The organism is Nonomuraea sp. PA05 (genome assembly GCF_008086045.1).
GTDB classification, from domain to species: domain Bacteria; phylum Actinomycetota; class Actinomycetes; order Streptosporangiales; family Streptosporangiaceae; genus Nonomuraea; species Nonomuraea monospora.
Window position 1 is genome coordinate 1 of sequence record NZ_VSEY01000061.1, and the last position, 56235, is coordinate 56235.

At 71.4% G+C, this 56235-nt stretch carries 53 protein-coding genes and 1 tRNA gene (1 of these 54 only partly in view); 20 read left to right on the top strand and 34 right to left on the bottom strand.

Annotated elements, in window-relative coordinates:
• Together FXF51_RS54265 and FXF51_RS54270 are read right to left on the bottom strand one after the other, a co-directional pair.
• On the bottom strand, positions 1 to 755 hold a 755-nt coding region (locus FXF51_RS54265; protein ID WP_148442736.1), incomplete at its 3' end, for a 50S ribosomal protein L11 methyltransferase.
• A 99-nt stretch (positions 756 to 854) separates the two neighbouring features.
• Positions 855 to 1493, bottom strand: coding sequence for a TetR/AcrR family transcriptional regulator (locus tag FXF51_RS54270; RefSeq protein WP_148442737.1), 639 nt, complete (start codon positions 1491 to 1493; stop codon positions 855 to 857).
• A 22-nt stretch (positions 1494 to 1515) separates the two neighbouring features.
• On the opposite strand from FXF51_RS54270, the gene FXF51_RS54275 reads away from it, so the two are divergent.
• Positions 1516 to 2838, top strand: coding sequence for an MFS transporter (locus FXF51_RS54275; RefSeq protein WP_148442738.1), 1323 nt, complete (start codon positions 1516 to 1518; stop codon positions 2836 to 2838).
• Positions 2839 to 2944: 106 nt separating this feature from the next.
• On the opposite strand, the gene FXF51_RS54280 is transcribed toward FXF51_RS54275, so the two are convergent.
• The 4 genes from FXF51_RS54280 to FXF51_RS54295 form a co-directional block, all read right to left on the bottom strand.
• Entirely contained in the window at positions 2945 to 4471 is a 1527-nt protein-coding gene (locus FXF51_RS54280; RefSeq protein ID WP_222871893.1) for an acyl-CoA carboxylase subunit beta, read from the bottom strand.
• Between the two features lie 50 nt (positions 4472 to 4521).
• On the bottom strand, positions 4522 to 4914 hold the full coding sequence (locus tag FXF51_RS54285) for a DUF3224 domain-containing protein (protein WP_262380508.1): 393 nt from the start codon (positions 4912 to 4914) through the stop codon (positions 4522 to 4524).
• A 36-nt stretch (positions 4915 to 4950) separates the two neighbouring features.
• Positions 4951 to 5733: an LLM class flavin-dependent oxidoreductase gene (locus FXF51_RS54290; RefSeq protein ID WP_148442740.1), complete on the bottom strand. Its 783-nt coding sequence runs from the start codon at positions 5731 to 5733 to the stop codon at positions 4951 to 4953.
• A 92-nt stretch (positions 5734 to 5825) separates the two neighbouring features.
• Complete coding sequence (locus FXF51_RS54295) at positions 5826 to 6986, bottom strand: FAD-binding protein (RefSeq protein ID WP_316247681.1); 1161 nt, start codon at positions 6984 to 6986, stop codon at positions 5826 to 5828.
• A gap of 129 nt (positions 6987 to 7115) precedes the next feature.
• Here FXF51_RS54295 and FXF51_RS54300 point away from each other — a divergent pair, with 129 nt between their 5' ends.
• On the top strand, positions 7116 to 7466 hold the full coding sequence (locus FXF51_RS54300) for a PLD nuclease N-terminal domain-containing protein (protein ID WP_148442742.1): 351 nt from the start codon (positions 7116 to 7118) through the stop codon (positions 7464 to 7466).
• Here the strand turns inward: FXF51_RS54300 and araA are convergent.
• From araA to FXF51_RS54360, 12 genes are all read right to left on the bottom strand, one after another.
• Positions 7463 to 8917, bottom strand: coding sequence for an L-arabinose isomerase (gene araA / locus FXF51_RS54305; RefSeq protein WP_148442743.1), 1455 nt, complete (start codon positions 8915 to 8917; stop codon positions 7463 to 7465). The two genes, FXF51_RS54300 and araA, sit on opposite strands and share 4 nt — an antisense overlap.
• Positions 8914 to 9567 carry an L-ribulose-5-phosphate 4-epimerase gene (locus FXF51_RS54310; RefSeq protein ID WP_148442744.1) on the bottom strand — a complete coding sequence of 218 codons (654 nt, stop codon included), beginning with the start codon at positions 9565 to 9567 and terminating at the stop codon, positions 8914 to 8916. Before FXF51_RS54310 ends, araA begins: the two co-directional genes overlap by 4 nt.
• Positions 9567 to 11186, bottom strand: coding sequence for a ribulokinase (araB, locus tag FXF51_RS54315; RefSeq protein WP_148442785.1), 1620 nt, complete (start codon positions 11184 to 11186; stop codon positions 9567 to 9569). The genes FXF51_RS54310 and araB overlap by 1 nt, the downstream gene beginning before the upstream one ends.
• Positions 11187 to 11242: 56 nt before the next feature.
• Entirely contained in the window at positions 11243 to 12256 is a 1014-nt protein-coding gene (locus FXF51_RS54320) for a LacI family DNA-binding transcriptional regulator (protein WP_262380509.1), read from the bottom strand.
• A 34-nt stretch (positions 12257 to 12290) separates the two neighbouring features.
• Entirely contained in the window at positions 12291 to 13550 is a 1260-nt protein-coding gene (mmsB, locus tag FXF51_RS54325) for a multiple monosaccharide ABC transporter permease (protein WP_222871894.1), read from the bottom strand.
• A gap of 5 nt (positions 13551 to 13555) precedes the next feature.
• On the bottom strand, positions 13556 to 15085 hold the full coding sequence (gene mmsA, locus FXF51_RS54330) for a multiple monosaccharide ABC transporter ATP-binding protein (RefSeq protein ID WP_148442745.1): 1530 nt from the start codon (positions 15083 to 15085) through the stop codon (positions 13556 to 13558).
• 50 nt (positions 15086 to 15135) lie between these two features.
• Positions 15136 to 16245, bottom strand: coding sequence for a multiple monosaccharide ABC transporter substrate-binding protein (gene chvE / locus FXF51_RS54335; RefSeq protein WP_148442746.1), 1110 nt, complete (start codon positions 16243 to 16245; stop codon positions 15136 to 15138).
• A gap of 192 nt (positions 16246 to 16437) precedes the next feature.
• A complete protein-coding gene (gene yjfF / locus FXF51_RS54340; protein WP_148442747.1) occupies positions 16438 to 17421 on the bottom strand; it encodes a galactofuranose ABC transporter, permease protein YjfF in 984 nt (327 codons plus the stop codon).
• Positions 17418 to 18431 (bottom strand): ABC transporter permease, encoded by a 1014-nt coding sequence (locus tag FXF51_RS54345; RefSeq protein ID WP_148442748.1) that lies wholly within the window; start codon positions 18429 to 18431, stop codon positions 17418 to 17420. Before FXF51_RS54345 ends, yjfF begins: the two co-directional genes overlap by 4 nt.
• The gene (locus FXF51_RS54350) at positions 18428 to 19939 is read right to left on the bottom strand and encodes a sugar ABC transporter ATP-binding protein (RefSeq protein ID WP_148442749.1); all 1512 of its coding nucleotides are present in this window, start codon (positions 19937 to 19939) and stop codon (positions 18428 to 18430) included. Before FXF51_RS54350 ends, FXF51_RS54345 begins: the two co-directional genes overlap by 4 nt.
• Positions 19940 to 20030: 91 nt before the next feature.
• A complete protein-coding gene (locus FXF51_RS54355) occupies positions 20031 to 21017 on the bottom strand; it encodes an ABC transporter substrate-binding protein (RefSeq protein ID WP_148442750.1) in 987 nt (328 codons plus the stop codon).
• A gap of 75 nt (positions 21018 to 21092) precedes the next feature.
• Complete coding sequence (locus FXF51_RS54360; RefSeq protein WP_148442788.1) at positions 21093 to 22073, bottom strand: LacI family DNA-binding transcriptional regulator; 981 nt, start codon at positions 22071 to 22073, stop codon at positions 21093 to 21095.
• A 229-nt stretch (positions 22074 to 22302) separates the two neighbouring features.
• Here FXF51_RS54360 and FXF51_RS54365 point away from each other — a divergent pair, with 229 nt between their 5' ends.
• The gene (locus FXF51_RS54365) at positions 22303 to 25683 is read left to right on the top strand and encodes an alpha-L-arabinofuranosidase C-terminal domain-containing protein (protein WP_148442751.1); all 3381 of its coding nucleotides are present in this window, start codon (positions 22303 to 22305) and stop codon (positions 25681 to 25683) included.
• Between the two features lie 7 nt (positions 25684 to 25690).
• Here the strand turns inward: FXF51_RS54365 and FXF51_RS54370 are convergent, their stop codons facing one another.
• Entirely contained in the window at positions 25691 to 26440 is a 750-nt protein-coding gene (locus FXF51_RS54370; RefSeq protein ID WP_148442752.1) for a metallophosphoesterase, read from the bottom strand.
• A 79-nt stretch (positions 26441 to 26519) separates the two neighbouring features.
• Between FXF51_RS54370 and FXF51_RS54375 the strand changes: the two genes are divergently transcribed.
• The 3 genes from FXF51_RS54375 (at position 26520) to FXF51_RS54385 (ending at position 29837) form a co-directional block, all read left to right on the top strand.
• Positions 26520 to 28037, top strand: coding sequence for a PLP-dependent aminotransferase family protein (locus FXF51_RS54375; RefSeq protein ID WP_148442753.1), 1518 nt, complete (start codon positions 26520 to 26522; stop codon positions 28035 to 28037).
• A gap of 24 nt (positions 28038 to 28061) precedes the next feature.
• Entirely contained in the window at positions 28062 to 28268 is a 207-nt protein-coding gene (locus FXF51_RS54380; protein WP_148442754.1) for a DUF4236 domain-containing protein, read from the top strand.
• 102 nt (positions 28269 to 28370) lie between these two features.
• The gene (locus FXF51_RS54385; protein WP_262380510.1) at positions 28371 to 29837 is read left to right on the top strand and encodes a pyridoxal-dependent decarboxylase; all 1467 of its coding nucleotides are present in this window, start codon (positions 28371 to 28373) and stop codon (positions 29835 to 29837) included.
• 10 nt (positions 29838 to 29847) lie between these two features.
• On the opposite strand, the gene FXF51_RS54390 is transcribed toward FXF51_RS54385, so the two are convergent.
• The 3 genes from FXF51_RS54390 to FXF51_RS54400 form a co-directional block, all read right to left on the bottom strand.
• Complete coding sequence (locus FXF51_RS54390) at positions 29848 to 30792, bottom strand: helix-turn-helix transcriptional regulator (RefSeq protein ID WP_148442755.1); 945 nt, start codon at positions 30790 to 30792, stop codon at positions 29848 to 29850.
• Between the two features lie 40 nt (positions 30793 to 30832).
• Positions 30833 to 31273: a GNAT family N-acetyltransferase gene (locus tag FXF51_RS54395; protein WP_148442756.1), complete on the bottom strand. Its 441-nt coding sequence runs from the start codon at positions 31271 to 31273 to the stop codon at positions 30833 to 30835.
• 15 nt (positions 31274 to 31288) lie between these two features.
• Positions 31289 to 31361, bottom strand: a tRNA-Ala gene (locus FXF51_RS54400).
• Positions 31362 to 31436: 75 nt separating this feature from the next.
• Here FXF51_RS54400 and FXF51_RS54405 point away from each other — a divergent pair.
• On the top strand, positions 31437 to 32327 hold the full coding sequence (locus tag FXF51_RS54405) for an RNA polymerase sigma-70 factor (protein WP_148442757.1): 891 nt from the start codon (positions 31437 to 31439) through the stop codon (positions 32325 to 32327).
• Between the two features lie 2 nt (positions 32328 to 32329).
• Here FXF51_RS54405 and FXF51_RS54410 read toward each other — a convergent pair whose 3' ends face one another.
• The 6 genes from FXF51_RS54410 to FXF51_RS54435 form a co-directional block, all read right to left on the bottom strand.
• Entirely contained in the window at positions 32330 to 33154 is an 825-nt protein-coding gene (locus FXF51_RS54410) for a metal-dependent hydrolase (RefSeq protein ID WP_148442758.1), read from the bottom strand.
• Positions 33151 to 34362 carry a CynX/NimT family MFS transporter gene (locus FXF51_RS54415; RefSeq protein WP_148442759.1) on the bottom strand — a complete coding sequence of 404 codons (1212 nt, stop codon included), beginning with the start codon at positions 34360 to 34362 and terminating at the stop codon, positions 33151 to 33153. Before FXF51_RS54415 ends, FXF51_RS54410 begins: the two co-directional genes overlap by 4 nt.
• 140 nt (positions 34363 to 34502) lie before the next feature.
• Entirely contained in the window at positions 34503 to 35144 is a 642-nt protein-coding gene (locus FXF51_RS54420) for an SRPBCC family protein (protein WP_148442760.1), read from the bottom strand.
• 31 nt (positions 35145 to 35175) lie between these two features.
• Positions 35176 to 35553 carry a hypothetical protein gene (locus FXF51_RS54425; protein ID WP_148442761.1) on the bottom strand — a complete coding sequence of 126 codons (378 nt, stop codon included), beginning with the start codon at positions 35551 to 35553 and terminating at the stop codon, positions 35176 to 35178.
• A complete protein-coding gene (locus tag FXF51_RS54430) occupies positions 35550 to 35912 on the bottom strand; it encodes a hypothetical protein (RefSeq protein WP_148442762.1) in 363 nt (120 codons plus the stop codon). Before FXF51_RS54430 ends, FXF51_RS54425 begins: the two co-directional genes overlap by 4 nt.
• 11 nt (positions 35913 to 35923) lie before the next feature.
• Positions 35924 to 36625: a TetR/AcrR family transcriptional regulator C-terminal domain-containing protein gene (locus FXF51_RS54435; RefSeq protein WP_148442763.1), complete on the bottom strand. Its 702-nt coding sequence runs from the start codon at positions 36623 to 36625 to the stop codon at positions 35924 to 35926.
• A 44-nt stretch (positions 36626 to 36669) separates the two neighbouring features.
• On the opposite strand from FXF51_RS54435, the gene FXF51_RS54440 reads away from it, so the two are divergent.
• Together FXF51_RS54440 and FXF51_RS54445 are read left to right on the top strand one after the other, a co-directional pair.
• Entirely contained in the window at positions 36670 to 38031 is a 1362-nt protein-coding gene (locus FXF51_RS54440) for a DHA2 family efflux MFS transporter permease subunit (RefSeq protein WP_148442764.1), read from the top strand.
• Positions 38001 to 38495 (top strand): DUF523 domain-containing protein, encoded by a 495-nt coding sequence (locus FXF51_RS54445; protein WP_148442765.1) that lies wholly within the window; start codon positions 38001 to 38003, stop codon positions 38493 to 38495. The genes FXF51_RS54440 and FXF51_RS54445 overlap by 31 nt, the downstream gene beginning before the upstream one ends.
• Here FXF51_RS54445 and FXF51_RS54450 read toward each other — a convergent pair.
• Genes FXF51_RS54450 through FXF51_RS54460 form a run of 3 tightly spaced genes read right to left on the bottom strand, consistent with a single transcriptional unit; the run spans position 38471 to position 40024 of the window.
• Positions 38471 to 38863 carry a hypothetical protein gene (locus FXF51_RS54450; RefSeq protein ID WP_148442766.1) on the bottom strand — a complete coding sequence of 131 codons (393 nt, stop codon included), beginning with the start codon at positions 38861 to 38863 and terminating at the stop codon, positions 38471 to 38473. The two genes, FXF51_RS54445 and FXF51_RS54450, sit on opposite strands and share 25 nt — an antisense overlap.
• A 40-nt stretch (positions 38864 to 38903) precedes the next feature.
• Positions 38904 to 39506, bottom strand: coding sequence for a TetR/AcrR family transcriptional regulator (locus FXF51_RS54455; RefSeq protein ID WP_148442767.1), 603 nt, complete (start codon positions 39504 to 39506; stop codon positions 38904 to 38906).
• Positions 39506 to 40024 (bottom strand): hypothetical protein, encoded by a 519-nt coding sequence (locus FXF51_RS54460; RefSeq protein WP_148442768.1) that lies wholly within the window; start codon positions 40022 to 40024, stop codon positions 39506 to 39508. Before FXF51_RS54460 ends, FXF51_RS54455 begins: the two co-directional genes overlap by 1 nt.
• Before the next feature lie 27 nt (positions 40025 to 40051).
• Between FXF51_RS54460 and FXF51_RS54465 the strand changes: the two genes are divergently transcribed.
• From FXF51_RS54465 to FXF51_RS61480, 7 genes are all read left to right on the top strand, one after another.
• Positions 40052 to 40729 (top strand): response regulator transcription factor, encoded by a 678-nt coding sequence (locus FXF51_RS54465; RefSeq protein WP_148442769.1) that lies wholly within the window; start codon positions 40052 to 40054, stop codon positions 40727 to 40729.
• 10 nt (positions 40730 to 40739) lie between these two features.
• The gene (locus FXF51_RS54470; protein WP_148442770.1) at positions 40740 to 42038 is read left to right on the top strand and encodes a sensor histidine kinase; all 1299 of its coding nucleotides are present in this window, start codon (positions 40740 to 40742) and stop codon (positions 42036 to 42038) included.
• 41 nt (positions 42039 to 42079) lie between these two features.
• Positions 42080 to 43099, top strand: a complete 1020-nt coding sequence (locus FXF51_RS63610) for a lytic polysaccharide monooxygenase (RefSeq protein WP_148442771.1) — start codon at positions 42080 to 42082, stop codon at positions 43097 to 43099.
• A 158-nt stretch (positions 43100 to 43257) separates the two neighbouring features.
• The gene (locus FXF51_RS54480; RefSeq protein WP_148442772.1) at positions 43258 to 44628 is read left to right on the top strand and encodes a Dyp-type peroxidase; all 1371 of its coding nucleotides are present in this window, start codon (positions 43258 to 43260) and stop codon (positions 44626 to 44628) included.
• Positions 44629 to 44774: 146 nt separating this feature from the next.
• Entirely contained in the window at positions 44775 to 45455 is a 681-nt protein-coding gene (locus tag FXF51_RS54485; RefSeq protein ID WP_148442773.1) for a GAP family protein, read from the top strand.
• 65 nt (positions 45456 to 45520) lie between these two features.
• Positions 45521 to 47317 carry a Na+/H+ antiporter NhaA gene (gene nhaA / locus FXF51_RS54490; RefSeq protein ID WP_148442774.1) on the top strand — a complete coding sequence of 599 codons (1797 nt, stop codon included), beginning with the start codon at positions 45521 to 45523 and terminating at the stop codon, positions 47315 to 47317.
• A gap of 39 nt (positions 47318 to 47356) precedes the next feature.
• The gene (locus tag FXF51_RS61480) at positions 47357 to 47968 is read left to right on the top strand and encodes a hypothetical protein (protein WP_187415080.1); all 612 of its coding nucleotides are present in this window, start codon (positions 47357 to 47359) and stop codon (positions 47966 to 47968) included.
• On the opposite strand, the gene FXF51_RS54500 is transcribed toward FXF51_RS61480, so the two are convergent.
• The gene (locus tag FXF51_RS54500) at positions 47959 to 48735 is read right to left on the bottom strand and encodes an SDR family oxidoreductase (protein ID WP_148442775.1); all 777 of its coding nucleotides are present in this window, start codon (positions 48733 to 48735) and stop codon (positions 47959 to 47961) included. The two genes, FXF51_RS61480 and FXF51_RS54500, sit on opposite strands and share 10 nt — an antisense overlap.
• Before the next feature lie 63 nt (positions 48736 to 48798).
• Between FXF51_RS54500 and FXF51_RS54505 the strand changes: the two genes are divergently transcribed.
• A complete protein-coding gene (locus FXF51_RS54505) occupies positions 48799 to 49128 on the top strand; it encodes a hypothetical protein (RefSeq protein WP_148442776.1) in 330 nt (109 codons plus the stop codon).
• Positions 49129 to 49192: 64 nt separating this feature from the next.
• Here the strand turns inward: FXF51_RS54505 and FXF51_RS54510 are convergent, their stop codons facing one another.
• Entirely contained in the window at positions 49193 to 49645 is a 453-nt protein-coding gene (locus FXF51_RS54510; RefSeq protein WP_148442777.1) for a hypothetical protein, read from the bottom strand.
• Between the two features lie 45 nt (positions 49646 to 49690).
• On the opposite strand from FXF51_RS54510, the gene FXF51_RS54515 reads away from it, so the two are divergent.
• On the top strand, positions 49691 to 50881 hold the full coding sequence (locus FXF51_RS54515; protein ID WP_316247682.1) for a YafY family protein: 1191 nt from the start codon (positions 49691 to 49693) through the stop codon (positions 50879 to 50881).
• A gap of 30 nt (positions 50882 to 50911) precedes the next feature.
• Complete coding sequence (locus tag FXF51_RS54520) at positions 50912 to 51829, top strand: hypothetical protein (protein WP_148442778.1); 918 nt, start codon at positions 50912 to 50914, stop codon at positions 51827 to 51829.
• Between the two features lie 61 nt (positions 51830 to 51890).
• On the opposite strand, the gene FXF51_RS54525 is transcribed toward FXF51_RS54520, so the two are convergent.
• Positions 51891 to 52310: a TIGR03667 family PPOX class F420-dependent oxidoreductase gene (locus FXF51_RS54525; protein WP_148442779.1), complete on the bottom strand. Its 420-nt coding sequence runs from the start codon at positions 52308 to 52310 to the stop codon at positions 51891 to 51893.
• A gap of 161 nt (positions 52311 to 52471) precedes the next feature.
• Between FXF51_RS54525 and FXF51_RS54530 the strand changes: the two genes are divergently transcribed.
• Positions 52472 to 56235, top strand: partial view of a S8 family serine peptidase gene (locus FXF51_RS54530; protein ID WP_148442780.1) — the 5' portion only. The gene runs 25 nt beyond the window's last position; only the first 3764 of its 3789 coding nucleotides appear in the window; its start codon is at positions 52472 to 52474; the stop codon falls past the right edge of the window.

The following is a 56235-nucleotide window of genomic DNA, read 5'->3' on the forward strand; positions in this document are numbered from 1 at the left end:
GCGCCGGGGGGCGCGCCCCCGGGGGGAAAGGGGCCGCCCCCCCCCCCCCCCCCCGGGTCGCCCGGGCGGGGGGGGCCCGTGTTGCCGCGGGCCCCCGCGCGGGCCCGCCGGTCGAGGTCGGTGGCCACGACGCGGCGGACGCCGCGCCTGGCGAGCACGGCCGCCAGCACGCCGGTGCCGGTGCCGACGTCGAAGGCCAGCCGGTCACCCGGCAGCGGCGCCTCGGCGACCAGGTCGACGTACTCGCCCCTGATCGGGGAGAACACGCCGTGGTGCGGGTGGACGCGAGCGCCGAGCGCCGGCACGTGCACGCCCTTCCTGCGCCACTCGTGCGCGCCGATCAGGCCGAGCAGCTCGCGGAGCGGGCCGACGGCGGGCGGCGCGTCGGCGCCGTGCACCTCGGCGCACGCCTCCCGGACGTCGGGCGCCCTGCGCAGCGGCACCACGTGCCCCTCCGCGTACGGGACGAGCAGCATGCCGAGCGTGCGGGCGCGCTGGGACTGCGCCTGGCGGTGGCGGTGGAAGCCGCTGCCGGGCGCGGCCGGCTTGCAGCGCCTGCCCATGGCGGCCAGGAGCTGCCTGGCGCCCTGGAAGTCGCCGCGCCACAGCAGCGCGGTGCCCTCGCAGGCCAGGCGGTAGGCGGTGGCGGCGGGCATCCGGTCGTCGGCGACGACGACCCGCCTGGGCGGCGGCGCGCCGAGCGCGGAGCGCCAGGCCGCCGTGCGCTCCTGCCCCGCCTCGGTCCACTGGATCATCGCCCCCGACGGTTTCACGGACGCCGCCCGCGGGCCACCGGTTTTCGGTGAGACCTCCGTTCAGGCTCGCCGTTCACCGGCTTGCGGTGAGATCCCCGTTCATGGCAGCAGCCCGCGCACCAGCGCGCGCACCCCCTTGACGTAGGTGTCGTGCGCGGTCAGCTCCGCCCACCGGGCCCCCACCTCGCTCAGCCTGGGGAACTCGGCGGCGTCCAGCTCGGCGAACACCCGCTCCCGATGGGTGGTCCCGCCCTCCTCGCGCCGCGCGCGGGCCGCCGCCGCGGCGGAGATCTCACCGGCCGTGTAGTGCCAGATGATCCGGTACGCGTCCACCGCCTCCTCCGTCGTCAGCCCCGCGCGCACGGCGGCGTCCACGATCTGCTCGGGGTACCACAGCGCGCCCACGGAGAGCAGGTCATCGGCCCTGAGCACGTCCACGGCCCACGGGCGGCCCGACAGCGCGTCGTGCATGGCGACGGCGGCGGTGACCAGCCGCTCGCTCGGCTCCTCGGGCAGCTCGGGCCGGGGCGCGGTGGCGGCGTAGGCGTCGAGCAGCAGCAGGAGCAGCTCGTCCTTGTCGCGTACGTGGTGGTAGAGCGCCATGGCGGTGCTGCCGACCTCCTTGGCCAGCCGGCGCATGGTCAGCGCGGCGACGCCGTCCTCCTCGATCACCCGGTTGGCGGCGGTCACGATCTCGGCTCGGGAGATCTTCGGCGGTCGTCCTGTACGCGTCGGCATCCTGTCATGTTACTTTTTATACATGTATAAAAACTTCTGGGCCGTCGCGGTGCTCGCCTTCGGGGTGGCCGTCGGGACCCTGCAGATGACCGTGGTGGTGCCGCTGCTGCCAGGGCTGCAGCGGCTGCTCGGCGTCCCGCCGACCACCGCCTCCTGGGCACTGACCGCCGGGCTGCTGTCGGGCGCGGTGTCCATCCCGCTGCTGTCGCGCCTGGGCGACATGTACGGCCGGCGCCTCGTGTCGCTGGTCTCCCTAGGCCTCCTCGTCGCCGGTTCGGCGCTCGCCGCCGCCTCCGGCACGCTGGCAGTGCTGATCGCCGGCCGGGTGCTGCAGGGCGCCGCCGCCCCGCTGCTGCCGCTGGCCATGGGCCTGGCCAGGGAGGCCGTGCCCGCCCACCGGCTGCCGAGCGCGATCGGCCTGCTCAGCGCCACCATCGGGGTCGGCAGCGGTGGCGGGATGATCCTCGCGGGGCTGCTCGGCGGCGACCACCGGGCCGTGTTCTGGACGCTGACCGGGCTCGGCGCGCTGAGCTTCGCGCTGGTGGCGGCGGTGGTCCGGGAGACGCCCGTACGCGGCTCGGGGCGGCCCGACCTGGCCGGAGCGGCGCTGGTCGCGGTGTGGCTGGTCTGCCTGCTGCTGGCGATCAGCAAGGGCGCGGCCTGGGGCTGGACCTCGCCGGCGACGCTCGGGCTGCTCGCCGGGGCCGTGGTGGTGGCCGGGGTGTGGGTGGCCACCGCGCGCCGCACCGCCGCGCCGCTGATCGAGATCCCCATGCTCCTGCACCGGGGGACGGTGGGGGCCACCGTGGCCTCGTTCCTGCTCGGGTTCGCCCTGTTCGCGGCCATCACCACGGTGTCGGCGGTGGCGCAGGGCCCGCTCGGGGCCTCGGTGCTGCAGGTCGGGCTCTACCTGCTGCCCACGACGGTGCTGATGCTCGTCGTCTCCGTGCTGGCGGGCCCGCTGATGCGCCGCTTCACCGCCTCCGCGCTGGTCGCGAGCGGCTCGGCGCTGGTGGCGGCGGCCACGCTGTGGCTCGCCGTGTCCAGGTCGTCGGGGGCCGACCTGTACGGGGCCGCGACGGTGCTGGGGCTGGGCGTCGGCCTCGGGTACGCGGCGCTCGGCACGATGGCCGTCGAGCACGTGGAACCGGCCAAGACGGCGGCGGCCGGCGGGATCAACGCGCTGGTCAGGATCGTGGGCAGCAGCGTGGCGGGCGCGGTGGGGGCGGCGGTGCTCTCGGGCGGGGGCGCCGGGTGGAGCTTCGGCGTGGCGGCGGTGGCGGGCCTGCTGGCCGCGCTCTTCGCCGCGAGCTACGGCGATCTTTCGCGAAAGGAACCGGCATGACGGATCCCGAGGGCTCCTGACCCGCGAGACCCCCTCCCGCAGGGCCCGCTCGATCAGCCGGTTGACCTCGCCTCCGCGTCGAGGTGGGCGAGGCGGGCCGGCTCGGCTACGGGCGGGCGGCCGGGTTGGGGCCGAGGTCCAGGGCCGCGTAGGCGTCGTGGACCCACTCCGTCAGGACCGGCCGCGTCCCCGCAGGGTCGATGATGTCCTCCACCAGGAACGCCTCCGCCGTCCTGAACGGCGACCTGACCGCCTCCAGCCGCTCGGCGATCTCGGCCTTCAGCGCGGCCGCCTCCTCCCCCGCCTCCGCCAGCATGCGCTTGAACGCCACCTCCAGCCCGCCCTCGATCGGCAGCGACCCCCAGTCCCCGGACGGCCAGGCCACGCGCAGGCTGTAGCGGGAGTGGGGCCGGTGGGCGGCGCCGGCGACGCCGAAGACACGGCGGACGAGGACGGAGGCCCACGGCACCGTCGACTGGTAGACGGCCGCCAGCGCGCGGGCGCCCCGCCGGATCGTGCCCGCCCGCTCGGCGACCGTGCCGATGACGAAGCCCGGCTGGTCGACCAGGTGCACGACCGGCAGGTGGAACGTCTCGGCCAGGTCGACGAAGCGGGCCGTCTTGTCCGCTCCGGCCGCCGTCATGCCGCCGCCGTACACGCGCGGGTCGGAGGCCAGGACCGCCACGGGACGGCCGTCGAGCCGCGCCAGCGCGGTGATGATCGAGGGCGCGAACCTGCGCCCCAGCTCCAGCACCGAGCCGGTGTCGAAGACCAGGTCCAGGACGCGCCGCATGTCGTACGGCCGGCGGCGGTCCCTGGGGACGATCTCGCGCAGCTCCGGCGCGGCCCGGCCGGCGTCGTCGGGCGGGTCGGCGAGCACGGGCGGCGGCCGCCAGGCGCTCTGCGGCAGGTACGCCAGCACCTTCCTGGCCAGCTCGAACGCCTCCGCCTCCGACCCCGCCACCAGGTCCACCGTGCCGGCCGCCGACACGGCGCGCCAGCCGCCCAGCTCCTCCTTGGTGACGCTCTCGCCCATCCCGGCCTCCACCACGGCGGGCCCCGCGATGAACACCTGGGAGAGTTCCTTCACCATGATCGACACGTGCGAGGTGACGAGCCTGGCGGCGCCGAGCCCGGCGACGGGGCCGAGGGCCAGCGCGATCACCGGGACCCTGCCCAGGTTGGCCACCACCTGGTCCCAGCCGGGGTTGTAGGGCACGTACGTGCGCCCGTGGTCCTCCAGTTGCCTGACGCTCCCGCCGCCCCCGGTGCCGTCGATGAGCCGGACCAGCGGCACCCGCAGCTCGCCGGCCATGCGCTCGGCGAGGATCTGCTTGTCGTGGATGGCGGCGTCGGCGGCGCCGCCGCGCACGGTGAAGTCGTCACCGGCCACGACGATCCGGCGGCCGTCCACGCGGGCGCGGCCGATGATGACGTTCGACGGGGTGAAGCCGCCGTCGGCGGCGCGCCCGGTGAGCGCGCCGATCTCCTGCCAGGAGTCGGTGAGGGCGGCGAGCCGCTCGCGGATGGTGAGGCGGCCCGTGGCGTGCTGGCGGGCGACCCGTTCCTCGCCTCCCATGCGCTCGGCCAGCTCCCTGCGGCGCTTCAGCTCTGCGAGTTCGGGGTCCCACACGACGCGCTCCTCCCACAGCGGACGTACCGGCTGGTCGGTACGTTAGCTGATCAGAGCGTGTAGTCGAAGGTGTAGGAGTGACCTCCGTCGGGGCCGATGACGATGTCCATCTCGCCCCTGATACCGCGCAGCTCGCCCGTCCCGGAGTCGGCCACGACCCTGATGCGCAGCGTCTGCTCCCCGTTGTCGCTGGTGGCGTCGTGCTGGACGACGAAGCTGCCCGAGCGCCCCTCCAGGGTGCCCTCGATGCGCTCCAGCGCCACGTACGAGCGCGACTCGTCCACCGGGGTGGTGGCGATCAGCATGGTGACGAGGCTGGTGCCGGCCAGGTCGCCGGAGAAGGTCTTGGTCAGCGTCACCACACCCAGGGTGATGCCGTCACGGTCGTCGTAGGACGGTTGCGGCGTCCAGTTCGCGGTCTCGAAGGTGCCCTTTGCGGTCATGCCACTCATCCTGCCGGGCGTACCTGTCAGCACCTGTCAGGTTCCGGCGAGCCGTTCCACGACCGGCGCGAAGGCGTCCATGAACTGGGCGTTCACCGACACGTACGAGATCCCGAGATGATCCCTGCGCCTGCGCAGCGTGTCGGTCATCTCCGTCACCGTCCCGGTGAGGACGCCGGTGCCGGTGCGGCCGAAGCGCTGCAGCGCCCAGCCGGGCGGCTCGGACCCTGCGCAGGCCAGGTTCATGGCCAGCTCCAGGTCGTGGAAGCGGTCTCCGGCCAGCTCGTACAGCTCGTCGAGCTTGGCCGCGACCTGCTCCTCCGTGTAGTGCGGCGGCACGCCGAGGGCGACGGTGTCGGCCTTGCGCGCGGCCAGCCGCAGCAGCTTGGTGCCCGAGGCGGCCACCAGGATCCTGACGTCCTGGACGGCGTCGATGGTGTCGGAGAGCCGCTCGATGCGCTGGCCCGGCGTGCCGAAGCGCACGCCGAGCGCCGCCGCGTCGCCCTCGGCGTCGGGCCGGCCGGCGCCCAGGCCCAGCTCGAACCGGCCGCCGGTGAGCTTGTGCAGGGTGGCGCTCTCCCACGCGACCGCCCGCGGCGTGCGGTTGGGGACGCTGAGCACGTACGTGCCGACGCGCAGCGTGGTGGTGGCCGTGGCCGCCACCGCGGCGGCCGTGAACGGCGAGAAGGTGCCGAGCGTGTCGGGCACCAGCAGGGTCGAGTAGCCCAGGCCCTCCGCCCGGCGGGCCAGGCCGGTCCACGCGGCGGCGTCGGGGGCCTGCCCGGCTACCGTGCCGAATCTGAACGGGTGATCGGTCATGCCCCATACGATGACCGACGGGGCGGGTGTGTGACATCGTCCCCCGGACCGGTGATCCGCTACATCCGGGGGCGCATGCCCTTGTCCGGGTGCTACTCCCCCAGCAGTACGCGGGTGAAGTCGTTGCCGAACTTGCCGGCCGGGTCGAGCCGGCGCGCCAGCTCACGGAAGTCGCCGGGGCACTCGGGCCAGCGGGTGAACAGCTTGCCCCAGTGCGGGATCGGCTCGAACGGCGCCAGCGTCTCCTCCACCAGCTCCAGCACCGGCATGACGGCGGCGACGTCCTTGACCCAGGTGAAGTGCACGCCGATGCTCTCGCGGCCGTTGAAGGGGCTCAGCCACAGGTCGTCGGCGGCGATCGAGCGCACCTCCGAGATCTGCAGCACCGGCCGGATGCGGTCGCCGATCGCGAACAGCGCGCGCAGCGCCTCGACCGCGTGCCGCCGGGGCAGCAGCAGCTCCGACTGCAGCTCGTCGCCGGCGCCGCTGGGCGGGTAGTCGGCGCGGAAGTGCGGCAGCCGCTCGTACCAGGCGCCGGGCACGCCGAGCTGACCCGTGCAGCTGTCGGCGGGCATGGCGGGCAGCGGGTGCCGGGGGGCGTCGGCGGGGGTGGTGCCGTACCAGTCGGGGTCGGTCAGCTCCTCCGAGCACTTCAGCCAGACGCGGGTGTCGCGGTAGTCGGTGAAGAGGCTGACGCTGTAGCCGCTGGACATGATCTCGTCGAAGTGCTCGAGCGCGTCCTGGCTCAGGCCCTCGCGGACGTATTGGCGCAGCTCGAAGGCGGGTACGAGGTCGAGCGTGAGCGAGGTGACGACGCCGAGGGCGCCGACCGACACCACGGCGCCGGGGAAGTCGGCGTCGCCGCGCGCGAGCGACAGCAGCGACCCGTCGGCGGTGACGAGCTCGATGCCCGACACGGCGGCGGCCAGGCCGCGCACGGCGTCGCCCGAGCCGTGCGTGCCGGTCGCGACGGAGCCGCCGACGGAGATGTGCGGCAGCGAGGCCAGGTTCGCCAGCGCGAACCCGGCCTGGTGCAGCCGGGGCGCGAGCGTGGCGTACGTCGTGCGCGCCCCGACCCGCACGGTGGCCGCGTCGCTGTCGATCTCCACCTGGCCGGGCATCCGGTCGAGCACCACGAGGTCACCGTCGGTGTCGGCGACGTGGTTGAAGGAGTGCCCGCTGCCGAGGGCCCGCACGCGGGCGCTGGCCGCGACGAGCCGCTGCAGCTCGTCGAGAGAGGTCGGATGGTGCACATCTTTTGCGTGGAATGTGGTGTTTCCAGCCCAATTGGTCAGCGTCACGGCCTTACCTTCCCACAGCTCCACCTTGTCAGCCCGCCCGGGTGCCGCTAGTTTCAGGTGCCGCCCAACCGGAGGTTCGCCGTGCTTGTCCTGTCCGAGGTCGTGGGCCTCGTCACGCTCGTACTGTGGCTGTACTGCCTGTTCGACGTGCTCACCACACCCGACGTGGCCTGCCGGAACCTGCCGAAGATCGCCTGGGTGCTGATCGTGCTGCTGTTCCCGCTCATCGGGTCGATCGCCTGGCTGGTGGCGGGCCGCCCGGAGAGGGCCACTGCGCCGACGCGGCCGAGCGCTTTCCCCGAGTACGACCGCCCCGGCCGCTTCGCCGCCACCAACCCCGACGACGACGAGGAGTTCCTGCGCCGCTGCCGCGAACGAGCAGAGGAGCAGCGCAGGAACGCCCCCAGGAAGTCCCCTGAGGCGGAGGCCTAGAAGCCCTGGGCCAGCCGGTAGTACGCCTGGTTCCAGCGCAGCTCCTTGGCGAACCGCTCGGTCGTGGTGTCGGCGTCGATGACCACCAGCTCCACCCCGAGCATCTCGGCCAGGTCCACCAGCTCCTCACGGCCGACGGCCTTGGACAGCACGGTGTGGTGCGGAGCCCCGGCGGTGAGCCACGACTCGGTGGAGGTGCGCAGGTTCGGCCGCGGCTGCCACACGGCGCGGGCCACCGGCAGCTTGGGCAGCGGCTGCGGCGGGGTCACCACGTCGATCTCGTTGGCCACCAGGCGGAACCGGTCGCCCATGTCGGCCAGGCCGATCACGATGCCAGGGCCAGGCTCGGCGTCGAACACCAGCCGCACCGGGTCCTCGCGACCGCCGATGCCCAGCGGGTGGATCTCGCAGGACGGCGTGCCGGAGGCGATGGACGGGCAGACCTCCAGCATGTGCGCGCCGAGGATCAGCTCGTTGCCGGGCGTCAGGTCGTAGGTGTAGTCCTCCATGAAGGACGTGCCACCCGGCGTCATGGCCTTGAGGGTGCGCAGGAGGACCGAGGTCTTCCAGTCGCCCTCGCCGCCGAAGCCGTACCCGTCGGCCATGAGCCGCTGCACGGCCAGGCCGGGGAGCTGGCGCAGCCCGCCGAGGTCCTCGAAGTTGGTGGTGAACGCCTTGAAGCCGCCGGCCTCCAGGAAGCTCCGCAGGCCCAGCTCGATCCTGGCGGCGTAGCGCAGTGACTCGTTGCGCTCGCCGAGCAGCTCGGGAGCCACGGTGTACTGCTCGGCGTACTCCTTGACCAGCGCCGTCACGTCGGCGTCGGAGGCCGCGTCCACGGCCTCGACCAGGTCGTTGACGCCGTAGGTGTTGACCGAGACGCCGAAGCGGAGCTGCGCCTCGACCTTGTCGCCCTCGGTGACCGCCACGTCGCGCATGTTGTCGCCGAAGCGGGCCAGCTTGAGGGTGCGCACCTCGGCCAGCCCCTTGGCGGCGCGCAGCCAGGACAGGACGCGCTCGCCCACGGCCGGGTCGCTGACGTGCCCGGCCACGGTCTTGCGCGGCACGCCGAGCCTGGTCTGGATGTGCCCGAACTCGCGGTCGCCGTGCGCGGCCTGGTTCAGGTTCATGAAGTCCATGTCGATGGTGGCCCACGGCAGCTCGACGTTGGCCTGCGTGTGCAGGTGCAGCAGCGGCTTGCGCAGCGCGTCGAGCCCGGCGATCCACATCTTGGCCGGGGAGAACGTGTGCATCCACGCGATCACGCCGGCGCAGGAGTCGTCGGCGTTGGCCTCCAGCATGATCCGCCGGATGGCGGCCGCGTCGGTCAGGACGGGCTTCCACTCCACCGGCATGGGGAGCTGCTCGGCGATCCGCTGGGACTGCTCGGCCACCTGACGCAGCGTGTCCTCGCCGTAGAGTCCCTGACTGCCGGTCAGAAACCAGATGTTCAACGCGGGCTCCTCTGTCCGTAGACGTTCTGATAGCGGTCGTACAGGCGGTCGATGTCGTCCTGCGCGATGGGCAGCGGGTCGCCGAGCTGGCGGGCCACGTGCACCGTACGCGCCACGTCCTCGCACATCACGGCGGCCTTCACCGCGGCCTTGGCGTCCTTGCCGATGCTGAACACGCCGTGGTTCTGCATGAGGACGGCCTTGGAGCGGTGGCCCTTGAGCGTCTCGACGATGCCCTGCCCGATCGAGTCGTCGCCGATCAGCGCGAACGGCCCGACCGGGATCTCGCCGCCGAACTCGTCGGCCATCGCGGTCAGCACGCACGGGATGGCCTCGCCGCGGGCGGCCCAGGCGGAGGCGTAGGTGGAGTGGGTGTGCACGACGCCGCCCACCTCGGGCATGTTGCGGTAGACGTAGGCGTGCGCGGCGGTGTCGCTGGACGGCGAGTGCTCGCCCTCCAGCAGGTTGCCGTCGAGGTCGCACACGACCATGTTCTCCGGCGTCAGCTCGTCGTAGGAGACCCCGGAGGGCTTGATGACGAACAGGTCCTCGCCGGGTACGCGGCCGGAGACGTTGCCCGCCGTCCAGACCACCAGGTTGTAGCGGACCAGCTCGGCGTGCAGGTCCGCGACGATCTTCCTCAAGTCCATTACGCCTGTGCCTCGTTCCTGATCGCGCGCAGCGCGTGCAACATCTGTCCGTCCCCGAAGAAGTCGTGGAGCCTGCGGTACTCGGCGTAGAGCCGGTCGTAGGCGTCGGCGCGTGCCTCGTCGGGCACGTACGCGTTCTCGGTGCGCTTGCCCATGGCCGCGGCGGCCTCCTCGATGGAGGCGTACTCGCCGGCGGCGACGGCCGCGTGGATGGCCGAGCCGAGCGCGGGGCCCTGGTCGGAGGCGATGATCGACAGCGGGCGGCGCAGCACGTCGGAGTAGACCTGCATGAGGAAGCGGTTCTTCAGCAGGCCGCCGGCGACGATGAACTCCTCGACCGGCACGCCCGACTTCTCGAACGTCTCGACGATCATGCGGGCGCCGAAAGCGGTGGACTCGATGAGCGCGCGGTAGACGTCCTCGGGCTTGGTGGCCAGCGTCTGGCCGATGATCACGCCGGAGAGGTTGTGGTCCACCAGCACCGAGCGGTTGCCGCCGAACCAGTCGAGGGCGACCAGCCCGTGCTGGCCCACGGCCTGCTTCTCGGCCAGCTCGGTCAGGCGCTCGTGCCCGTCGGTGCCGAAGTTGTCGACGAACCAGGCGAAGATGTCGCCGACCGCCGACTGCCCGGCCTCGTAGCCCCACAGGCCGGGCACGATGCCGTCGCGGACGACGCCGCACATGCCGGGCACCTCGGCGAGCTGGTCGCTGGGCATGATGTGGCAGGTGGAGGTGCCCATGATGGCCACCATCTGGCCGGGCCGCACGGCGTCCGCGGCGGCGGCGGTGACGTGCGCGTCCACGTTGCCGACGGCCACGGCGGCGCCCTCGGGGATGCCGGTCCACTCCGCGGCCCGCGCGGTCAGGCGCCCGGCCAGGCCGCCCAGCGGGGCCAGCGTGAAGCCGTTCACGTCGTCGCCGACCTCACCGGTGGCGAGCTTGCCGGCGAACCCGGCGAAGCCCGGGTTCAGCTCGGCGAGGTACTCCTCCGACGGGTAGCTCCCGTCCTGGAAGACGCCCTTGTAGCCGACCGTGCAGATGTTGCGGCTCTCGACGCCGGTGAGCTGCCAGATGATCCAGTCGGCGGCCTCGATCCAGCGCTCCGCCCTGGCGTAGACCTCGGGGGCCTCCTCCAGGACCTGGAGGCCCTTGGCGAACTCCCACTCGGAGGAGATCTTGCCGCCGTAGCGCGGCAGCCAGCTCTCGCCCCTGCGCGCGGCCAGCTCGTTGATCCGGTCGGCGTGCGGCTGGGCGGCGTGGTGCTTCCACAGCTTGGGCCAGGCGTGCGGCTCGGCCGGCGTCTCGAAGCACAGCGGCGTGCCGTCGGCCGTGGTCGGCAGGACGGTGCAGGCGGTGAAGTCGGTGCCGATGCCGATGATCTCCCCGGCGGGCACCCCGGCGGCGGCGATCGCCCGCGGGACGGCGATGCGCATCACGTCGATCCAGTCCTGCGGCGACTGCAGCGCCCAGTCGGGGCCCAGGCGGACGTCGGTGCCGGGGAGTGTGTGCTCGATGACGCGGTGCTCGTACTCGTGGACGGCGCTGCCCAGCTCGGCGCCGTCGCTCACCCGTACGACGACGGCACGCCCTGACAGCGTGCCGAAGTCCACTCCGACCACGTATTTGTTAGCGCTCACATTGCTCTCCAGGAATTTGTCGGGGGCATGCACATCATCTACCGGATGGCGGCCGTACTCGACCTGACGACGAAGCTGGGACGCACGACCAGCCGCTCGTACGCGGCGTAGCCGAGGTCGATCTGCCGCAGCAGCACCTCGATGCAGTGCCGGCCCACCACGTCGAAGTCCTGCCTGACCGTGGTCAGCGGCGGGGAGAAGAACTCCGACTCGGGGATGTCGTCGAAGCCGACCACGCTGATCTGCTGGGGCACCCGCACCCCCTTCTCCGACAGGGCGCGCAGCACCCCCAGCGCCATCTGGTCGTTGGCGGCGAAGACGGCCGTGACGCCGTCCATCGCGGCCAGGCTCTTGCCGGCCTCGTAGCCGGCACGCGGGCTCCAGTCGCCGGCCAGCGGCTCCGGCACCGGCCGGCCCGCCTCCTCCAGCGCGGCGCGCCAGCCTTCGAGCCTGCCCTCGGTCTCCATCCAGTCGTGCGGGCCGCTGACGTGCCAGACCGTCTCGTGGCCCTGGTCGAGCAGGTGCCGCGTGGCCAGCTTGGCGCCTTCCATCTGGTCGATGCACACCACCGAGACGTCGGCCCTGTGCGTGCCCTCGACCGCCACCGCGGGCAGGCCGGTCGGCAGCGTCTCCAGGGCGCGGGCGGCCGAGCGTTGCGGGGCGACCACCACGACGCCGTCCACGCCCTGCTCGGCCAGGTAGTCGATGGCGTCGCGCACGGTGTCGGCGTCGATCGACTTCAGGCTGACGATGCTGACGAAGTAACCCGCGGTCCTGGCCGCCTGCTCGATGCCGTAGATGGTGCTGGCCGGGCCGTACAGCGTGGTGTCGAAACTCACCACGCCGAGGGTCCTCGAACGCTTGGTGACCAGGGCGCGGGCCACGAGGTTGCGCCGGTAGCCCAGCCGGGTGATCGCCGCCTCCACCCGGGCGCGGGTGTCGGCCCGGACGTTGGGATGGTCGTTGAGCACCCGGGAGACCGTCTGGTGCGACACGCCCGCCTCCTTGGCCACGTCGGCCATGACCGGCAGGCGGCGCTTCGGTGTCGTCACGGTCTCTCCTTTCCGCTGGGCTCCGGGGATCTTACTAGCGAGCGGCCCCGGCCCGGCGCTTCGTCCACACGTCGAACGCGACCGCCGCCAGGAGCACGATGCCCTTGACGAGCATGACCCGCTCGCTGGGCGAGCCGATCAGGGACATGCCGTTGTTGATCACGGCCATGATCAGACCGCCGGTGATGGCGCCCACGACCTTGCCGACGCCGCCCTGGACGGCCGCGCCGCCGATGAAGGCCGCCGCGATGGCGTCCAGCTCGAAGCTGTTGCCCGCGGTGGGGCCCGCCTGGTTGAGCCGGCCGGCGAAGATGATGCCGGCGATGGCCGACAGCACGCCCATGTTGACGAAGATCCAGAAGACGACCGACTTGACCTTCACGCCGGACATGACGGCCGCCTGGAGGTTGCCGCCGATGGCGTAGATCTGCCGGCCGAAGACCGTGCGGTTGGCCATCAGCGAGTAGCCGAGCACCAGGACCGCCAGCAGGACCAGCACCCACGGGAGGTTCTTGAACCGGGCGAGCTGCACCACCAGGAACAGGATGATCGCGGCGCCCGCCACCATCTTCAGCACGAACATCGCCATCGGCTCGACCGTCTGGCCGTAACCCCTGCGGGCGTTCCTGGTGCGCAGCGCCGAGGTGAGCATGCCGGCGATCGCGACCGCGCCGATCAGCAGGCTGAACAGGTCGGCGCCGCCGAGCGGGCCGAGGCCGATGTTGCCGAGGTAGCCGTCGGTGAAGCCGTTGGCCAGCGTACGGACCTGGTCGGGGAACGGGCCGATGCCCTGGTTGCCCAGGACGGTCATCGTCAGCGCCCGGAACAGCAGCATGCCTGCCAGGGTCACGATGAAGGCCGGGATGCCGAAGTAGGCGATCCAGTAGCCCTGCCAGGCTCCGATGAGCGCGCCGGCCACCAGCGTGGCCGCCAGGGCCAGCGGCCACGGCCAGCCCATGTTCACCATGAGCACCGCCGCCAGCGCTCCCGTGACCGCCACCACCGAGCCGACCGACAGGTCGATGTGCCCGGCGATGATGATCAGGATCATCCCGATCGCGAGGATCAGGACGTAGGAGTTCTGGACGATGATGTTCGAGATGTTCTGCGGCGTGAGCAGCGCGCCGTCAGTCAGGATCGAGAACAGCACGATGATCGCCGCGAAGGCGATGTAGATGCCGCTGGATCGCAGGTTGAGCGACATTCCGCCGAATGACACCCGGCCAGGCTGCCGTGGCCCTCCCCCGTCGCCCGTGGTGCCGACCTTCACGTCGGCGGGCGTGATGCTGCTCATCAGAGCTACTCCTGTCCCTTGGTCATGAGGTGCATGAGGCTTTCCTGGGTGGCCTCCTGGCGGGGAACCTCGCCGGTGATGCGACCTTCAGAGAGTGTGTAGATGCGGTCGCACAGGCCGAGCAGCTCAGGCAACTCGGAAGAGATCACCAGCACGGCCTTGCCCTCGTCGGCCAGGCGGTTGATGATCGTGTAGATCTCGTACTTGGCGCCGACGTCGATGCCGCGGGTGGGCTCGTCGAGGATGAGCACGTCCGGCTCGGTCATGATCCACTTGGACAGCACGACCTTCTGCTGGTTGCCGCCCGAGAGCTGGCCCACGACGCTGTTGACGCTCGGGGCCTTGATGTTCATGCTCTTGTGGAACTCTTCGGCGACCTTGTATTCCTCGTTCTCGTTCACCCAGCCGCGCTTGGCCAGGCTCTGCAGCCCCGCCGCGCTGATGTTGGTCTTGATGTCCTGGATGAGGTTGAGCCCGTACCGCTTGCGGTCCTCGGAGGCGTAGGCGATGCCGTGGGTGATCGCGTCCTGGACGTTGCGGATCTCGATCGGCTTGCCGTCCTTGAAGACCTTGCCGGAGATGCGCACCCCGTACGTGCGCCCGAACAGGCTCATCGCCAGCTCGGTACGCCCGGCGCCCATCAGCCCGGCCAGGCCGACGATCTCCCCGCGCCGCAGCTTGAGCGCGGCCCCGTCCACAACCTTGCGGTCGGGCTGGCTGGGGCTGTAGACCGTCCAGTCCTCGATGCGCAGCGCCTCCTCGCCGATCGTCGGCTCGTGCGGCGGGTAGCGGTTGTCGAGGGCGCGGCCGACCATGCCGGCGATGATGCGGTCCTCGGTGACGTGGTCGGTGACCATGTCCAGCGTCTCGATCGTGCGGCCGTCACGGATGATCGTGACGGCGTCGGCGATCGCGGTCACCTCGTTGAGCTTGTGCGAGATGATCACGCAGGTGATGCCCTCGTCGCGCAGCCCGCGCAGCAGGTCGAGCAGGTGAGCGGAGTCGTCGTCGTTGAGCGCCGCGGTGGGCTCGTCGAGGATGAGCAGCTTCACCTCCTTCGACAGCGCCTTGGCGATCTCGACGAGCTGCTGCTTGCCCACGCCGATGTCGGAGATGGGCGTCGTCGGGTTCTCGCGCAGGCCGACTCGCTTCATCAGCTCGCCGGCCTCGTAGTTGGTGCGGTTCCAGTCGATGACGCCGCGCTTGGCGCGTTCGTTGCCGAGGAAGATGTTCTCCGCGATCGACAGCTGAGGGCTCAGCGCCAGTTCCTGATGGATGATCACGATGCCGGCGTGCTCGCTGTCGCGAATGCCGCCGAACTCGCAGCGCTTGCCCTCGAAGAAGATCTCGCCCTCGTAGTCGCCGTGCGGGTAGACCCCGGACAGCACCTTCATCAGCGTCGACTTGCCGGCGCCGTTCTCGCCGCAGATGGCGTGGATCTCGCCGTTCTTCACCGAAAGGTTGACGTCCTGCAGCGCCTTGACGCCGGGGAACGTCTTGGTGATCCCGCTCATCCGCAAGATGTGCTCGGTCATATCCCCTCGCTCAGGAAAGCCCCGGGGACCGCGTCCCCGGGGCTGAACCCCTACTTGAGCTGGTCCTCGGTGTAGTAGTTGCCGCCGATGATGACGTCCTTGTAGTTCGTCTTGTCGACGATCACCGGGTCGAGCAGGTACGAGGGCACGACCTTGTTGCCGTTGTCGTAGTCCTTGGTGTTGTTCACCTCGGGCTGGCCGCCCTTGAGCACGGCGTCGGCCATCTTCACCGTCTGCTCCGCGAGCTTGCGGGTGTCCTTGAAGATCGTGGAGTACTGCTCGTCGGCCACGATCGACTTGACCGACTGCAGCTCGGCGTCCTGACCGGTGACGATCGGGTACGGCTTGCTGTAGCCGGAGCTCTTCAGCGCCGACAGGATGCCGATGGACAGGCCGTCGTAGGGGGACAGGACACCGTCGACCTTGGTGCTACCGGTGTAGGTCTTGGTGATGATGTCCTCCATGCGCTTCTGCGCCGTGGCGGGGTCCCACCGGAGGATGGCGGCCTGCTTGAAGTCGGTCTGGCCGCTGGCGACCTTCAGGGTGCCGTCGTCGATCTTCGGCTGGAGCACCGACATGGCGCCGTTCCAGAAGAACGTGGCGTTGTTGTCGTCGGGCGAGCCGCCGAACAGCTCGACGTTGAAGGGGCCCTTCTTGCCGTCCTCGACGCCGAGGCCCTTCAGCAGCGAGGTCGCCTGCTGCACGCCGACCTTGAAGTTGTCGAAGGTGGCGTAGTAGTCGACGTTCGGGCTGTTGCGGATCAGCCGGTCGTAGGCGATGACCGGGATCTTCGCGTCGGCGGCCTGCTGGAGCTGCGAGGTGATCGCCGTGCCGTCGATCGAGGCGATGATCAGGAGCTTGGCGCCCTTGGTGATCTGGTTCTCGATCTGGTTGGCCTGCGTCGGGATGTCGTTCTCGGCGTACTGGAGGTCGACCTTGTAGCCGAGCTGCTCAAGCTGCTTCTTGACGTTGTCGCCGTCGTGGATCCAGCGCTCGGAGGACTTGGTGGGCATGGTGACGCCGATCAGGGCGCCCGCGTTGCCGGCGGCGGCCGAGGACGAGGCCTCGGCGTCGACGGTCTTCGTGCTCGAACCACAGGCCGTCATGGTCGCGGCGAGCGCGATGGCGGACACCACGCCTCCGATTCGTCCCAACCTCATATGCATCCCTTTCGAGGTCGCGGCAGACGCAGGACGCGGCGACTGCCGGATGATAAGTGGGGGATTCGATCACCGAACGTGACGAATCAGAACAAAGTTCGCACTCGTTTCCGCTGATTGTTATCGCTAACAAAGTCTATGTCAACGCTCGGACATAACCTCACAGAAACTTTCAGGTAACTTTCACGCAGGTCAGCGGCGGGTGCGGGCCGAGAACAGGCGCTGCAGCAGGATGAAGACGAAGAGCAACATTCCGATGAAGATCTTGGTCCACCAAGACGACAGGGTCCCTTCGAAACTGATGATCGTCTGAATCAGCCCCAGCACGAGCACCCCGAGCACGGTCCCCAGCAGGAAGCCGCTGCCACCGGTCAGCAGCGTCCCGCCGATGACCACCGCGGCGATCGCGTCCAGCTCCATGCCCACGGCGTGCAGGCCATAACCGGAGAGCATGTAGAACGACAGCAGAACGCCGCCCAGCGCCGAGCAGAACCCGCTGATCGTGTAGACGGTGATCTTCGTCCGCCCCACGGGCAGGCCCATCAGCAGCGCCGACTGCTCGCTGCCGCCCGTCGCGTAGACCGAGCGGCCGAAGCGGGTGTAGTGCAGCACGTACGTCCCCACGATGACCACCACCACGGCGATGATCACGCTCGGCGAGATCCACAGATCCGCGAACAGGTCGATCCTGGTCTGCGCGAACGCCGTGAACGTGGGGTCCTCGATCGGGATCGAGTCCGTGCCGATCGTGTAACACAGCCCCCGCGCCAGGAACATCCCCGCCAGCGTCACGATGAACGGCTGGATGTCGAAGGCGTGCACGATGTAGCCCATCACCAGCCCCAGGCCCGACCCGATGAGCAGCACCAGCGGCACCACCAGGTACGGCGGCCACCCCGGCCCCGCCATCAGGCTGGCCGAGATCATCGTGGACAGCGCCACCACCGAGCCCACCGACAGGTCGATGCCGCCGGTGAGGATCACGAACGTCATCCCGACCGCCACCACCAGCAGGAAGGCGTTGTCGATGAAGACGTTCAGCAGCACCTGCCCGCTGGCGAACCCCTCGTAGCGGATCCCGCCGGCCACGAACATGGCCGCCAGCAGGCACCCGGTCACCAGGACGGGCAGGTACTTGGCCGGGATCGAGGCCCTGCCGACCGTCAGCGTGGTCACGCGGTGACCCTCACCTTCTCCTCAGGGGCGGGGCTGGGTGGCGCCGACCGCCCGCGCCCGCCGAACACCTTCGCCCGGAAGGACGGCGACTGGATGAGGCAGACCGCGGTCACGACCAGCGCCTTGAACAGGAGCGTCGTCTCCGGCGGCACGCCGATGGAGTAGATCGTCGTGGTCAGCGTCTGGATGATGAGCGCGCCCAGCACGGTGCCGCCCAGCGAGAACCGGCCGCCCGCCAGCGAGGTGCCGCCGATCACCACGGCCAGGATCGCGTCCAGCTCGATCCACAGGCCGGCGTTGTTGCCGTCGGCGCTGGACACGTTCGAGCTGATCATCAGCCCGGCCACGCCCGCGCACAGGGCGACGAACGCGTACACCATGACGATGATCCCGCGCGCCCTGATCCCCGCCAGCCTGCTGGCCTCGGCGTTGCCGCCGACCGACTCGATCAGCATGCCCAGCGCCAGCCGCCTGGTCAGGAACGCGGTGATCGCCAGCACCGCGATCACGATGAGGATGCCGAACGGCACCGTCAGCCAGTAGCCGCCGCCGATCACCTTGTACGCCGGGCTGTTGACCGTGATGATCTGCCCGTCGGTGATGAGCTGGGCCAGGCCGCGCCCCGCCACCATGAGGATGAGCGTGGCGATGATCGGCTGGATGCCGACGACCGCGACCAGGAACCCGTTCCACAGCCCGAGCACCAGGCAGAGCGCCAGCGCCAGCGCCACGGCGGTGAACACGCTCGCGTCCTGGCTGATCTGCAGGCAGGCCAGCGCGCCCGAGATCGCCACCACCGAGCCGACCGACAGGTCGATGCCGCCGGTCGCGATGACCAGCGTCATGCCCAGCGAGACCAGGATCAGCGGGGCGCCGAAGCGCAGGATGTCGATCAGGCTGCCGTACAGGTGGCCGTCCTTGACCTCGATCGAGAAGAAGCTGGGCGTGAAGAACACGTTCAGCGCCAGCAGCAGGGCCAGGACGACCAGCGGCCACAACAGACGCCTCATGAGGCCCGCCCTCCGCTCGCGATGGTCTCCATCAGCACGTCACTGGTGAGCCTGTCGTCGTTGGGCAGCTCGGCCACCAGCCGCCGGTCCCGCAGCACCTCCACCTTGTGGCTGAGCCGCAGCACCTCCTCCAGCTCGGCGGAGATGAACAGCACCGCCATCCCGCCGTCCGACAGCTCGGCCACCAGCCGCTGGATCTCGGTCTTGGCGCCGACGTCGATGCCCCGGGTGGGCTCGTCCAGGATGAGCAGCCTGGGCTCCAGGATCAGCCACCTGGCCAGCACCACCTTCTGCTGGTTGCCGCCGCTGAGGTTGCGCACCAGGTGCTCGGGGTTGGGCGGGCTGATCTTCAGGGCCTTGACGTACCTGCCGACCAGCTCGTCCTGCTGCTCACGCGGCACCGGCCTGGTCCAGCCCCTGGTGGCCTGGAGGGCCAGGATGATGTTCTCGCGCACGGTCAGGTCGGGGATGAGCCCGTCGGCCTTGCGGTTCTCCGAGCAGAACGCGATCTTGTGGGACATGGCCGCGCGCGGCGTGCGCAGCGACTCCACCGACCCGCCGATCGTGAGCTCGCCCGCGGTCGCGTGGTCGGCGCCGAACAGCAGCCTGGCGATCTCCGTACGCCCGGAGCCGAGCAGCCCCGCCAGGCCCACGACCTCGCCCTCGTGAATGGTCAGGCTGAACGGCTCGATCGCCCCCGCCCTGCCCAGCATGCGCGCCTGGACCAGCGGCCGGTCGAACACCTTGGCCTCGCCGTGCAGCCGCTCCAGCGCGGCCAGCTCCTTGCCGATCATCTTGGCGACCAGCTCGACCTGCGGCAGCTCCTCCGTCAGGTACTCGCCGACGAGCCGGCCGTTGCGCAGGATCGTCATCCGGTCGGAGATCTCGTAGACCTGGTCGAGGAAGTGGGAGACGAAGAGGATGGCGATGCCCTCCTCCTTCAGCCGCCGCATCACCCTGAAGAGCTGCCGCACCTCGTCGGCGTCCAGGCTGGAGGTCGGCTCGTCGAGGATCAGCACCCTGGCGTCCACGTCGATCGCCCGCGCGATGGCCACCATCTGCTGGATGGCCAGCGAGTACGACGACAGCGGCGCCGAGACGTCCAGGCTCAGCTCCAGCCGCGACAGCAGCTCGACGGCCCTGGCCCGCATGCGCTTCCAGTCGATGCGGCCCCGCTTGCGGGGCTCGCGGCCGAGCAGGATGTTCTCGGCCACCGACAGGTTCGTGCAGAGGTTGACCTCCTGGTAGACCGTGCTGATCCCGGCCTGCTGCGCCTCCAGGGGGCTGCCGAACGCGACCTGTTCCTGGTTCAGCTCCACGGTGCCCGCGTCGGCGGGGTAGACGCCGGTCAGCACCTTGATCAGGGTGGACTTGCCCGCGCCGTTCTCTCCCATGAGCGCGTGCACCTCGCCGGGCAGCAGCCGCAGGCCCACCCCGTCCAGGGCCTTCACCCCCGGAAACTGTTTGCCGATCCCGCTCATCGTCAGGACCGGCGCGGATACCGCCATCCGCCTTCCCTTCCGTGATGGCGGCCCGGCGTCGTCCCGGGCCGCCTCACCTCGTCCCTACGCCCGTACTGGCTCCGCGTCCAGCGGCGGCTCAGTACTGGCGGGTGGACAGAACCTGCTTGGCCTGCTCCTGCGTGAACGTGGTCTCCACGGTGATCACGCGGGCCGGCACCTGCTCGCCCTTGACGACCTTCTTGGCCAGGTCCATGAGCTGCGGGCCGAGCAGCGGCGAGCACTCGACGATGAAGTTGATCTTCCCGTCGGCGAGCGCCTGCATGCCGTCCTTGACGGCGTCCACGGTGATGATCTTGATGTCCTTGCCGGGCACCTTGCCCGCGCCCTCGATGGCCTCGATCGCACCCAGGCCCATGTCGTCGTTGTGCGCGTAGAGCACGTCGATGTCCGGCTGCGACTTCAGGAAGGCCTCCATGACCTCCTTGCCCTTGGCCCGGGTGAAGTCACCGGTCTGCGAGGCGACGATCTTGAACTTGGATTCGGGTGCGATGACCTCGGCGAAGCCCGCCTTGCGGTCGTTGGCCGGGGCCGAGCCCGTCGTGCCCTGCAGCTCCACGATGTTGACCGGGTCAGTGGAGTCCTTGTACTCCTGCACCAGCCACTGACCGGCCTTCTTGCCCTCCACGACGAAGTCGGAGCCGAGGAAGGTCTTGTAGAGGGAGGTGTCCTTGGAGTCGACCGCGCGGTCGGTCAGGATGACCGGGATCTTCGCGTTCTGCGCCTCCTTCAGCACCGTGTCCCAGCCCGACTCCACCACCGGCGAGAAGGCGATCACGTCCACCTTCTGCTGGATGTAGGAGCGGATGGCCTTGATCTGGTTCTCCTGCTTCTGCTGGGCGTCGGAGAACTTGAGCGTGATGCCCGCGTTCTTCGCCGAGTCCTGCACGGACTTGGTGTTCGCGGTCCGCCAGCCGCTCTCCGCGCCGACCTGGGAGAAGCCCATGGTGATCGACTCGTCACCGCCTCCCGTGCCCGCGGTGGTGGTGCCGCCACCGCCGCCGCACGAAGCCACCGACATCGCGGTCAAACCGGCGAGCAATAACGCCGAGATCCTCTTGAACACGTGGGGGGTTCCCTTCTGATGTGAACGCTAACAACCCGAGTCGGGCGCCAGCGCGTCCTGCCTTCCCGTACGGCTCTAGGCCCCGGCCGTGCTGAGCCTGGGCACGAACATGGGCGGCACCACGAGCCGCTGCCGCTCCTGCGGACCGCCTTCGAGCTGCCGTACGAGCACCTCGATGCTGTGCCTGCCCACCGCGTCGAAGTCCTGCCTGATGGTCGTGAGCGGCGGCGAGAAGAACTCCGACTCGGGGATGTCGTCGAAGCCGACCACACTCACCCGCTCGGGCACTCTCACCCCCTGCTCGGTGAACGCCCGCAGCACGCCCAGCGCCATCTGGTCGTTGGCGACGAAGACCGCGGTCACGTTCCTCATGCTCGCCAGGCTGCGCCCCGCCTCGTATCCCGAGCGCGGGCTCCAGTCACCGGCCAGCGGTCGCGGGGCCTCGCGGCCCGCCTGCTCCAGCGCGGCCCGCCAGCCGGCCACGCGCCCCTCGGCCTCCAGCCAGTCGGAGGGCCCGCTGACGTGCCAGACCGTCTCGTGCCCCAGCGACAGCAGGTGCTCGGTGGCGAGCCTGCCGCCCGCGACCTGGTCCACGCAGACGACGGACACGTCCCCCGCCTCGCCACCCTCGACGGCGACCGTGGGCACGCCGAGCGGCAGATCGGCCAGGGCCTGGGCGGCCGAGCGCTGCGGCGCGACCACGACGATGCCGTCCACGCCCTGGTCGGCCAGGTAGTCGAGGGCATCGCGCACGCCGGCCTTGTCGATCGACTTGAGGCTGACGATGCTGACGAAGTAGCCGGCCGCCCTGGCCGCCTGCTCGATGCCGTAGACGGTGCTGGCCGGCCCGTACAGCGTGGTGTCGAAGCTGACCACGCCGAGCGTTCTGGAGTGCTTGGTGACCAGGGCGCGGGCGACGAGGTTGCGGCGGTAGCCGAGCTTGTCGATCGCCTCGAGCACCCGGGTACGGGTCTCGCTGCGCACGTTCGGATGGTCGTTGAGCACGCGGGAGACCGTCTGATGCGACACGCCGGCTTCCTTGGCCACGTCGGCCATGACCGGCAGGCGGCGCCCCAGGGTGGATCCCACAGTCGTGCTCCTTTCCTGGCTTGGCCCCGACTGTGAACGCTAACAACCGGTGTCGTCAATAGGCCGCCGCATTACGGTCGGGTTACGCGGATGGGTCTTGACGCCCGCCCTGAGCACTCCTTACGTTGTCGCCGATCGCGGTTGTTAACGCTCACTTGATTGTTAACGCTAACAACACCTGAGGAGCCCCCCACTCATGTTGCGCATCGCCTTATCCGCCCTGCTCTTAGCCGGTTTGCTCACCGCGCCACCGGCCGCCGCGCTGGCCGATCCCATCCCGGAAGGCGCCGTCGTCGACCAGTTCGACGGCACCACGCTCGGCGAGGACTGGACGGTGCTCTCGCCCGACGACTCCCGCTGGAGCCTGTCCGGCAGCGCCCTGCGCCTCGACACCCTGACCGGCGACACCCACCAGGGCACCAACAACGCCAGGAACCTCTTCCTCGTGGACGTGCCCAACGGCGACTTCGAGGTGGTCACCAAGCTCAGCGCCCCCGTCACGCTCGACTACCAGAGCGCGGGCCTGCTGGCCTGGCAAAACTGGGACAACTACGTGCGCGCCGGCCTGGCCCACGTCGGGTTCGCCGGCGGGCCGGTGATCGAGACCGCCACCGAGGTGGGCGCCGCCTTCACCTCCGCCTTCGCCGCCAGGCCCGGGTCCACGGCCGAGATCGTCAAGCTGGCCAGGACCGGCGACGAGTTCACCTCCTCCTACTGGGACGGCACGGCCTGGGTGCAGGCTTCCAAGCTGACGGCCAAGCTCGCGATCGGGCAGGTCGGGCTCTTCGGGCTGTCGGCGCAGAACGGCACCTCCATGCGGGCCGACTTCGACTACATCGCGATCAAGGCGGCCGAGGGGGCGGCCGTGGTGCCGGAAGGGCCGTTCACGCTGCGCGCGGCGGCGGCGCCGTACCTGACGGCCGACCGCTCCGGCGTCGTGCGGGCCGCCGCGAAGGCGCCCATGACCGGGCTGGTCCTGACCGCCGAGGACGGCGCGCTCAAGGACGCCGAGAGCGGCAGGTACCTGCAAGCCACCACCCCAGTCCGGCTGGGCGCGCAGCCCACGCCCTTCCAGCTCAAGGACGCGGGCGGCGGCAAGGTCACGCTCTCCTCCGGCGATCGCAGCGTCGCGGTCAGCGACGGCAGGCTCGTTCTCGGCACGGACGCCACCAAGTTCCGCGTCGAGGGCTACACCTCGGGCAAGCTCAGCGTGGACACCAGGGCGAAGGGCACCAAGGTCAGCCCCGACCTGTACGGCGTCTTCTACGAGGACATCAACCACGCCGCCGACGGCGGGCTCTACGCCGAGCTGGTGCAGAACCGCTCATTCGAGTTCAACTCCGTGGACGAGCCCTCCTACACGGGCCTGACCGCCTGGAGCGAGGCCGAGCGCGGCGCCACCGTCACGCCCGCCGTCACCGGCGAGCAGCCGCTGAACGTCAACAACCGCAACTACCTGCGGCTCGACGTGACGGGCGAGGGCACGGCCGGAGTGGTGAACGCCGGGTTCAACCGCGGCCTGCCGCTCGTCAAGGGCAAGCGCTACGACTTCTCCGTGTGGGCCAGGCGCGCCGAGGCAGGCCCGCTCGCGATCACCGCCGAGGACGGCACGACCGTGCTGGGCACGATGACCGTGCAGGTCAAGGCGGGCGGCTGGGCGAAGTACAAGGCGTCGTTCACCGCCTCCGCCACCACCGACGCCGGACGCCTCGTCGTGCAGGCCCCCGCCGGGCGGACCGACCTGGACATGGTCTCGCTGTTCCCCCGCGACACGTTCAAGGGCCACGGCATGCGCACCGACCTGGCCGAGCTGATCGCGGATCTGAAGCCGCGGTTCCTGCGCTTCCCCGGCGGCTGCGTGACCAACGTCGGCACCTACGACCCGTACGCGGAGACCGGCGACCGGCGCCGCATCTACCAGTGGAAGGAGACGATCGGCCCGGTCGAGGAGCGGCCGACGAACTTCAACTTCTGGGGCTACAACCAGAGCTACGGCATCGGCTACTACGAGTACTTCCAGTTCGCCGAGGACCTCGGCGCCGAGGCGCTGCCCGTGCTGTCGGTCGGCGTGAACGGCTGCGGCGAGAACCGGCCGCTGACCGACGAGGCCAAGCTGGCCCGCTGGGTGCAGGACACCCTCGACCTGATCGAGTTCGCCAACGGGCCCGTCACCTCGACCTGGGGGAAGAAGCGGGCCGAGCTGGGGCATCCCAGGCCGTTCGGGCTGGAGTACATCGGGCTCGGGAACGAGGAGATCTACGAGGAGTTCTTCACCAACTATCCGAAGTTCGCCGACGCGATCCGGGCGAAGCACCCCGATATCAAGATCATCAGTAACTCGGGGCAGACGTCGCAGGGCGCCTGGTTCGACCGCATGTGGCAGTTCGCCCGCGACCAGCGGGCCGACCTGGTGGACGAGCACTACTACAACAACCCCGACTGGTTCCTGGCCAACAACCACCGCTACGACTCCTACGACCGCGAGGGGCCGAAGGTGTTCGTCGGCGAGTACGCCTCCCGGGGCAACACGTTCTTCAACGCGCTGTCCGAGGCGTCGTACATGACCGGGCTCGAACGCAACTCCGACGTGGTGGAGCTGGCCTCGTACGCGCCGCTGCTGGCCAACGTCGACTACGTGGACTGGGCGCCGGACCTGATCTGGTTCGACAACGACCAGGCGTACGGGTCGCCGAGCTACCACGTGCAACGCCTGTTCTCCACCAACGTGGGCCAGCGCGTGGTGCCCAGCACGTTCGAGGGCGAGGCCAGGCCCGTCGAGGACATCAAGGGCGCGATCGGCGTCGGCGCCTGGAACACCGCCGTCCGCTACGACGACGTCAAGGTCACCGCCGCCGACGGCACCGTGCTGCTGTCGGACGACTTCTCCGCCGGCGCCGGCGACTGGACGCCAGGCCTGGGCACCTGGGCGGTGCAGGACGGCGCCTACGCCCAGACGGCGCAGGTCGAGGACGCCAGGTCAACGGCGGGCTCGGCCGACTGGTCGAACTACACGATCGAGCTCACCGCCCGCAAGACCGCCGGGGCCGAGGGCTTCCTGGTGATGTTCGGCGTCCGCGACACCGGCAACTTCTACTGGTGGAACGTCGGCGGCTGGAACAACACCCAGTCCGCCGTCGAGAAGGCCGTCAACGGCGGCAAGTCCTCGATCGCCACCTCCGCCACCACGGTCGAGACCGGCCGCGACCATCACCTGAAGGTGCAGGTCAGCGGGCGCAGGATCACGACCTGGCTGGACGGGCAGCAGATCAACGACTTCGTGGACAGCTCCCGCGTCGAGCCGCTCTACCAGGTGGTGTCCAGGGACGGGAAGTCGGTGACGCTGAAGGTCGTCAACGCGCAGGACACGGCCGTGCGCAGCACCGTGGACCTGGGCTCCGCCCGGTTCAGGCCCACGGCCACGGTCACCTCCCTGACCGGCGAGCCGTCGGACACCAACTCGATCTCCGACCCGGATCGGGTGGCGCCGGAGCGACGGCAGGTGAGCGGCTTCTCGCGGGCCTTCACCTACGACTTCCCGGCGTACTCGGTGACGTTCATCGAGCTCACCGAACGGTAGCGGGCCGCTACGGGATGACGGCGCGGTAGTGCGTCGTCATCCTGCCCTCTTCGTCGAGGACGTGGAAGGCGATCAGGGGCGGCAGGACGTGGTCCACGCAGTTGTCGAAGCTCGTGCCGCCCTCCCACGGCAGCGTCAGCGTGGACACCACACCGCCGCCCACCAGCAGCGGCCGGCCCGCGAAGCTGGTGGCGGCGGCCGTGTGCGCGTGCCCCACCAGCACGGCGGGCACGTTCGGGCGGCCGGCGAGCAGCGCCTCCAGCCGCGCCGTCTCGTGCATCCTGATCCCGTCGCACGGCGGGCCGTGCAGCTTCACCGGCGGATGGTGGAACGCCACGAACACCGGCAGGTCCGTGCCGTCCAGCACCCCCTCCAGCCAGGCGAGCGTCTCGTCGTCCAGGTGGCCCTCGTTCCTGCCGGGGATGACGGAGTCGCACATCGCGTAGACCGCGCGGCCGGTGCGCAGCACCTGGTTGACCGGGCCGTCCGACGGCTCCTCGCCCAGCAGGGACCGGCGGAACTCGCGCCTGACGTCGTGGTTTCCCGGGCCGACCAGGACGGGGTGGCGTGAGGCGAGCAGCTTGGCGGCCGTCTCGTACTCCTCCCGCGTGCCGTGGTCGGCGATGTCGCCGGTGACGAGGACCGCGTCGAGGTCGCCGGGGACGGCGTCCAGGTAGCGCATGACTGCGGCGGTGCGGGCGACGCTCTCGGGGGTGGCGCCGATGTGGATGTCGCTCAGGTGAGCGATCACGATCATGTGGCTCTCGTCCTTCCTAGGTTCCGGCTGCCCAGCCACCGTAACCCGGGGTACCGGACCAGAGGTAAGGTCCGCTTTCATGCGCAAACTGTGGGCCGGTTCGGGGGTGGACCTGCATCTGGAGCTTCCCGTCTCGACCGGGCGGCGGCGGGCGCTGGAGGAGGCGCTGCGGCAGGCGATCGGTGACGGGCGGCTGCCGCCCGGCACCCGGCTGCCCTCCACCCGGGCGCTGGCCGCCGAGCTGCGGCTGTCACGGGGTACGGTGAGCGCCGCCTACGACCAGCTCGTCGCCGAGGGCTACCTGACCACGCGCCCCGGCTCCGGCACCCAGGTCGCCCGGCCGGGCGCCGAAGTCGCCACCACCCCCGCCTCGGTCTCCTCCCGCACCCCCGCCCTGACCGCCTCCCGCGCCCCCGCCACCCGGGCCTCGGCCGCTTCCCGCGGCCCCGCCAGTCCCCCGGATCCGGCCGCGCCCTGGGATGCGCCTCCTCCTGACCCCGTGCCGCCGCACGACCTGCGTCCCGGGCAGCCGGACGTCTCGGCCTTCCCCGCCCGCGCCTGGCTGCGCGCCACCCGCCACGTCCTGGCCACCGCCCCCGCCACCGTCTTCGGCCCCTGCGACCCGCGCGGCCGGATCGAACTGCGCACGGCACTCGCCGCCTACCTCGCCAGAACCCGCGGCGTCCGCACCACCCCCGACCTGATCGTCGTCACCACGGGCTTCGTGCAGTCCATCAACCTCCTCACGAGCGTCGTCACCGGCGACGGCCCGTTCGCCATGGAGGACCCGGGCCACGACTTCTACCGCGACGTGGTGCGCGGAACGGGCCGCGAGATCGTACCCCTGCCGGTGGACGAGCTGGGCGCGCGGACCGGCACCCTCACCCCCGGCGTGGCCGCCGCGATCGTCACGCCCGCCCACCAGTACCCGACGGGCGTCCCGCTGCACCCGTCCCGCCGTCTGGCGCTGCGCGAGTGGGGCGGGCTGGTCGTGGAGGACGACTACGACGGCGAGTTCCGCTACGACCGCCAGCCGGTGGGCGCCTTCCAGGGCACGGCGCCGGACCAGGTCGTGTACTGCGGCACCACGTCGGAGTCGCTCGGTCCGGCCATGCGCCTGGGCTGGATGGCGGTGCCACCCGCGCTGATCGGCCCGGTCACGCGGGCCAAGCTGCACGCCGACGCCCACACCGAGGTGCTCGGCCAGCTCGTGCTGGCCCGGCTGATCGAGACGCACGACTACGACCGCCACGTCAGGGCCGCCCGCCTGCGGTACCGGCGGCGGCGCGAGCGGTTGCGCGCCCGCCTGTCCGCCGCGCTGCCGGGCGCGAGCCTGCCCGGCGTCGCGGCGGGCCTGCGCGCCCTCCTGCTGCTTCCGCCCGGCGGCCCCGCCGAGCCCGAGGTGCTGGCCGCGTGCGAGCGGGCGGGCATCGCGCTGCGCCCCGCCTCGCCCCTCTGGCACGGCGCCGGACGTGACGGCCTGCTCATCGGGTACGCCGCCCCCTCCGAACGGAACTACCCCCGCGCGCTCGAAGCCTTGGCGAGCACCTTGGAGAGCTGGGAACCGCGCAGCCGTCCCGCCCGTTCTTCTCATTGAGCGCACGATGGCGGAGGAGGGACATTGGGCTGGCACTACCGCAAGTCAATCAAAGTGGGGCCGTTCCGGATCAACCTGTCACGGCACGGCGTCGGTCACAGCTTCGGCAATCGGCGCTTCAACGTCTCGACCACCCCCGACGGCCGCCGTTACGTGTCCGTGCACCTGCCGGGCGGCATCCACCTCAGCAAGTCACTCGGTGGCAGGCGTCACCGGCGCTACCACTACTGACCCTCGGCGGTCGTCAGACCGCTTGAGATAGAACGGGCCGGAGGCGAAAGCCTCCGGCCCGTCCCCTTTGCGAACCCGTGCCGCTGCGGCCAGAGTGGTCGGATGAGCCCTCACATGACGCCTGAGGAGTTCCGCCGCCACGGCAAGCAGGTCATCGACTGGATCGCGGACTACCTCGCCGGCATCGAGTCCAACCCCGTGATGTCCCAGGTCAAGCCGGGCGAGATCCGGCGCGCCCTGCCCGGCTCGCCGCCCGAACAGGGGGAGCCCTTCGAGAGCGTGCTGTCGGATCTGGGGCGGATCCTGCTGCCCGGCATCACGCACTGGCAACATCCCGGCTTCTTCGCCTACTTCCCCTCCAACGCCAGCGGCCCGGCCATCCTGGGCGACCTGCTGTCCAGCGGGCTGGGCGTGCAGGGCATGCTGTGGGTCACCAGCCCGGCGTGCACGGAGCTGGAGACCGTGGTGGTCGACTGGCTGGCCGAGCTGATCGGGCTGCCTGAGCGCTTCCGCACCGACGCGGCGGGCGGCGGTGTCATCCAGGACTCCGCGTCGAGCGCCTGCCTGGTCGCGCTGCTGGCGGCGCTGCACAGGGCGAGCGGCGGGCGGGCCGCGGCCGAGGGGATCGACCGGCGGTACACGCTGTACGTGACGTCCCAGACGCACTCGTCCCTGGAGAAGGCGGCGCGGATCGCCGGGCTGGGCGCGGCGGGCGTGCGGCTGGTGGACGTGGACCCGCGCACGCTCGCCATGGACCCGGCCCGGCTGCGCGAGCTGCTGGCCGCCGACGAGGCCGCGGGCGCCGTCCCCGCGATGGTCTGCGCGACCGTGGGCACCACCTCCACCACCGCCGTCGATCCGGTGCCCGCCATCGGGCAGGTGTGCCGGGAGCGCGGCGTCTGGCTGCACGTGGACGCCGCCTACGCCGGGGTGGCGGCGATCTGCCCCGAGTTCCGGTGGCTGAACGACGGCGTGGCGGAGTACGCGGACTCGTACGCGACGAACCCGCACAAGTGGCTGCTCACCAACTTCGACTGCGGCGTGCTCTGGACCGCCGACCGGGGCCCGCTCCTCGGCGCGCTGTCGATCCTGCCCGAGTACCTCAGGAACGCCGCCACCTCGACCGGCGCCGTCGTGGACTACCGGGACTGGCAGGTGCCGCTGGGCCGCCGGTTCAGGGCGCTGAAGCTGTGGTCGGTGATCCGCTGGTACGGGGCGGAGGGGCTGCGGGCGCACATCCGCAAGGGCGTCGGGCTGGCGGCGGAGCTGGCCGGATGGGTCGGCGCGGACCCGGGGTTCGAGCTGCACGAGCCGCATCCGCTCGGGCTGGTGTGCTTCCGCCCCCTGTGGCCCGGCGTGGACGACGCGGATCAGGCGGACCGGGCCACGCTGCGGCTGATGGAGCTGCTCAACGCGAGCGGCTCCATTTACTTGACGCACACGAAGGCCGGCGGCCGGGTGCTGCTGCGGCTGGCCGTCGGGGCGGCGGCGACGGAGCGGCGGCACGTGGAGCAGGCGTGGGAGCAGATCCGCTGGGAGCACGCGGCCCTGTCCTCGACCATGCGGTGACGTCCGACGCCTACGAGTTGCGCTCGACCAGCTCGGCGCCGATCCTGGCCAGCTCGTCCCTGACCTCCTGCGGCTCCTCGACCTCCACCCGCGCGCCCCACCCGGCGAGCTGCTCGGCGATCGTCAGCGCCATCGGCGCGGCCACCCGCGCCCGCGCCCGCCCGTCCTGCGTCTCCCCCAGGCTCTCGAAGTGCCGCCCGAAGTGGTCGCGCAGGATGGGCAGGAGCCTGGCGGAGATGAGCACGGTCGCCGAGACCGTGGAGCGCCGCCGCTCCATCTCCTCGACGACGCCCGCCCAGGCCCGCGACAGCTCGAAGCCGTCCGGCCGCTCGAACTCCTCGTCCGTGACCTCCGCCGCCGTGATCCGGTCGACCCGGAACGTGCGCTGCCCGCGCTCGGTCCCGGCCAGCAGGTACCAGACGTCGTCCTTGTCCACCAGCCCCCACGGATCGACCAGCCGCCCGGCGGGCTCGCTGCCCCTGCGGCCCTGGTAGACGAGCCTGACCCGGCGCCGCCGGACGGTCGCCCGCTGCAGAACGCGTACCAGCTCGGGCCGCTCCTTCTCCGGCTCGCCCCAGCGAGCGGGATCGACGACCACCGCGCCGGCCGCCGCCTCGGCCTCGTCCCTGAACGTCTGCGGCAGCGCCCGCAGCAGCTTGCGCAGCGCGGACCGCAGCTCGGGCGCGTCCGGCGCGGCCGGCCCGGCGAGCAGGAACAGCGCCTGCGCCTCGTGCTCGGTGAGCCCGCTCAGGTCGGTACGGGCCCCGCCCAGCAACGACCATCCGCCACCCCGCCCCGGCTGCGGGTATACGGGGATGCCGGCGGCGGACAGCGCTTCGAGGTCGCGCCGCGCCGTGGCCACGGACACCTCCAGCTTCCCGGCCAGCTCGGCGGCGGTCACCCGGCCACGCGCCTGCATCAGCAGCAGCGCGGCCACCAGTCGATCGGCTCGCATGAGGCCATTGTCCGCCTTGAAGTGCTCACCGCATGAGCACTTAGTCGTTCTCGCCCGTCACGCGCCGGCCGAATGCCGACAGCCCCTGCTCGTGGTGCTCGACCAGCCCCATCCGCCGGTAGAAGGCGTGGTTGGCGGGCCCGTCGGGGGTGGACTCGTGGTCGGTCGTCAGCACGAAGTACCGGCAGTGCGCGTAGCGCTCCATGAGCCGCTCCAGCAGCCGCCGCCCGATGCCCTGCCCCTGGAACTCCCGGTCGACCAGCAATTCCTGGACGTAACACACCATCTCATCGTCGGACACCGTGCGTGCCAGGCCCTGCAGCCGTCCGTCGCCGTCCCTGGCGGTGAGGACGAGGTGCGAGCCGGCCAGACCCCGGCAGACCTTGGCGATGTCGCGGGTCCACACGTTCCAGCCGACGGAGTCGTACAGCCTGAAGATCTCGGCCTCGTCGAACGAGGTCTCTCGCGCGATGATCGTCATTCGAGGAACTCTATGTGGAGCTATGGGGATTCGAACCCCAGACCTCCTCCATGCCATGGAGGCGCGCTACCAACTGCGCCATAGCCCCTTACGATCAACAAGTGTAACGGAGTTCCGAACCCCTTGTGTCACGCCGGAACCGGCATGATACGTCTTTGGTCTTATGCCGACATTTGAGGATCACCGAAGCCTGTTGATCGCGGTCGCCTACCGCATCCTGGGCAGCGTCGCCGACGCGGAGGACGTCGTCCAGGAGGCGTGGCTGCGCTGGTCGGGGGTGGACGAGTCGACCGTGGACGACCCCAAGGCGTTCCTGGTCACGGTGACCTCGCGGCTGGCCATCGACCGCCTGCGGTGGGCCAAGTCGCGGCGCGAGTCGTACGTGGGGCCGTGGCTGCCCGAGCCGATCAGCACCGCGCCGGACGCGGCCGAGCAGGCCGAGCTGGCCGACTCGGTGGAGATGGCGATGCTGGTGGTGCTGGAGACGTTGTCGCCGCTGGAGCGGGCGGTGTTCGTGTTGCGGGAGGCGTTCGACCTGCCGTTCGCGGAGATCGCGGAGATCATCGGGCGGGCCGAGCCGGCCACCAGGCAGCTCGCCAGGCGCGCCAGGGAGCACGTGCGGGACAAGCGCCCGCGCTTCGACGTGGACAGGGACGAGCGCAAGCGGATCACCGAGCGGTTCCTGGGCGCCTCCACCGGGGGCGATCTGAACGCGCTGATCGCGCTGTTCTCCGACCAGGTGACGATGGTGAGCGACGGCGGCGGCAAGGCCAGAGCGGCGCTGCGGGTCATCACCGGCGCGGAGAACGTCGGCCGCTACCTGCTGTCGATCAACACCCCGGAGAACATCGCCAAGTTCATGGTCTCGATCGGCATGACGGATCTGCCCGGCATGTCACTGGGGCTGGCGACGCTGAACAACGCGCCCGCGATCGTCGTCTCGGCGGACGGGAAGGTGATCAGCGTCATCTCGCTGCTGATCAGCGACGGCAGGATCGAGACGGTCTACGTGCTGGCCAACCCGGACAAGATCGGCCACCTCCAGCCGTCGTGACCTCAGCCGCCGCAGCCGGTGCGCATGGTGAGCGTGGCGTCGTCGAGCGACAGCGCGACCTCGACGGCGCCCAGCTCTCCCGTGCGGCTCACGTGGGTGCCGCCGCACGGGATGGACGCCTCGCCGTGCGGCAGCGAGCAGTGCCAGGTGCGGCGGGCCGTCAGCCCGGCGTCCGGCACCTCCACCCGGACGGGGGCGTCGGCCGCCACCCAGGCGGCGAGCCGGTCGTTCACCTCGCGGGCGATCTTCTCCGGGTCGAGGTCGTCGGCGGAGAAGCCCTTCTTGCGCAGCGACTTGCCCAGGCGGTAGACGTCCACGCTGCCGTTCGGGGCGATGCGGGAGGAGGTGATGGCGGCCTGGTCGAAGTCGGGGCTGCCGAGCGAGTCGGGCCGCGTCTCCTTGCGCCACCGGCCGGCCAGGGCGGCGTTGAGCGCGAGCGCGGCCAGGTGGCAGGCGGTGTGCCCGGCGGACAGCGCCGCACGCAGGTCCGCGTCCACTTCGAGGTCCACTTCCGCGCCCGTGGGCAGCGGCGTCTCGGTGACGTGCACGACCAGCCAGTCCCAGCCCTCGGCGCCGCGCCTGACCGGGATGTCCGCGCCGAGGAAGATCTCGCCGGTGGCCGACCGGGCTCCGGTCACGCAGTCGACGACCGGCAGGCCGCCGATCGTGCCACGGTCGGCGGGCTGGTCGGGCCAGGTGTGGTCGAGGGGGTGGAACGGCGTCTCGGAGACGACGAGGCCGTGCCGCTCCCCCGACGGCACGGCCTCGACGATCGTGGAGCGGCCACGGGTGCGGCCGCTGGGGAAGGTGACGAGAGTGGAGTTCACCCCGCCATTCTCTCGTCCTCCAGGTAACGGTTGCGGCCCGCGTACAGGCCGGTCAGGAGCTGGGCGGCGAGCACCACGAAGATCAGCGTGTACGGCACCGACCACCCGCCGGTGGCCTCGCGCAGCACGCCGACCAGCAGCGGGCCCGCGCCCGAGATGAGGTAGCCGGCGCTCTGCCCGAAGGCCGACAGCGCGGCCGTGGTCTCCGGCGTGCGCGTGCGCAGCGCCAGCATCATCAGCGCCAGCGGGAACGACCCCATCCCCACGGCGATGAACACGACCCAGACCATCGCGGTGGACGGCGGCGCGAACCACAGCCCGAGGAAGCCGATCACGTAGAACACGACGAGCCCGACCACGGTGGGGCGCTGGTCGCGGAACCGCGAGGCGATCATGGGCACGGCGATGGAGACGGGGATGTTCAGGGCGGTGAACACGCCGAGGATCAGCCCGGCCTCCGAGGTGCTGTAGCCGCTGTCGGTGAGGATCGTGGCGAGCCAGCCGAACATGATGTACGCGATCATCGACTGGGTGCCGAAGTAGACCGCGATCATCCAGGCGAGCTTGCTCTTCACCATGCCGCGCAGGCCCACGTCCCGTCCGCCGGTGTCCCGCTCCGGCTCACTGCGCAGCAGCGCAAGCCACGGAATGGCGGCGACAGCGGCCAGGGCCGCCCACACGCCGAGCGCGATGTGCCAGTCCCCCGAGGCGCGCTCGATCGGCACGGTCGCGGCGGCGGCCAGCATGGTGCCCGCGGCCAGGGCCGTGGTGTAGACGGTGGTCATGAGCCCGGTTCGGGCCGGGAAGTGGCGCTTGATCAGCGTCGGGATGAGCACGTTGCCGACGGCGCCGCCGGACAGCGCGACCGCGCTGCTCAGCAGGAACACCGGGGCCGACCCGACCAGCGACCTGACCAGCAGCCCGACGCCGAGGGTGACGAGGGCGAGCAGCAGCAGCCGGTGCTCGCCGATACGCCTGGCCAGCGTCGGGGTGATCGCGCCGACGCTGGCGAAGGCGAGGACGGGCAGGGTGGTCAGCAGCCCGGTGCCGACGCTCGACATGCCGAGCCCGGCGGCGAGCTGGTCGAGCAAGGGGCCGACGCTGGTGACGCCGGTGCGCAGGTTCAGTGCGGCGAGGACGATTCCCAGCACGAGGAGCCAGGCCAGCGGGGTGGTTCTGCCTCGGGACTCTTGGGCGAGCACGCTCATGGCGGGAAGTGTCCTCCACTCATCAAATCATGGGACGAATGACACCTTAACAGGACCGAAATATGCATTTATTCCTGGCGGCATGGTGCAGACATGACGAAACCCCCGGAGACGGTCTCCGAGGGTTTCGCAGGCAGTACTCAGAGGACAGGAGGAGGCGGCTGCCCCGGGGAGCCCGGCGAGCCGGGAGGCACCGGCCCAGGAGGCGGCAGCGTCCCGCCCGGCGACTGGCCACCGCCGCCGGCGGGCGGGTAGTCGCCGCCCACCGTGCCCGGCGGAACGGTCCCGGCGCCGCCGTACGTGGAGCCCTGCTCGTGCTCGCGCTGGTGCGGCCCCGGCACGTCGCCGCGCCAGCCGCCGGTCTCGCCGCCACGCGACTCGATGAAGGACTTGAAGCGCTTGACGTCGCCGACCACGCGCATGCGGACGATCTGCAGCTTGTCACCCGCGATCTCGAGGAAGCCCTGGGGGTCGTACTCCATCTGGAGCGTGACCCTGGTCGTGTCCTCGTCGATCCGGTGGAAGGTCACCACCCCGGCCTGGTGCGGCTTGTCCACGCTGCGCCAGGCGATGCGCTCGTCGGGGTGCTGCTCGGTGATCTCCGCCTCGAACTCGCGCCTGACACCGGCGATCTCCGCCACCCAGGCCGTCCGCGTGTCACTGAGCTGCTTGACCGACTCCACGCCCTCCATGAACTCGGGGAAGCTTTCGAACTGTGTCCATTGGTTGTAGGCCACCCGCACGGGGACCCTGACGTCTTCGGAATGTTCGATCGTGCTCATGGGGTCTGTCACTGCCCAGGCACGCGGGGCGTTAACGCCTGCGCCGCAGCCAGAACAGGCCCACGAGGGGCAGCACGAGCGGGATGAACAGGTAGCCCTTGCCGTACGCGGACCACACCGTCTCGTCGGGGAAGGCGGCCTGGTCGAGCAGGCTGAGCGTGCCGATGATCAGCACGCCGGCCAGCTCGATGCCGAGCGCGACCAGCGCGAGGCGGCGCGCGCCGCGCCAGAGCGCGACCGTGAGCAGGACGTAGACCGCCGCCGCGAACGCCGACAGCGAGTACGCCAGCGGCGCCTCGCCGAACCTGGTGGCGATCTGCACGGCCGCCCGTGCCCCGGCGGCCAGCGAGAACAATCCGTAGACGGCGATCAGCGCCCGGCCGGGCCCGGTGCCGATGGCGGTGGTCACGCCGTGCCCTGCCAGATCTGCAGCAGCCTGGCCGTCATCACCGCGATCGCGAACCCGGCCACGGCGAGGATCCCCGGCCCCCACCTGCTGCGCTCGGCCAGCGCCAGGAACACGCCCGCGGGCGGGATCAGCACCTCGCCGCCGAGGTAGCCGAACAGCGTCACCTTGTCGGCGGGCCCCTCGCCACCGGCCACCGCCGCTATGACGAAGCCCGCCTGCACCAGCACGGCCACCTCCAGCAGGGCGAACCCGACCAGCAGCACCATGCCCATCGGCCGGTCGCGGATCGCGGTGATCAGGCTCATCAGCATCAGCAGCAGGGAGCCGGAGATGACGACGGTGGAGACGACGGTGTTCATCGGGGGTAAGGCTATCGCCCGGTATCGCCGCCCCCGATGGAGCCCTCCATCCCGTCGAGCACCCAGGTGAGCCCGCGCTCGAAGTTGTCGTCGGCCCCCTGCACGCCCTGCTCGATCATCGGCGCCAGCCGGGGGAACTCGCCGCCGTCGATCAGCTCCTTGATGTACGGCTCCGCCAGCGCGGCCCGCTCGGCGTCGCCGATCCCCCGCTCCCTGGGCGCGCGGCGCTCCACGGCCTGCCTGACCACGAACCCGGTCATGTAGTCGTTGAACACCGCCAGGAACCGCCACGCCGTCAGCCGGTCGACGCCGAGGCCGTCGAAGGCGGACAGCTTCTGCTCCACGTGCCGCAGCCCGTTGGGCCCGACGGCCACCCGGTGCGAGATCAGGTCCACCCGCCACGGGTGCCGCCGCACCAGCTCCAGCTCGCGCCGGGCGAGCAGCGTCAGCGCCTCGCGCCAGTCGGCGGGCAGCGGCTCCTCGGCCACCGCCTCGGCGGCGATCTCGTCGGCCATCAGCGCGAGCAGGTCCTCCTTGCGCTCGATGTAGGAGTACAGCGTCATCGCGCGGGCGTCCAGCTCGGTGGCCACACGCCTGATCGAGACGGCGTCCAGCCCTTCGGCGTCGGCCACGGCGATGGCCGCGGCCACGATCGCCTCCCTGCTCAGCACGGGGCGGCGGGGCGGGGTGGGTCTCGACCAGATCGATGTCACGGCACCGATTCTAGACAGCGTACGAAAGTGTTACAGTGTACGACATGCGCTACGCCGTACGAAGCTCCCTCCGGTCCACCGGACTCGTGGTCCTGCTCGGCGTCGTCATGACGATGCTCGACACCACGATCGTCAACGTCGCGCTCGGCACCCTGGCCGCCGAGTTCCACACCTCGCTCGCCGACGTCCAGTGGGCGGCCACCTCGTACCTGCTGGCGATGTCCATGACGGTCCCGGTCACCGGCTGGGCCGTCGGCCGGTTCGGGGTGCGGGCCGTCTGGCTCGTCTCGCTCGTGCTCTTCATCGCCGGCTCCGCCCTCTGCGCCGCCGCCTGGTCGCTGGGCAGCCTGGTCGTCTTCCGCGCTGTGCAGGGGCTGGGCGGCGGCCTGCTCCAGCCGGTCGGGCAGGTGATGCTGGCCCAGGCGGCGGGCAAGGAGCGGCTGGGCCGGGCGATGAGCCTCATCTCGGTGCCCGCCATGCTGGTGCCCGTGCTCGGGCCGCCGCTCGGCGGGCTGATCGTGCAGGGTCCCGGCTGGCGGTGGCTGTTCCTGGTGAACGTGCCGGTCTGCGCGGTGGCGCTGCTGGCCGCGCTCCTGCTGCTGCCGCGCGGCGAGCGGAACGACAGCACCGGGCAGCGCCTGGACGTGCTCGGCCTGGCCCTGCTGTCCCCCGGCCTGGTCGCCCTGATCTACGGGCTGACCGAGGAGGGGAACGGCGCCTCGCTCCTGCACCCGGCATCCTGGATCGGCGCGGCCCTGGTGGCCGTCTTCGCCCTGCGGTCGCTGCGCGTCACGTCCCTGGTGGACCTGCGGCTGTTCCGCGACCGCACGTTCGCCTCGGCGGTGCTCGCCCTGGCGTGCTACTCGGCCGCGATGCTCGGCTTCACCGTGCTCGTCCCGCTCTACAGCCAGCTCGCCGAGGGCGGCAGCGCGCTGGACGCGGGCCTGCTGCTGGCCCCGCTGGGGATCGGCGCCGCCCTCACGATGCCGCTGGCCGGCAGGCTCACCGACAGCAGGGGGCCGCGCGGCGTCGCGGCGGCGGGAGTGGTGCTGGTGGTGGCGAGCATCGTGGCGTTCCTGCTGACCGGCGGCGGTCACGTGCCGATGTTCACGCTCGGGCTCGGCCACGGGCTGGTGGCGACGTCGGTGATGGCGGCCGCGTACAGGACGCTGGAGCCGTCCGCCATCCCGGCGGCGACGACGCTGAGCACGATCGTGCTGCGGCTCGCCGCGCCGTTCGGGGTGGCGCTGCTGACCGTGCTGCTGCAGGTGTTCACCAGGGCGGGCGCGGCGGAGCCGTTCACGCCCGCGTTCTGGGCGGCGGCCGGGCTGGCCGGGGTCTCGCTGCTGCCGATCGCGCTCATAGGATCGGGGACGTGGAGAAGATCCTCGTCAGCGCCTGCCTGATGGGCCGCAAGGTGCGCTACGACGGCGGCGCCAAGACCAGCTCGGCCGCCTGGCTCGCCGGGTGGCGCGAGGAGGGGCGGCTGGTGCCGTTCTGCCCCGAGGTGGAGGGCGGGCTGCCGGTGCCGAGGCTCGCCGCCGAGATCGAGGGCGGCGCGGGCGGGGCGGCCGTCCTGGCCGGGGCCGCCCGCGTGGTGGCGACGGACGGGTCGGACGTGACGGCCGAGTTCCTGGCGGGCGCGCGCGAGGCGCTGGCCGTGGCGCGGTCGCACGGCATCCGGATGGCGGTGCTGAAGGAGGGCAGCCCCTCGTGCGGGGCCCTCGCGATCTACGACGGCAGCTTCCAAGGGCGCAGGACGCCGGGGCAGGGCGTGACGACGGCGCTGCTGGAGCGGAACGGGATCCGGGTGTTCAGCGAGGAGCGGCTGGCCGAGGCCGCCGGTTATCTGCGCACCCTGGAGACGTAGAAGGCGCCGCTCAGCCCGGCGGCCAGCGCGATCGCCATGACGCCGTGATACGCGGTGAGCAGCGCGTTCCCCTCGTCGGGCGCCGCCTCCGCGCCGAAGGCCAGCGCCAGCATCCCGAGCAGCACGCCGCCGAGCGCGGCCGCGTGCGTGTAAATCAGCCCGTCCCAGGCCCAGGGCCGCCGGGCCAGCGCGCCACAGCCGCCGCCGATCAGCACGACGCAGCACAGGGTCTCCACGATCGCGGCCGGCACGATCACCGGCTGCCACACCGGCCCCAGCTCGACTCCGGTGTGCAGCAGCGCGAACGTGGCGAAGACCAGCGCGTAGAGCAGCGACAGCCAGCCCAGCAACCTCCGGAGTGCGTCCATGCGCCCACGCTGCCACGTCACGGCGCAACCGGAATCGTCTTCAGGGAGTCGGCTCCGCTACGCCTTCGGGCGTAGGCAGCAGCCGCCTCACCAGCCGGATGGTCTCGTCGATGGTGACCGTGGCGTCGCGGCCGGACTCGCACGCGGCCACCTCGCGGCCCGCCTCGCCCATCATGGTGGTGAGCAGCACCACCAGCACCTGGCTCTCCCGCGAGTCGTCCAGGCCGAGCAGGCGCTTGTTGCCGCCGATCCAGTTCCAGCCCCGCTGCCTGCGCAGCGTGGTGAACTCCACCGGCCCGTCGCTCTCCAGGAACAACCTGGCCACCTCGCGCTGCTCCCACGAGCCCTCCAGGTACGCCCGCGCTCCGGCCAGGAACTTCTCCGACCCCGCCGCGCCCTTGACCGCCTTGGCCGCCCGTGAGGTGCGCTCCTCCTGCCCTCGCATGAACTGCTCCCACAACGCCAGGAACAGGCCGGGCTTGCCGCCGAAGTGGTGGTACAGGCTGCCGACGCTGATCCCGGACGTCTCCACGATGTCGGCCACCGTGGCGTCGGCGTACCCCTTGGCCAGGAAGACGTCGCGGGCCGCGCTCAGCAGCGTGTCGCGGGTGCCGCTCGACCGGCTCCAGCCTCGGGCCCTCATCAGTACTCCCACGTGTCGGTTCGCTGCTCGTGACCGATGCAGAACACGGCGGTGCCGTGCTCGCCCTTCGCCAGGTCCACCCGGATCCAGCCGTCGGCGCGGGCAATCTTGGCGGTGTAGCCGCTGACGGGGGTGGCCGAGACCAGGCGGCAGCCCGCCGGGCCGAGCGTGAACGCCACCTCGCCGCCCTTCACCTTCACCACCTTGAGCGAGGGGGTGGCCTGCCGCTCCGTGGCGGGCGCCGGGGTGCGGCTCCGCTTCGGCACCTCGCGCGTGGCAGAGGCGGTCGGCGTCGCATGTGGGCCCGTGGCATCCGGCCGTGTGGCGGGCGGGCGTGTGGCAGGCGGGCGTGTGGCAGGCCGCTCGTCGGCCGCGATCGTCTGCGCGAGGAACGGCTCCACGTCCACGTCGTCCACGAACTCGTTGCGCAGCACCCCCCGTACGCCGAACCACGAGACCGACACCGCGACCACGGTGGCACCGCACCAGATCGCCGCATATCTCAGGGCTCGACGCATGAGACGCATTATGTACGGTGGTGCCCCATGGCGACGGTTCTCGTAGTCGAAGACGACGAATTCGTCAGATCGGCGATCATCCACGAGCTGGGCCGGCGCCGGCACGCCGTCCGCAGCGCCGGATGCGCCCTGGACGCGCTCAGGGAGATCTCGCAATCCCCTCCCGACGCCGTCATCCTCGACCTCGGCCTGCCCGACCTGGACGGATCCGAGGCGCTGCGCATGGTGCGCGGCATCTCCGACGTGCCGGTCATCGTGGCCACCGCCCGCGACGACGAGGCCGAGATCGTCAGGCTGCTGCGGGCGGGCGCCGACGACTACCTGGTCAAGCCGTTCTCCGGCGACCATCTCAGCGCCCGCCTGGACGCGGTGCTGCGCCGGGCCAGGTCCGCGCCCGCGCCGCGCAGCATCGAGGTCGGCGGCCTGTTCGTGGACGTGGACCGGCGCGAGGCCGCGCTCGACGGCGGGCCGCTCGCACTGACCAGGCGCGAGTTCGACCTGCTCGCCTACCTCGCCGCCCGCGCCGACCGGGTGGTCACCCGCAAGGAGCTGCTGGCCGAGGTCTGGCAGCTCGCCTACGGCGATGACCAGACGATCGACGTGCACCTGTCGTGGCTGCGCCGCAAGCTCGGCGAGAGCGCCTCCAGGCCCCGCTACCTGCACACCGTCCGCGGCGTCGGGTTCATGTTGTCAGCGCCCAGATGAGCAGGGATCGATGAGGAGGACCCTCGCGGTGCTCATGGTCGCCGTCACCTCGATGGTGGCGCTGGCCTTCCTGGTGCCGCTGGCGCTGATCGTCAGGGAGACCGCGCAGAGCAGGGCGGTCGCGGGCGCCGAGCGGCAGGCGGCGGCGCTGGTGCCGGTGCTCGCCCTGACCACGGCGAGCGACGATCTCGGGCTCGCGATGGCGCGTACCGAGGCGGGGCGGCGCGGCCTGCTGGCCGTGCACGTCAAGGGCGGCGCGACGGTCGGCACGTCGCGCGCGCCGGCCGCGCAGGTGGCCGGGGCCGCCGCGCAGACCAGGGCGAGCACGGTCGAGCTGGACGGCGGGTACGTGCTGCTGCGCCCCGTGGCGCTGGACGGCGACCGGGGCGCGGTGATCGAGGTGTTCGTGCCCGCCGCCGACCTCAACCGGGGCGTGCCGTCCTCCTGGGCGGTGCTGACGGGCGTGGCCGTGGTGCTGGTGCTCGGCTCGGTGCTGGTCGGCGACCGGCTCGGGGCCCGGGTCGTACGGGCGGCGCGCCGCCTCGGCACGGCCGCCACCGCGCTCGGCTCCGGCGACCTGAGCGAGCGCATCCACCCCGACGGCCCGCCCGAGCTCAAGGCGGCGGCCAACGCGTTCAACACGATGGCCAACCGCGTCACCCATCTCCTGGCGGCGGAGCGGGAGCTGGCCGCCGACCTCTCGCACCGGCTGCGCACGCCGCTGACCGCGCTGCGGCTCAGCCTCGACCAGCTCGGCCCGCAGGCGGAGCCCAGCAGGCAGGCGCTGGCCCGGCTGGAGGGCGAGGTGACCACGATCATCTCGGCGGCCCGGCGCCCGGCGCGGGCGGCCCGCTCGTGCGACGCGGCGCAGGTGCTGCGCGAGCGGCTGGCGTTCTGGTCGGCGCTGGCGGAGGACCAGGGGCGGCCGTGGCAGCTCATCGGGGCCACGCTGCCGGTGCGGGCGCCCGTCCCGGCCGGTGAGCTGACGGCGGTGGTGGACGCGCTGCTCGGCAACGTGTTCCGGCACACGGCGGAGGGGACGGCGTTCAGCGTCACGCTGCACGAGGGCCGCGACGTGGTCGGCATCCTGATCGCCGACGCGGGGCCGGGCATCCCGGACCCTGAGGCGGCGCTGGAGCGGGGCGCCAGCGGGAGCGGGTCCACGGGGCTCGGGCTGGACATCGCGCGGCGGCTGGCCGAGTCGACCGGCGGGTCGCTGCGGTTGGATCGCTCGTCGCTGGGCGGGGCTCAGGTGCAGGTGTGGTTGCGGCTTGAAAAGGTGTCTAAGCCAGCCTTAAAGGACACTTAACCGCCATATTTCGGCGTTTCCGGTGCTCCAAGGTGGTGCGCATGCAGATCAACCGCAAGGCCCTCATCGCCACCACCCTGGCCGCCCCCACGCTGCTCGTGCTCGCCGTCGCCCCCGGCACCGCCTCCGCCCACGGCACCATGAGCAACCCGCCCAGCCGCACGATGGTCTGCTACAGCGAGGGCCCGGAGAGCCCCAAGTCGGCCGCGTGCAAGCAGGCGGTGGCGACCGGCGGCACCCAGCCCCTGTACGACTGGAACGAGGTCAACATCGCCGACGCCGCGGGCCGGCACCGCGAGATCATCCCCGACGGCAAGCTGTGCAGCGCGGGCCGCGACAAGTACCGCGGCTTCGACCAGGCCCGCGCCGACTGGCCGGCGACGACCATGACGAGCGGCGCCACGCACACCTTCAAGTACCGGGCGACCGCCCCGCACAAGGGCGCCTTCGAGCTGTACATCACCAAGGAGAGCTACGACCCGGCCAAGCCGCTGAAGTGGTCGGACCTGGAGTCCACGCCCTTCCACACGGTGACGAACCCGACGGTGGCCGACGGCTACTACACGATGACCGCCAAGCTCCCGTCCCGTCAGGGCCGCCACCTGATCTACGCGATCTGGCAGCGCGGCGACAGCCCTGAGGCGTTCTACTCCTGCTCGGACGTGGTCTTCGGGCAGAGCAACCCGTCCCCCGCCCCGACCCCGACCGGCACGCCGACGGCGACCCCGAAGCCCACTCCGACGACGAGCACGCCCAAGCCCACCACCACGGCCACCAAGCCGCCGTCCGACGGAACCGCCACCCTGGCCGCGATCAACGCGGGCGTCGGCGTCTCCCCCGCCACCACCGCGGCGGGCGCGGCGGTGAAGGTGACGGCGGTCTGCGGCGGCTCCCAGGTGCGCGACGTCACCTCCGGCGCCTTCAGCCCGGCCCGCAACGCGCCCGGCACGCCCACGGTCGCGTGGTCGCCGAGCCTCAAGGCGGCCAAGGCGGGCACCTACGCCGTGACCGTGCGCTGCAAGAACGGGAATCTCGCCAGGACCTCGCTCACCGTCGGCTGATCGGGAAATACAGCCTGTCCCTTTCCTGGAAACTTTCTCGCGTACTCGCGAGTCCTACCCATGGGACGCGTCGGAAGACGGGGGATCGCCGGGGGGCGAGGTCGCCGTGGCGCGCTCAGGGGGCCCGATTTCATCGGAAACGGGGAAGGGACACGGCAATGCCTGTCGACCTGAACAACGAACTACCTCTGGCCTGGGACTCGGCCACGCTCGACGCGGACACCAAGGGCATGCTCGACAACCTGCAGCCGAACATCCTGCGGGCGCACGTCCGTGAGCACCTGTCCGTGCTGTTCGTCCGGTTCAACGACGTGGCCGAGGGCAGGCGGTTCCTGCGCTGGGTCGCGACCACGAAGATGAAGTCGGCACGCAAGCATCTGCAGGAGGTGCGGGACTTCGCCGCCGGCCGCCACGGCGGCACCCCGTACGTCGGCATCGGCATCAGCAAGGCCGGCTACCGCGACCTCGGCCACTCGGTGGAGGACGTGCGCAAGTTCGCCGACCCGGTCTTCCGCGACGGCATGAAGCGGCGGATCGCCGAGGTGAACGACCCCGCGGTGGAGGAGTGGGAGCGCGTCTACCAGCGCGAGATCCACGCCGTCATCCTCATCGGCGACGCGGAGGCGGAGCCGGTGGAGCGCCTGCGCGAGGAGATCGTGGGCGAGCTGCCGCAGAGCGCCCGGCTGCTCGGCGAGGAGCGGGGGCAGGGCATGCGCAACCCGGCCGGCGACGGCATCGAGCACTTCGGCTACGTGGACGGCCGCAGCCAGCCGCTGTTCCTGAAGGACGAGGTGGACAGGGAGCCGAGGAAGCTCTGGGACCCGGCGTTCCCGCTGGGCAACGTCCTGGTGCCCGACCCGTTCGCGCCGAACCCCCTCCGCCACCACGGCAGCTACCTGGTGTTCAGGAAGCTGGAGCAGAACGTGCGGGCGTTCAAGGAGATCGAGCGGGACCTGGCCGACAGCCTGGGCCTGAGCGGGGTGGACCGGGAGCGGGCGGGCGCGATGCTCGTCGGCCGCTTCAAGGACGGCACTCCCCTGACGCTCAAGCCGAAGGCCGGCGGCGGGCCGGTGGCCAACGACTTCACCTTCGACGGCGACGACGGCTCCAGGTGCCCGTTCTCCGGGCACGTCAGGAAGACCAACCCGCGCTCGTTCGGGCGCAACGTGCTCATGGCCAGGCGCGGCCAGACCTACGGCGAGCGCACCGACGAGCCGTGGGACGACTCGCCGCCGGAGAACCGGCCGAGCGGTGAGGTCGGGCTGCTGTTCATGGCGTTCAACGGCAGCCTGCTCGACCAGTTCGAGTTCACCCAGCAGAGCTGGGCGAACAACGCGGACTTCGAGGTCGAGGCGACCGGGCACGACCCGGTCATCGGGCAGGGCGAGCGCGACCTCAAGGTGACCTTCCCCAAGGCGTGGGGGAAGCCCGGGAAGTCCGACCCGCAGGCCCAGGTCGCCCAGACGGTCACCATGAAGGGCGGCGAGTACTTCTTCGCGCCGTCCCTGGCCTACCTGCGCAACCTGTGACAGCCCGCGAGGCCGAGGGGCCGGCGATGAGCCGCTCCCTCGGCCTCGCGCCGCCTGCACGGAGCCTCTGAGTGGGCAGAAGGATGTACATCCGGTTCGACCCGCCGGAGGAGGTAAGAATCGGCCGGCGATAGCATCCTGGGCTCATGACCATCGCGTTGCTGCTCGCCCTTGCGGGGCTGGCGGTGCTCGACAGCACGAGCTTCGGCACCCTCGGCATCCCCGTGTATCTGATGCTCAGCCTGGACCGGTCGCGGACCTCCCGGCTGTTCGTCTATCTCGCCACCGTGACGGTCTTCTACTTCCTGGTGGGCGTGGCGCTGATGTTCGGGCTCTCCACGGCCATGAACACCTTCGGCGACGCGCTCAACAGCCGGCCCGCGTACATCGTGCAACTCGTCCTCGGCGTGGGGCTGTTCGCGCTGAGCTGGCGCTTCGACCCCAAGTGGCGCGCCAAGCGGAACCTGCCCGAGCGCACCTTCGAGCCCCGAATGGGCGGGCCGCGCACGATGATGATGGTCGGGCTGACCGCCGGGGCGCTCGAGGTGGCCACCATGGTGCCGTACCTGGCCGCGATCGGCATGATGACGACCTCCGGGCTGGCGGCGGGCCAGTGGGTGCCGCTGCTGGCGGCGTACGTGCTGATCATGATCCTGCCGACGCTGGCGCTCATGGCCGTGCGCGCGGCGGCCGGCGCACGGCTGGAGCCCAAGCTGGAGCGGCTGCGGGTCTGGCTGGTCAAGCACTCGTCGTCGATGCTGAGCTGGGGGATGGCGATCGTCGGGTTCCTGCTGGCCAGGGACGCGGCCGCGCGCCTGTTCCTCTAGCCGGGTGCGGCGGGAACGCACTCTCGCGACGCCTCTAGGATCAGATCTCCGGGGGGAGATCTACGATGTTGCGCGCATTCCTGAGGACAGAGGCAGGCGGCACCAGCGTGCTGCTCGCCGCCACCGCGCTGGCCCTGATCTGGGCGAACTCGCCGTGGGGTGACACCTACGAGGCGTTCTGGCACACCTCGATGGGCATCTCCTTCGGTGACGCCCAGTTCTCGCTGGACCTGCGCCACTGGGTCAACGACGGGCTGATGACCGTCTTCTTCTTCCTCATCGGCCTTGAGGTCTCCTACGAGGTGCGGCTCGGGCAGCTCAGGGACCGCCGGCTGATCGCCGTGCCCGCCGTCGCCGCGTTCGGCGGCATGCTCGTGCCGGCCGGCGTCTACCTGCTGCTCAACTACGGGGGCGCCGGCGCGGGCGGCTGGGGTGTGCCGATCGCCACCGACACCGCCTTCGTGCTGGGCCTGCTCGCCGTCGTGGGCGCGCGCTGCCCCGACCCGCTGCGCGCGTTCCTGCTGACGCTGGCCATCGTGGACGACGTCCTCGCGATCATCATCATCGCGCTCTTCTACACCGAGAACCTGTCCGTGACCGCCCTGATCACCGCCGCGCTGCTGCTGGCAGCCATCATGACGCTGCGGTGGCTGAAGATCTGGCGGGCGCCCGCGTACATCGTGCTGGGGTTCGCGCTGTGGGTGGCCACGCTGGAGAGCGGCATCCACCCGACGCTGGTCGGCATCGCGCTCGGGATCCTCGTCTTCGTGTACGCGCCCACCGACCACAAGCTGCTGCTCGCCGGGGAGGCCGTGCAGGAGTTCACCAGCGAGCCCAGCGCCCGCGCCGCCCGGCAGGCCGCGCTGCGCGTCCAGCGGGCCGTCTCCGTGAACGAGCGTCTGCAACTGCGGCTGCACCCGTGGAGCAGCTACGTCATCGTGCCCGTCTTCGCCCTGGCCAACGCCGGTGTCCGGCTCGACGGGGAGACCCTGCGGGCCGCCGCCACCTCACCGGTCGCCATCGGCGTGGCGCTGGGGCTGCTGCTCGGCAAGTTCATCGGGATCTCGCTGGGCACCTGGCTGCCGCTGCGGCTGGGCTGGGGAGTCCTGCCGGGCAACCTGGTGTGGGGGCAGTTGCTGGGCGGGGCCGCCGTGTCGGGCATCGGGTTCACGGTGGCGCTGTTCATCGTGGAGCTGGCCTTCGAGGACCCCGCCCTGCACGACCAGGCCAAGATCGGCATCCTGGCGGGCTCGCTGCTGTCCGCCGCGCTGGGCTGGCTGATCTTCCGCATGGCGTGGGACCGGGGCGGGGTCTGCGCGCCGCCCGAGGCCGAGCCCGCCGAGGACCTGCCCACCACGCTGGCCGTCCCCGTCGGCCCCGGCGACCACGTGCGCGGCCCGGCAGACGCCCGCATCACGATCGTCGAGTACGGCGACTTCGAGTGCCCCTACTGCGGGCGGCTGCACCCGATCCTGGAGGAGATCCTCAGGAAGAACCCCGACGTGCGGCTGGTCTTCCGCCACTACCCGCTGCGCACCCTGCACCCGCGCGCCGCCGCCGCCGCGACCGTCGCCGAGGCCGCCGCCGACCGGGGCAGGTTCTGGGAGATGCACGACATCCTCTACGACAACCAGCGCTTCCTCACCGACGCCGACCTGGAGCACTACGCCGCCGAACTCGACGTCGACCCCTGGTCGGACGTCGCCCGCCACGTCGCCAGGATCGGCGTGGACGAGGCGTCCGCCCGCGACAGCGGCGTGCGCGGCACGCCGTCGCTGTTCCTGAACGGCGTGCGGTACGAGGGTGGCCACGATCTCGATTCGATCACTCGCGCGGTGGAAGAAATCCGCGAGTCCGCGTAGCGTCGTCGAGTCGCTCGCCCGAGCCCATGGAGCTGATTGATGCTTTCCGTCGTCCTCAACGTCCTCGATTTGATCGTGACGTTCGTCGTCCTGCTGGGCGGTGTCGCGCTCATGGCGGCACGCAGGAAGGAGCACGGCCGCGCCTCGGTGGTGGGCATGGTGGGGTGCGTCTTGCTCCTGCTGGCGGGGCTGGCCGTCGCCGGGCTCTCCCTCTTCGCGCAGACCCTGTTCGAGACGCTCGGGCCGTTGAACGCTCAGCCGGTCTTCACCGTCGTCAACGCGTTCGCGATGATCCTGCAGGCGGTCGGGACCGCGTTGCTCGTGTGGGCGGTGGTCATGCCCAGGAAGCCGCAGCAGCCGGTCGGGCAGGGGGCGTGGCAGGGGCAGCCCGAGTGGCAGCCCGGACCCCAGCCCGGCCAGCCTGGCTGGCAACCCGGACAGCCCGGCCAGCCCGAGTGGCATCCCGGCCCCCAGCCGGGGCAGCCTGGTCAGCCGGGGCAGCCTGGCCCTGGCCCTGGCCCTGCCCCTGGCCCTGGCCCTGCTCCTGCTCCTGGTCCTGGTCCTGGTCCGCAGCAGCAGCCGCCCGGTTGGCAGCCGCAGCCGCCCTACGGTCAGGGCCAGGGGCACGGTCAGGGGCCCGGTCAGGGCTGAGACCGGCTCAGATACGCGTCCCAGGTGATCTTCCCAGCGGGCTGGGCCTTCGTGGTGAGATGACCGGCGCGGGCGGCCCGGCCGAACCCGCCGGGCAGGCGCAGGCGCAGCACCGGCCTGCGCAGCCCCCTGGCCCGCAGCCAGCTCCGCGCCGCCTCGTCCATCGCCAGCACGCCAGGCCCGCCGTACTCCTCCACCTCCCCCGACGGCCCGCGCCCGGCGACCGCCACCAGATACACGGCCAGGTCCCGCACGTCCACCGTCTGCATGGTGACGCCCGGGTCGGCGACCACGACGCCGAGCTTGGCCATGCTCCGCAGCCCCAGCTCCACGAACTCGTGGAACTGCGTGGCCCGGACGATCGTCCACGGCACCCCGCCGTCCCGGACCAGGCTCTCGGCCCGCAGCTTCGTACGGAAGTAGCCCCACGGCACCCGGTCCACGCCGACGATCGAGACGTAGACCAGATGCCGCACTCCAGCCTTCCGGGCGGCCGCTAGCAGCGCCGACGTGCCGTCCAGCTCCACCTTGCGCGTGTAGCGGCCCTGGTAGGGCGCCGAGGCGAGGTGCAGGACGACGTCCACCCCCGACACGGCCTCCGCCACGCCGCTCCCGGTGGTCAGGTCCGCGACCGCCCACCGCACGCCGCCGCTCGCGGCCCGTGCCTTACGGCTGGTCGCGCGCACGTCGTAACCGGCCTCGACCAGCTTCTCCACGACGGCGCGGCCGAGGCGCCCGCTGCCGCCCGTAACAAGTACTGCTGTCATGGAAGCTGGACGGGACAGCCCGGGTAAGTGTGACAATGTTGGCGTATCCCGATAATCCGCAGCGTGTCCGAGGGGACCATGACGCGAGAGCAGCCCGGCCCGCAGGATCCCGACCCCAACCAGACGATCCGGCACCGCTACCCCCACCCCGCGCAGCCCGACGAGCAGGGGCCGCCCGACGCGCCCAGCACGCGGCGGCTTGAGTACACCCCCGACATGCTGCCCGACGTGCAGCTCTACGAGGCCAAGCCGGTGCGGTCCGGCTGGTGGTGGGTGATCGTGGTCGGTGGCCTGGTGCTGCTCATCGCGGCCGTGGCCGTGGCGGCGGTCTTCTGGCTGCGCTCCGGCACGGAGGCCCGGGCGCTTCCCACCTCGACGGTCACGCTCGGCTGAAGTCCACCGTCAGCGCTCCCGTCAGGGCGGCTGAAGTCCACCCTCGGCGCTCCCGTCACGGCGGTCACGCTCGGCTGAAGTCCATCGTCCAGTTCGTCTCCCAGGTCCGCCCGTCGTCCGCGGAGAACGCCTGCTCCCAGCGCGCGGCGCCGGCGCCGGCTCTCGTCCAGAGGAACCGGCAGCGCACCGGCCTGCCCTCATGCGTCTCCTCGCCGTAGAAGACGCCCCTATCGCCCTCGAACGCGCCCACCATCGGCCTGGTGTCGAGCCGCCCGCTGGCGCTGCTGGCCCAGTAGATGGACCACTGCCGCGTCTCCGGGTCGTACATGCGCAGCGTCAGCCCGTTGGACCCTTTGGTGGGGAACTCGATCTCGTCGAAACTGGCCGCGCCTCCGAAGTGCCGGGTGGCGACGGTCCGGCCGGGGAACTCGTCCCATTCGTCGCTGCCGGACAGCGGCTTGACGAGGCGGCGGTTGACCACGTTCCAGTGGCCGGCGAGGAAGTCGAAGTCGTTCATGCGGCCAAACGTAGGGCAGGGTCACTGACAGGTAGTGTCAGTGTTGTGCGCGCTTCCCGTCTCGTCTCCATCCTCCTGCTGCTGCAGACGCGCGGCCGGATGACCGCGCAGGAGCTCGCGGAGCGGCTGGAAGTCTCGGTACGCACGATCTACCGCGACGTCGAGTCCCTGCACGGCGCCGGCATCCCGCTCTACGGCGACGCGGGCCCGAAGGGCGGCTACCAGCTCCTCGACGGCTACCGCACCCGGCTGACCGGGCTGACGGCGGACGAGGCGGAGTCCCTGTTCCTGGCGGGCCTGCCCGGCCCGGCGGCCGAGCTGGGGCTGGGCACCGTGGTGGCGGCGGCGCAGCTCAAGCTGATGGCCGCCCTCCCGGTCGAGCTGCGCGACCGCGCGGGCCGCATCCAGGAACGGTTCCTGCTCGACGCGCCCACCTGGTACCGCGATCCCGATCCGACGACCTACCTGGCCGCCGTGGCCGACGCCGTGTGGAACGAGCGGCGCATCCAGATCAGGTACCGGCGGTGGAAGGAGCCGCAGGAGGTGGAGCGGCGGCTGGAGCCGTACGGGCTGGTCGTCAAGGCGGGGCGGTGGTACCTCGTGGCCGGGGCTGGGCGCGACGTGCGCACGTACCGCGTCTCGCAGATCCTCGACCTGCAGCCGCTCGCGGAGAGGTTCGTCCGGCCGGAGGGCTTCGACCTGGGGGGCTACTGGGCGGGGCACCTGGCGGAGTTCGAGGCCAGGCTGCGATGGGGCGAGGCCGTGGTGCGGCTGTCGCCGCGCGGCGTGGAGCGGCTGGCCGACCTCATGACGCCCGGGGTGGTGGCGGCGGCCAGGCAGAGCGCGCAGCCGCCCGACGAGGGGGGGTGGACGCGGGTCACGGTGCCGATCGAGTCGATCGAGCACGCCGTCGGGGAGTTCCTCAGGCTGGGCACGGACGCGGAGGTGCTGGCGCCCGCCGCGCTGCGCGAGCGGCTGGCGGAGACGGCGGACGAACTGGCCCGCCGCTACCGCCGCGCGAACGACCCGGACCGCCCTTCCCACCACCGCGCGGACGACCTGAACCCCCCTTCCCACCGCGCGGACGACCTGAACCCCCCTTCCCACCGCGCGGACGACGTGGACTCCGATCCTCCCCGAGCCGATGACCTGGACCGCCACTCTCACCAGACCGACGACCTGGACCGCCGCTCCCAGGCGGGACCACCCACGATTTATGGGGATATTTCGGGATAAGACTCCCCTCGCCCCCAGGATGCGCGCGCCATGGACCTCCACGAGCGCCTGCTGGTCCAGGTCAGCGTCCGAGACGTCTACGACGCGGCGACGCTGGCCGGGCACCCCGGCTCCGGCCTGGTCTTCACCGGCCAGGCCGGCCACGACGCGGTCCGCATGGTCCGCCGCGCCGGCTACGACGGGCCGCTGCTCGCCGACCGCCGCCGCTACGCCGGGTCCGCCCGGGTGCGCGGCACGGCGCGGCTGTCGGCCGACTGGATCGCGGATCAGGTGGAGGCGGGCGCGACGGCCCCGCTCACCGATTCCGGATATATCGGCGAAGGGGACCACGAAGCCCTGCACACCATCCTCGAACAGGCCCTCCAATGGGATGGCGCCGTCGCCGTCCTGCCCGTGCACGCGCGCTGGGTGATCGGCGATCGCGGCACGCTGCTCCGCACGGTCGCCGACTACGGCTCACCGGTGGCGCTGGTCGTCGAGGACGGGCCGCCGTACCCGCCGATCCCGCTGCCGCTGCTGTCGGCCGGGGTCGCCGCGCTGGGGGCGCTGGCGTACGGGGCCTCGTGGGCCGCGATCGGCGTACGCGAGGTGCTGCGGCACCTCTATCCCGAGCCGCACGAGGTGCGGGGCGGGTGGCGGCGCGGTGGGGCGCGCAGCGCGTTCGTGGTGGAGCGGCTGGAGTTCGTGCCGGTCGAGCGGCTGCGGGAGGGGACGTGCGGCTGCTCCACCTGCCACGGACGTCCGCTGCGACACCTGGCGGAGGCGGAGGAGTTGCACGTGAACACGCACAACACGAAGGCGCTGCACGCGCTGCACAACCGCCTGCTCCGGGCCACGCACCGGGAACGGTGGTGGCAGTCCCTGACGGAGGCGTTCGCCAGGCCCTCACCCTCACAGAAGGACGAGCCACCCACGCGCCCGTCCCGAAGCAGAGAGCCCCGCGAATAGGCGCGCCCCTCGCAAAGCCATAGGCACCCCCGGAGCCAAGTGCGGCGCGCAGTTCCTGAGCTCAGAACCCCCGCAGAGACACGAGCCGCACCCGCATCGCGATCGGATAGTCCTGCTCGAAGTTCTCCACACCCCAGCCCGCGATCCGATCCCGATATTTCCCGATATACCCAGGCACCCCACCCGCCAGCAGATGCCCTTCGAGAATCTCCGCCTCCCCCTTGAACACCACCACGTCCCCACCACCCCCATCGGTGTTGAAGTGCAGCGACACCTGCGGCCCCCGGCGCAGATGGGCGAGCCGCCGCGCGTTGGCCCGGTTGTAGATCAGCAGACTGTCCCCGCCCTCCCACAGGAACCACACGGGGTTGGGCTGCGGCGTGCCGTCGGCGCCGACGGTGGTCAGCCAGATCACCCGCTCCTCCACCAGCCGCTCACGCACCCGCTCACCGAACGCGCTGTCGGGAATCACTCCGGTCATCACCCCTCCGATCGCCGATCGCACCCCGTACCCGCTTCCCCCCTGATCAGCGATCAACCCGGCTCCGGCGATTAGCTTGATCATGTTCCGGAAATAAGCCCATTCGGAAGAATTGGGAGCGCTCCCGAAATAGGCGTTCCTCCCGACCGAAAGGGCCCCTGGTGACCTCTTTACCCTCACGGCTGGCCACGGCCTTATCCGGCCTGACGCTCGTCCTCACGGCCACCGCCGTCACCCCGCCACCGACGCAGGCGGCCCCACCCCCGGAACCGGCGGCCGAGACCCAGCCGCAGGCCACCGCCCTCACCCTCATCACGGGCGACATCGTCGAGTACACCCCCAGCAAGAAGAACGGCGAAATCCCCTCCATCGCCGTGAAACCGGCACCCAGGCCGGACGGGGCCGAGGTCACGTTCGCCACGCTGCCCAGCCAGGACGGCGGCTACCTGGTCATGCCGTCCGACGCCGCCGGCCTGGTCGCGGCGGGCACGCTCGACGAGGAGCTCTTCGACGTCGAAACCCTGGCCCGCGACCAGCGCACCACCGCCATCCCCCTCCTCGTCACCGGCTCGGGAGCGGCCAGGGCGGCCAAGCCGCTGCCCGCCGCCGAGAACGTGCGCGCGCTCCCCAGCGTCAACGGCGCCGCGATGACCGTTCCCGCGGGTCAGGCGGGAACGTTCTGGGCGGGGCTGCGTACCGACGAGAGCATGAACAGCCGGTCGGCGAGCGGCACCGGCAAGATCTGGCTGGACCGCAAGACGCGCGTGTCCCTTGACCAGAGCGTGCCGCTCATCGGCGCGCCCACCGGCTGGGAGCGCGGGTTCGACGGTAAGGGCGTCAAGGTCGCCGTGCTCGACACCGGCATCGACGTCAACCACCCCGACTTCACCGGCCGCATCCTCGCCACCCAGAACTTCACCACCGCCGCCGGCATCGCCGACAAGAAGGGGCACGGCACGCACGTCGCCGCCACGCTCGCCGGCGCGGGCGGCACCTACAAGGGCGTCGCCCCGGCGGCGTCACTGCTGGTCGGCAAGGTGCTCGACGACAGCGGCAACGGCGACTGGTCCTGGGCCATCGCGGGCATGGAGTGGGCCGCCGAGCAGGGCGCCGACGTGGTGAACATGAGCCTCGGCACCTGCTGCGGCAACGGCACCGACCCGATGAGCCAGGCGCTGAACGAGCTGACCAGGAAGCACGGGACGCTGTTCGTGACCGCGGCGGGCAACGAGTACGACCCGCTCACCGTCAGCGTCCCCGCGGCGGCGGACGAGGCGCTGGCCGTCGGCGCCGTGGACAAGGTGACGGGCACGGAACTGGCCGGCTTCTCCAGCCGCGGCCCGCGCCTGGACGACGCCGCCGTCAAGCCGAACCTCGTCGCCCCCGGCGTCGACATCGTGGCCGCCCGCTCGGCCGAGTCGTCGCTGCCCGGCGTCCCCGGCGACGACCTGCACACGACGTTCAGCGGCACATCGATGGCGACGCCGCACGTGGCGGGGGCCGCGGCGATCCTGGCGCAGCAGCATCCGGAGTGGCGGGCGTCCGAGCTGCGTGACGCGCTCACCTCGACCGCCGTCCGCAACGACGCGCACACCTGGTTCGAGCAGGGCAGCGGGCGCGTGGACGTGGCCCGCGCGGTCACCCAGACGCTCTTCGCCACCTCCTCCGTCGACTTCCGCGTGCTGGCCGAGGACCCGGCGACCCGCCAGGTCACCTACCGCAACACCGGCGCAGCCCCCGTCACCCTGGACGTCTCCCTCACCACGCGCGGCTGGAGCGGCAGCCCCGCCCCCTCCGACGCGATCGAGCTCGGGACGCGAACCGTCACCGTCCCCGCGAACGGCACCGCCACCGTGGACCTCACCGTGGATCCGTCGGCCGGGGCGGTGGGCGCGTACGGCGGCTGGGTGACGGCCACCGCCGGCGAGACCCGCGTGGTGACGCCGTTCAGCTACTACACCGGTCCGGCCGCGCACCGGCTCGGCGTGCAGCTGGTCAACTCGTACGGGACCAAGGAGTTCTTCCCCGGCTACCAGTCCGAGCCCATCGTGTACGCGATCCCGCTCAAGCGCGGCAACAGCCCCGAGGACCCGTTCAACCCGTACGGCTACTACTACCTGCGCACCGACTGGGCGGGCACCGGCGAGTTCCTCCTGCCCGCCGGCGACTACGAGGTCATCGGCATCCTCCCGGAGAACCGCCTGGCCAACCGCAACAGCTGGGTCATCAAGACCGTCACCCTGGGCGGGGACGAGACGGTCACCCTGGACGCCCGCGACACCGTCCGGCTCAGACCCGGCCTCCCCGTGCCGGCGGACGGCGGCGGGAGTGCCTACTACGTGCGCACGTTCGACGATCGCACGCAGCCGGTCTCGATCTACGGAGGCGCGGTCGGCGGCGGACACGACGTGTATGTCACACCGGTCTCCTCCGTGAAGGCGGGCAAGGTCCGCCTGTCCCAGCAGTGGAACCTGGAGCCTCCGGTCCTGTCGTCCGTCACGGCCGGTGACCTGCGGCTGCGTCCTGCGTACGACATGGAGTCCATGCGGAAGCTCACCGAGACCACCACGCTGCCCCTCGTGTCGGTGGGCCGGGGGCGGGCGGAGGACTTCCAGAACGCAGACGTCAAGGGCAAGCTCGTCCTGGCCGGGATCCCGGTCGAGGGCGCCGACCGGCCGTACGTGACGGCCGCCGTCGCCATGGACGACGCGGCGCTGCACGCGTACCTGGGCGGCGCCGCGGGCATCGTCTCCTACTTCGACGTGGACGGCGGCCTGGCCCGCGTGCCCGCCGGCGGCTCCCACCGCCTCGGCCTGACCGCCGCCGAGGGCCGCGCCCTCAGCGCCGCCCTCGCCCGGGGGCCGCTCTCCATCCGCCTGGAGCCGTACACGGGGCCCGAGGTGGTCTACCACCTGCGCTTCGACACCCGCGGCAAGGTCCCTTCCCGCCCCACCCGGGTGGACCTGAAGGACCTCGTCCGGGTCAACGCCGCCTACCACGCGGACACCGCCGCCCAGAGCGGCTGGGAATACGGCGAAAGCACCACCGGCGAGGAGCCCGGCCGCCTCACCTACGGCGGCCCGGTCACCATGCCCGCCACCCGCACCGAGTACTACGGCCCGGCCTCCGACGACGTGCTGTGGTCCCGCACGATCTCGAACAACGGCCTGGACCTGCACTCCGCCGACCGCTTCACCCGCCGCGACCGGCGGGTCTCCGAGGAGTGGTTCAAGGCCCCGCTGGTGCCGGGCGCCGCCGACGTGCCGTCCGGTCATCCGGTGGACCTGCCGTGCACCCTGTGCCGGGACGGGGACCGCTTCGTACCGGCTGAAGGCTGGCGCGACTCCGACCCGCGCCACTACAGCGACCTGGGCGTGGGCAGATCCACCCCGCGCCTGTTCGTCGCCGACCAGGAGCTGCCCGTCAAGGGCCGCTACCCCCGTTCGTTCGTGGTTCCGGACGGGACGGCACCGTACCGGCTGGAGACGGTCGACGTCAGCGGCCGCCCCCTCTCGCCCAAGGTGACCACGACCGCCTCCTTCACCTCCACACCGCCGTCCCGGACCCTGCCTCGCGGCTACACCTGCACGTTCGGGACGACCTGCGCGTTCCAGCCGGCCATCCAGATCACGTACGACCTCCCGCTCGACCTCCTCAACCGGGCGGCGGCCGGCCGCCCCTTCACCTTCGAGCTCCAGGCCGGACCCCACTCGGAGGTGCGGCGGGCTTCTGACGTGAAGCGGGTGCGGGTGGAGTACTCGGTCAACGACGGAGGCGCCTGGCACGCGGCCTCCCGCGTGGTGAAGCGTGGCGACGGCCGGTTCCGGGTGGACATGAGCCATCCGGCGCTCGCGCAGACCAGCGGGTACGTGTCGCTGCGGGTCACCGCCTGGGACGGGGCCGGCGGATCGACCACCCAGACCAT

Coding starts and splice junctions, on each gene's coding strand:
- FXF51_RS54270 (WP_148442737.1), bottom strand. CDS start 1,493: ATGCCGACGCGTACAGGACGACCGCCGAAGATCTCCCGAGCCGAGATC.
- FXF51_RS54275 (WP_148442738.1), top strand. CDS start 1,516: ATGTATAAAAACTTCTGGGCCGTCGCGGTGCTCGCCTTCGGGGTGGCC.
- FXF51_RS54285 (WP_262380508.1), bottom strand. CDS start 4,914: ATGACCGCAAAGGGCACCTTCGAGACCGCGAACTGGACGCCGCAACCG.
- FXF51_RS54290 (WP_148442740.1), bottom strand. CDS start 5,733: ATGACCGATCACCCGTTCAGATTCGGCACGGTAGCCGGGCAGGCCCCC.
- FXF51_RS54310 (WP_148442744.1), bottom strand. CDS start 9,567: ATGGACTTGAGGAAGATCGTCGCGGACCTGCACGCCGAGCTGGTCCGC.
- mmsB (WP_222871894.1), bottom strand. CDS start 13,550: ATGAGCAGCATCACGCCCGCCGACGTGAAGGTCGGCACCACGGGCGAC.
- mmsA (WP_148442745.1), bottom strand. CDS start 15,085: ATGACCGAGCACATCTTGCGGATGAGCGGGATCACCAAGACGTTCCCC.
- chvE (WP_148442746.1), bottom strand. CDS start 16,245: ATGAGGTTGGGACGAATCGGAGGCGTGGTGTCCGCCATCGCGCTCGCC.
- FXF51_RS54345 (WP_148442748.1), bottom strand. CDS start 18,431: ATGAGGCGTCTGTTGTGGCCGCTGGTCGTCCTGGCCCTGCTGCTGGCG.
- FXF51_RS54350 (WP_148442749.1), bottom strand. CDS start 19,939: ATGGCGGTATCCGCGCCGGTCCTGACGATGAGCGGGATCGGCAAACAG.
- FXF51_RS54360 (WP_148442788.1), bottom strand. CDS start 22,073: ATGGCCGACGTGGCCAAGGAAGCCGGCGTGTCGCATCAGACGGTCTCC.
- FXF51_RS54365 (WP_148442751.1), top strand. CDS start 22,303: ATGTTGCGCATCGCCTTATCCGCCCTGCTCTTAGCCGGTTTGCTCACC.
- FXF51_RS54370 (WP_148442752.1), bottom strand. CDS start 26,440: ATGATCGTGATCGCTCACCTGAGCGACATCCACATCGGCGCCACCCCC.
- FXF51_RS54375 (WP_148442753.1), top strand. CDS start 26,520: ATGCGCAAACTGTGGGCCGGTTCGGGGGTGGACCTGCATCTGGAGCTT.
- FXF51_RS54385 (WP_262380510.1), top strand. CDS start 28,371: ATGAGCCCTCACATGACGCCTGAGGAGTTCCGCCGCCACGGCAAGCAG.
- FXF51_RS54390 (WP_148442755.1), bottom strand. CDS start 30,792: ATGCGAGCCGATCGACTGGTGGCCGCGCTGCTGCTGATGCAGGCGCGT.
- FXF51_RS54395 (WP_148442756.1), bottom strand. CDS start 31,273: ATGACGATCATCGCGCGAGAGACCTCGTTCGACGAGGCCGAGATCTTC.
- FXF51_RS54405 (WP_148442757.1), top strand. CDS start 31,437: ATGCCGACATTTGAGGATCACCGAAGCCTGTTGATCGCGGTCGCCTAC.
- FXF51_RS54415 (WP_148442759.1), bottom strand. CDS start 34,362: ATGAGCGTGCTCGCCCAAGAGTCCCGAGGCAGAACCACCCCGCTGGCC.
- FXF51_RS54420 (WP_148442760.1), bottom strand. CDS start 35,144: ATGAGCACGATCGAACATTCCGAAGACGTCAGGGTCCCCGTGCGGGTG.
- FXF51_RS54430 (WP_148442762.1), bottom strand. CDS start 35,912: ATGAACACCGTCGTCTCCACCGTCGTCATCTCCGGCTCCCTGCTGCTG.
- FXF51_RS54440 (WP_148442764.1), top strand. CDS start 36,670: ATGCGCTACGCCGTACGAAGCTCCCTCCGGTCCACCGGACTCGTGGTC.
- FXF51_RS54450 (WP_148442766.1), bottom strand. CDS start 38,863: ATGGACGCACTCCGGAGGTTGCTGGGCTGGCTGTCGCTGCTCTACGCG.
- FXF51_RS54455 (WP_148442767.1), bottom strand. CDS start 39,506: ATGAGGGCCCGAGGCTGGAGCCGGTCGAGCGGCACCCGCGACACGCTG.
- FXF51_RS54460 (WP_148442768.1), bottom strand. CDS start 40,024: ATGCGTCGAGCCCTGAGATATGCGGCGATCTGGTGCGGTGCCACCGTG.
- FXF51_RS54465 (WP_148442769.1), top strand. CDS start 40,052: ATGGCGACGGTTCTCGTAGTCGAAGACGACGAATTCGTCAGATCGGCG.
- FXF51_RS54470 (WP_148442770.1), top strand. CDS start 40,740: ATGAGGAGGACCCTCGCGGTGCTCATGGTCGCCGTCACCTCGATGGTG.
- FXF51_RS63610 (WP_148442771.1), top strand. CDS start 42,080: ATGCAGATCAACCGCAAGGCCCTCATCGCCACCACCCTGGCCGCCCCC.
- FXF51_RS54480 (WP_148442772.1), top strand. CDS start 43,258: ATGCCTGTCGACCTGAACAACGAACTACCTCTGGCCTGGGACTCGGCC.
- FXF51_RS54485 (WP_148442773.1), top strand. CDS start 44,775: ATGACCATCGCGTTGCTGCTCGCCCTTGCGGGGCTGGCGGTGCTCGAC.
- nhaA (WP_148442774.1), top strand. CDS start 45,521: ATGTTGCGCGCATTCCTGAGGACAGAGGCAGGCGGCACCAGCGTGCTG.
- FXF51_RS61480 (WP_187415080.1), top strand. CDS start 47,357: ATGCTTTCCGTCGTCCTCAACGTCCTCGATTTGATCGTGACGTTCGTC.
- FXF51_RS54500 (WP_148442775.1), bottom strand. CDS start 48,735: ATGACAGCAGTACTTGTTACGGGCGGCAGCGGGCGCCTCGGCCGCGCC.
- FXF51_RS54510 (WP_148442777.1), bottom strand. CDS start 49,645: ATGAACGACTTCGACTTCCTCGCCGGCCACTGGAACGTGGTCAACCGC.
- FXF51_RS54520 (WP_148442778.1), top strand. CDS start 50,912: ATGGACCTCCACGAGCGCCTGCTGGTCCAGGTCAGCGTCCGAGACGTC.
- FXF51_RS54525 (WP_148442779.1), bottom strand. CDS start 52,310: ATGACCGGAGTGATTCCCGACAGCGCGTTCGGTGAGCGGGTGCGTGAG.